The sequence below is a fragment of the Lysinibacillus capsici genome, from assembly GCF_003367505.1.
GTDB classification, from domain to species: domain Bacteria; phylum Bacillota; class Bacilli; order Bacillales_A; family Planococcaceae; genus Lysinibacillus; species Lysinibacillus capsici.
This window is the reverse complement of record NZ_PXXX01000018.1, coordinates 115,343-173,013: the sequence shown is the minus strand read 5'-3', so window position 1 is coordinate 173,013 and position 57,671 is coordinate 115,343. Positions and strand designations below refer to the sequence as shown.

General features: G+C 37.1%; 57 protein-coding genes, 1 pseudogene and 1 riboswitch (1 of these 59 cut by a window edge). Of the genes and pseudogenes, 45 read left to right on the top strand and 13 right to left on the bottom strand.

Annotated elements, in window-relative coordinates:
• Nucleotides 1–202: 202 nt before the first annotated feature.
• The 5 genes from C7B89_RS16440 (at nucleotide 203) to C7B89_RS16420 (ending at nucleotide 4,194) form a co-directional block, all read left to right on the top strand.
• The gene (locus tag C7B89_RS16440) at nucleotides 203–544 is read left to right on the top strand and encodes a DUF2834 domain-containing protein (RefSeq protein WP_081011009.1); all 342 of its coding nucleotides are present in this window, start codon (nucleotides 203–205) and stop codon (nucleotides 542–544) included.
• A 133-nt stretch (nucleotides 545–677) separates the two neighbouring features.
• The gene (locus C7B89_RS16435) at nucleotides 678–1,298 is read left to right on the top strand and encodes an AAA family ATPase (protein ID WP_115674125.1); all 621 of its coding nucleotides are present in this window, start codon (nucleotides 678–680) and stop codon (nucleotides 1,296–1,298) included.
• 328 nt (nucleotides 1,299–1,626) lie between these two features.
• Nucleotides 1,627–2,046 (top strand): hypothetical protein, encoded by a 420-nt coding sequence (locus tag C7B89_RS23295; protein ID WP_244205698.1) that lies wholly within the window; start codon nucleotides 1,627–1,629, stop codon nucleotides 2,044–2,046.
• 679 nt (nucleotides 2,047–2,725) lie between these two features.
• Entirely contained in the window at nucleotides 2,726–3,115 is a 390-nt protein-coding gene (locus C7B89_RS16425; RefSeq protein WP_066036462.1) for a tautomerase family protein, read from the top strand.
• Between the two features lie 215 nt (nucleotides 3,116–3,330).
• On the top strand, nucleotides 3,331–4,194 hold the full coding sequence (locus tag C7B89_RS16420) for a GH25 family lysozyme (RefSeq protein WP_115674124.1): 864 nt from the start codon (nucleotides 3,331–3,333) through the stop codon (nucleotides 4,192–4,194).
• 131 nt (nucleotides 4,195–4,325) lie between these two features.
• Here the strand turns inward: C7B89_RS16420 and C7B89_RS23450 are convergent, their stop codons facing one another.
• The 3 genes and pseudogenes from C7B89_RS23450 to C7B89_RS16410 form a co-directional block, all read right to left on the bottom strand.
• On the bottom strand, nucleotides 4,326–4,460 hold the full coding sequence (locus C7B89_RS23450) for a hypothetical protein (protein ID WP_004226973.1): 135 nt from the start codon (nucleotides 4,458–4,460) through the stop codon (nucleotides 4,326–4,328).
• A gap of 356 nt (nucleotides 4,461–4,816) precedes the next feature.
• A pseudogene (locus tag C7B89_RS16415) lies at nucleotides 4,817–5,361 on the bottom strand (GNAT family N-acetyltransferase).
• Nucleotides 5,362–5,374: 13 nt separating this feature from the next.
• Nucleotides 5,375–5,710 carry a hypothetical protein gene (locus C7B89_RS16410; protein ID WP_103118461.1) on the bottom strand — a complete coding sequence of 112 codons (336 nt, stop codon included), beginning with the start codon at nucleotides 5,708–5,710 and terminating at the stop codon, nucleotides 5,375–5,377.
• 149 nt (nucleotides 5,711–5,859) lie between these two features.
• Here C7B89_RS16410 and C7B89_RS16405 point away from each other — a divergent pair, with 149 nt between their 5' ends.
• The 7 genes from C7B89_RS16405 (at nucleotide 5,860) to C7B89_RS16375 (ending at nucleotide 11,035) form a co-directional block, all read left to right on the top strand.
• The gene (locus C7B89_RS16405; protein WP_115674123.1) at nucleotides 5,860–6,612 is read left to right on the top strand and encodes an SMI1/KNR4 family protein; all 753 of its coding nucleotides are present in this window, start codon (nucleotides 5,860–5,862) and stop codon (nucleotides 6,610–6,612) included.
• Nucleotides 6,613–6,670: 58 nt separating this feature from the next.
• Nucleotides 6,671–7,009, top strand: coding sequence for a cupin domain-containing protein (locus C7B89_RS16400; protein ID WP_115674122.1), 339 nt, complete (start codon nucleotides 6,671–6,673; stop codon nucleotides 7,007–7,009).
• A gap of 86 nt (nucleotides 7,010–7,095) precedes the next feature.
• The gene (locus tag C7B89_RS16395; RefSeq protein WP_115674121.1) at nucleotides 7,096–7,779 is read left to right on the top strand and encodes a VOC family protein; all 684 of its coding nucleotides are present in this window, start codon (nucleotides 7,096–7,098) and stop codon (nucleotides 7,777–7,779) included.
• A gap of 69 nt (nucleotides 7,780–7,848) precedes the next feature.
• The gene (locus tag C7B89_RS16390; RefSeq protein WP_036076278.1) at nucleotides 7,849–8,259 is read left to right on the top strand and encodes a GNAT family N-acetyltransferase; all 411 of its coding nucleotides are present in this window, start codon (nucleotides 7,849–7,851) and stop codon (nucleotides 8,257–8,259) included.
• A gap of 18 nt (nucleotides 8,260–8,277) precedes the next feature.
• Entirely contained in the window at nucleotides 8,278–9,267 is a 990-nt protein-coding gene (locus tag C7B89_RS16385; protein ID WP_115674120.1) for a zinc-dependent alcohol dehydrogenase family protein, read from the top strand.
• 266 nt (nucleotides 9,268–9,533) lie between these two features.
• Nucleotides 9,534–10,556: a DUF1835 domain-containing protein gene (locus tag C7B89_RS16380; RefSeq protein WP_115674119.1), complete on the top strand. Its 1,023-nt coding sequence runs from the start codon at nucleotides 9,534–9,536 to the stop codon at nucleotides 10,554–10,556.
• 50 nt (nucleotides 10,557–10,606) lie between these two features.
• Nucleotides 10,607–11,035: a GatB/YqeY domain-containing protein gene (locus tag C7B89_RS16375; protein WP_115674118.1), complete on the top strand. Its 429-nt coding sequence runs from the start codon at nucleotides 10,607–10,609 to the stop codon at nucleotides 11,033–11,035.
• 81 nt (nucleotides 11,036–11,116) lie between these two features.
• On the opposite strand, the gene C7B89_RS16370 is transcribed toward C7B89_RS16375, so the two are convergent.
• From C7B89_RS16370 to C7B89_RS16350, 5 genes are all read right to left on the bottom strand, one after another.
• Nucleotides 11,117–12,814 (bottom strand): methyl-accepting chemotaxis protein, encoded by a 1,698-nt coding sequence (locus C7B89_RS16370; RefSeq protein ID WP_115674117.1) that lies wholly within the window; start codon nucleotides 12,812–12,814, stop codon nucleotides 11,117–11,119.
• On the bottom strand, nucleotides 12,798–14,441 hold the full coding sequence (locus C7B89_RS16365; RefSeq protein ID WP_115674116.1) for a pyridoxal phosphate-dependent decarboxylase family protein: 1,644 nt from the start codon (nucleotides 14,439–14,441) through the stop codon (nucleotides 12,798–12,800). The genes C7B89_RS16370 and C7B89_RS16365 overlap by 17 nt, the downstream gene beginning before the upstream one ends.
• A gap of 336 nt (nucleotides 14,442–14,777) precedes the next feature.
• On the bottom strand, nucleotides 14,778–15,920 hold the full coding sequence (locus C7B89_RS16360; RefSeq protein WP_112118203.1) for an FAD-dependent monooxygenase: 1,143 nt from the start codon (nucleotides 15,918–15,920) through the stop codon (nucleotides 14,778–14,780).
• Nucleotides 15,921–15,942: 22 nt separating this feature from the next.
• The gene (locus tag C7B89_RS16355) at nucleotides 15,943–16,530 is read right to left on the bottom strand and encodes a TetR/AcrR family transcriptional regulator (RefSeq protein ID WP_048392174.1); all 588 of its coding nucleotides are present in this window, start codon (nucleotides 16,528–16,530) and stop codon (nucleotides 15,943–15,945) included.
• A gap of 132 nt (nucleotides 16,531–16,662) precedes the next feature.
• The gene (locus tag C7B89_RS16350; protein WP_115674115.1) at nucleotides 16,663–17,370 is read right to left on the bottom strand and encodes a polysaccharide deacetylase family protein; all 708 of its coding nucleotides are present in this window, start codon (nucleotides 17,368–17,370) and stop codon (nucleotides 16,663–16,665) included.
• A 140-nt stretch (nucleotides 17,371–17,510) separates the two neighbouring features.
• On the opposite strand from C7B89_RS16350, the gene C7B89_RS16345 reads away from it, so the two are divergent.
• From C7B89_RS16345 to C7B89_RS16285, 13 genes are all read left to right on the top strand, one after another.
• Nucleotides 17,511–18,710, top strand: a complete 1,200-nt coding sequence (locus C7B89_RS16345) for a DHH family phosphoesterase (protein ID WP_054550091.1) — start codon at nucleotides 17,511–17,513, stop codon at nucleotides 18,708–18,710.
• A gap of 103 nt (nucleotides 18,711–18,813) precedes the next feature.
• Nucleotides 18,814–19,662 (top strand): DUF4179 domain-containing protein, encoded by an 849-nt coding sequence (locus C7B89_RS16340; protein ID WP_048392177.1) that lies wholly within the window; start codon nucleotides 18,814–18,816, stop codon nucleotides 19,660–19,662.
• A gap of 85 nt (nucleotides 19,663–19,747) precedes the next feature.
• The gene (chrA, locus tag C7B89_RS16335) at nucleotides 19,748–20,911 is read left to right on the top strand and encodes a chromate efflux transporter (protein WP_115674114.1); all 1,164 of its coding nucleotides are present in this window, start codon (nucleotides 19,748–19,750) and stop codon (nucleotides 20,909–20,911) included.
• Nucleotides 20,912–21,083: 172 nt separating this feature from the next.
• Nucleotides 21,084–22,229, top strand: coding sequence for a radical SAM family heme chaperone HemW (gene hemW, locus C7B89_RS16330; protein ID WP_115674113.1), 1,146 nt, complete (start codon nucleotides 21,084–21,086; stop codon nucleotides 22,227–22,229).
• Nucleotides 22,230–22,318: 89 nt separating this feature from the next.
• Nucleotides 22,319–23,347, top strand: a complete 1,029-nt coding sequence (gene hrcA / locus C7B89_RS16325) for a heat-inducible transcriptional repressor HrcA (protein ID WP_004227036.1) — start codon at nucleotides 22,319–22,321, stop codon at nucleotides 23,345–23,347.
• Nucleotides 23,348–23,364: 17 nt separating this feature from the next.
• Nucleotides 23,365–23,937: a nucleotide exchange factor GrpE gene (grpE, locus tag C7B89_RS16320; protein ID WP_004227038.1), complete on the top strand. Its 573-nt coding sequence runs from the start codon at nucleotides 23,365–23,367 to the stop codon at nucleotides 23,935–23,937.
• Between the two features lie 75 nt (nucleotides 23,938–24,012).
• A complete protein-coding gene (gene dnaK / locus C7B89_RS16315; RefSeq protein ID WP_048392179.1) occupies nucleotides 24,013–25,854 on the top strand; it encodes a molecular chaperone DnaK in 1,842 nt (613 codons plus the stop codon).
• 233 nt (nucleotides 25,855–26,087) lie between these two features.
• Nucleotides 26,088–27,206, top strand: coding sequence for a molecular chaperone DnaJ (gene dnaJ / locus C7B89_RS16310; RefSeq protein ID WP_016995416.1), 1,119 nt, complete (start codon nucleotides 26,088–26,090; stop codon nucleotides 27,204–27,206).
• A gap of 21 nt (nucleotides 27,207–27,227) precedes the next feature.
• Nucleotides 27,228–28,169, top strand: a complete 942-nt coding sequence (gene prmA / locus C7B89_RS16305; protein ID WP_004227050.1) for a 50S ribosomal protein L11 methyltransferase — start codon at nucleotides 27,228–27,230, stop codon at nucleotides 28,167–28,169.
• An 81-nt stretch (nucleotides 28,170–28,250) separates the two neighbouring features.
• Entirely contained in the window at nucleotides 28,251–28,988 is a 738-nt protein-coding gene (locus C7B89_RS16300) for a 16S rRNA (uracil(1498)-N(3))-methyltransferase (RefSeq protein ID WP_115674112.1), read from the top strand.
• Nucleotides 28,989–29,267: 279 nt separating this feature from the next.
• The gene (locus C7B89_RS16295; protein ID WP_048392182.1) at nucleotides 29,268–30,068 is read left to right on the top strand and encodes a CsxC family protein; all 801 of its coding nucleotides are present in this window, start codon (nucleotides 29,268–29,270) and stop codon (nucleotides 30,066–30,068) included.
• 310 nt (nucleotides 30,069–30,378) lie between these two features.
• On the top strand, nucleotides 30,379–31,860 hold the full coding sequence (locus tag C7B89_RS16290) for a BC_2427 family protein (RefSeq protein WP_244205696.1): 1,482 nt from the start codon (nucleotides 30,379–30,381) through the stop codon (nucleotides 31,858–31,860).
• A gap of 125 nt (nucleotides 31,861–31,985) precedes the next feature.
• Nucleotides 31,986–32,753, top strand: a complete 768-nt coding sequence (locus C7B89_RS16285) for a CsxC family protein (RefSeq protein WP_054550096.1) — start codon at nucleotides 31,986–31,988, stop codon at nucleotides 32,751–32,753.
• Between the two features lie 217 nt (nucleotides 32,754–32,970).
• Here the strand turns inward: C7B89_RS16285 and mtaB are convergent, their stop codons facing one another.
• A complete protein-coding gene (gene mtaB / locus C7B89_RS16280; RefSeq protein ID WP_115674111.1) occupies nucleotides 32,971–34,320 on the bottom strand; it encodes a tRNA (N(6)-L-threonylcarbamoyladenosine(37)-C(2))-methylthiotransferase MtaB in 1,350 nt (449 codons plus the stop codon).
• A gap of 313 nt (nucleotides 34,321–34,633) precedes the next feature.
• Here mtaB and deoC point away from each other — a divergent pair, with 313 nt between their 5' ends.
• The 4 genes from deoC to C7B89_RS16260 all read left to right on the top strand — a co-directional run bounded on the left by deoC (nucleotide 34,634) and on the right by C7B89_RS16260 (nucleotide 36,516).
• The gene (gene deoC, locus C7B89_RS16275) at nucleotides 34,634–35,305 is read left to right on the top strand and encodes a deoxyribose-phosphate aldolase (protein ID WP_115674110.1); all 672 of its coding nucleotides are present in this window, start codon (nucleotides 34,634–34,636) and stop codon (nucleotides 35,303–35,305) included.
• Nucleotides 35,306–35,438: 133 nt separating this feature from the next.
• Complete coding sequence (locus C7B89_RS16270; protein WP_004227061.1) at nucleotides 35,439–35,666, top strand: spore coat associated protein CotJA; 228 nt, start codon at nucleotides 35,439–35,441, stop codon at nucleotides 35,664–35,666.
• The gene (locus tag C7B89_RS16265) at nucleotides 35,659–35,922 is read left to right on the top strand and encodes a spore coat protein CotJB (RefSeq protein WP_016994107.1); all 264 of its coding nucleotides are present in this window, start codon (nucleotides 35,659–35,661) and stop codon (nucleotides 35,920–35,922) included. Before C7B89_RS16270 ends, C7B89_RS16265 begins: the two co-directional genes overlap by 8 nt.
• A 24-nt stretch (nucleotides 35,923–35,946) precedes the next feature.
• Complete coding sequence (locus C7B89_RS16260; protein WP_004227065.1) at nucleotides 35,947–36,516, top strand: manganese catalase family protein; 570 nt, start codon at nucleotides 35,947–35,949, stop codon at nucleotides 36,514–36,516.
• A 51-nt stretch (nucleotides 36,517–36,567) separates the two neighbouring features.
• Here C7B89_RS16260 and C7B89_RS16255 read toward each other — a convergent pair whose 3' ends face one another.
• Entirely contained in the window at nucleotides 36,568–37,224 is a 657-nt protein-coding gene (locus C7B89_RS16255; protein WP_004227067.1) for a potassium channel family protein, read from the bottom strand.
• A gap of 25 nt (nucleotides 37,225–37,249) precedes the next feature.
• Entirely contained in the window at nucleotides 37,250–38,587 is a 1,338-nt protein-coding gene (locus tag C7B89_RS16250) for a TrkH family potassium uptake protein (RefSeq protein ID WP_115674109.1), read from the bottom strand.
• A 116-nt stretch (nucleotides 38,588–38,703) separates the two neighbouring features.
• Nucleotides 38,704–38,845: riboswitch (cyclic di-AMP (ydaO/yuaA leader) on the bottom strand.
• Nucleotides 38,846–39,097: 252 nt separating this feature from the next.
• Between C7B89_RS16250 and rpsU the strand changes: the two genes are divergently transcribed.
• The 13 genes from rpsU (at nucleotide 39,098) to recO (ending at nucleotide 50,609) form a co-directional block, all read left to right on the top strand.
• Nucleotides 39,098–39,271, top strand: a complete 174-nt coding sequence (gene rpsU / locus C7B89_RS16245) for a 30S ribosomal protein S21 (RefSeq protein ID WP_004227078.1) — start codon at nucleotides 39,098–39,100, stop codon at nucleotides 39,269–39,271.
• A 312-nt stretch (nucleotides 39,272–39,583) separates the two neighbouring features.
• On the top strand, nucleotides 39,584–40,912 hold the full coding sequence (locus C7B89_RS16240) for an NfeD family protein (RefSeq protein ID WP_115674108.1): 1,329 nt from the start codon (nucleotides 39,584–39,586) through the stop codon (nucleotides 40,910–40,912).
• Nucleotides 40,913–40,915: 3 nt separating this feature from the next.
• Nucleotides 40,916–41,920 (top strand): flotillin-like protein FloA, encoded by a 1,005-nt coding sequence (floA, locus tag C7B89_RS16235; protein ID WP_054550097.1) that lies wholly within the window; start codon nucleotides 40,916–40,918, stop codon nucleotides 41,918–41,920.
• 25 nt (nucleotides 41,921–41,945) lie between these two features.
• Nucleotides 41,946–42,422 (top strand): hypothetical protein, encoded by a 477-nt coding sequence (locus C7B89_RS16230; protein WP_115674107.1) that lies wholly within the window; start codon nucleotides 41,946–41,948, stop codon nucleotides 42,420–42,422.
• Nucleotides 42,423–42,476: 54 nt separating this feature from the next.
• Nucleotides 42,477–42,737: a hypothetical protein gene (locus C7B89_RS16225; RefSeq protein ID WP_048392190.1), complete on the top strand. Its 261-nt coding sequence runs from the start codon at nucleotides 42,477–42,479 to the stop codon at nucleotides 42,735–42,737.
• Nucleotides 42,727–43,839 carry a sporulation protein YqfD gene (locus tag C7B89_RS16220; RefSeq protein ID WP_048392191.1) on the top strand — a complete coding sequence of 371 codons (1,113 nt, stop codon included), beginning with the start codon at nucleotides 42,727–42,729 and terminating at the stop codon, nucleotides 43,837–43,839. Before C7B89_RS16225 ends, C7B89_RS16220 begins: the two co-directional genes overlap by 11 nt.
• 2 nt (nucleotides 43,840–43,841) lie before the next feature.
• Nucleotides 43,842–44,798 carry a PhoH family protein gene (locus C7B89_RS16215; RefSeq protein WP_016994096.1) on the top strand — a complete coding sequence of 319 codons (957 nt, stop codon included), beginning with the start codon at nucleotides 43,842–43,844 and terminating at the stop codon, nucleotides 44,796–44,798.
• 476 nt (nucleotides 44,799–45,274) lie between these two features.
• A complete protein-coding gene (locus C7B89_RS16205) occupies nucleotides 45,275–47,395 on the top strand; it encodes an HD family phosphohydrolase (RefSeq protein ID WP_115674105.1) in 2,121 nt (706 codons plus the stop codon).
• A gap of 8 nt (nucleotides 47,396–47,403) precedes the next feature.
• Nucleotides 47,404–47,877 (top strand): rRNA maturation RNase YbeY, encoded by a 474-nt coding sequence (ybeY, locus tag C7B89_RS16200; RefSeq protein ID WP_054550100.1) that lies wholly within the window; start codon nucleotides 47,404–47,406, stop codon nucleotides 47,875–47,877.
• Nucleotides 47,878–48,228, top strand: a complete 351-nt coding sequence (locus tag C7B89_RS16195) for a diacylglycerol kinase family protein (protein WP_004227121.1) — start codon at nucleotides 47,878–47,880, stop codon at nucleotides 48,226–48,228.
• A gap of 59 nt (nucleotides 48,229–48,287) precedes the next feature.
• On the top strand, nucleotides 48,288–48,701 hold the full coding sequence (locus C7B89_RS16190) for a cytidine deaminase (RefSeq protein WP_115674104.1): 414 nt from the start codon (nucleotides 48,288–48,290) through the stop codon (nucleotides 48,699–48,701).
• Nucleotides 48,688–49,605 carry a GTPase Era gene (gene era / locus C7B89_RS16185; RefSeq protein ID WP_004227129.1) on the top strand — a complete coding sequence of 306 codons (918 nt, stop codon included), beginning with the start codon at nucleotides 48,688–48,690 and terminating at the stop codon, nucleotides 49,603–49,605. The genes C7B89_RS16190 and era overlap by 14 nt, the downstream gene beginning before the upstream one ends.
• Before the next feature lie 218 nt (nucleotides 49,606–49,823).
• A complete protein-coding gene (gene recO / locus C7B89_RS16180; RefSeq protein WP_048392194.1) occupies nucleotides 49,824–50,609 on the top strand; it encodes a DNA repair protein RecO in 786 nt (261 codons plus the stop codon).
• Nucleotides 50,610–50,633: 24 nt separating this feature from the next.
• Here recO and C7B89_RS16175 read toward each other — a convergent pair whose 3' ends face one another.
• The gene (locus C7B89_RS16175) at nucleotides 50,634–52,034 is read right to left on the bottom strand and encodes an S-layer homology domain-containing protein (RefSeq protein ID WP_115674103.1); all 1,401 of its coding nucleotides are present in this window, start codon (nucleotides 52,032–52,034) and stop codon (nucleotides 50,634–50,636) included.
• 838 nt (nucleotides 52,035–52,872) lie between these two features.
• Here C7B89_RS16175 and C7B89_RS16170 point away from each other — a divergent pair.
• On the top strand, nucleotides 52,873–54,591 hold the full coding sequence (locus C7B89_RS16170) for an HD-GYP domain-containing protein (protein ID WP_115674175.1): 1,719 nt from the start codon (nucleotides 52,873–52,875) through the stop codon (nucleotides 54,589–54,591).
• Nucleotides 54,592–54,635: 44 nt separating this feature from the next.
• Here C7B89_RS16170 and C7B89_RS16165 read toward each other — a convergent pair whose 3' ends face one another.
• Complete coding sequence (locus tag C7B89_RS16165; protein ID WP_115674102.1) at nucleotides 54,636–56,021, bottom strand: glycine--tRNA ligase; 1,386 nt, start codon at nucleotides 56,019–56,021, stop codon at nucleotides 54,636–54,638.
• 427 nt (nucleotides 56,022–56,448) lie between these two features.
• On the opposite strand from C7B89_RS16165, the gene ccpN reads away from it, so the two are divergent.
• Nucleotides 56,449–57,081 (top strand): transcriptional regulator CcpN, encoded by a 633-nt coding sequence (ccpN, locus tag C7B89_RS16160; protein WP_004227151.1) that lies wholly within the window; start codon nucleotides 56,449–56,451, stop codon nucleotides 57,079–57,081.
• Between the two features lie 15 nt (nucleotides 57,082–57,096).
• Nucleotides 57,097–57,671 carry the 5' portion of a pyruvate, water dikinase regulatory protein gene (locus C7B89_RS16155; RefSeq protein ID WP_004227157.1) on the top strand. 238 nt of this gene lie beyond the right edge of the window, so only the first 575 of its 813 coding nucleotides appear in the window; it begins with the start codon at nucleotides 57,097–57,099; its stop codon lies off the right edge, out of view.

Genomic DNA, 57,671 nt, shown 5'->3' with positions numbered 1-57,671 from the left:
CTTAGTGTTAGACATAATTCACAATATTCTCTTGGAATATATAGTTTATATATTAATATTTTAAATGTTAATCTATAATTAATTATCATATATGGAAATATTTATTTAAATTATTTTTTATGAGGTATTATTAAACTGAAAGAGTTTAATTAAGAAGTATATTATTTGTGAAAATCATATAAAGAGGGGAAGTTTAATGTAAATGAGAAAAGTGTACTTGTTATTTGCGATTATCGGCACAGTATTCCCGTATTATTTTTTGGTGCAATTCTTGAACAAAAACGGATTTGATTTAGGGTTATTAGTAGATTTATTATTTGCAAACTCGATATCGACCTTCTTCGCTGTTGACTTTTTTATTTCATGCTTTGTTTTTATAATCTTTATGTTTAATGAGTCAAGAAAGTATAACATTAAAGAAAAGTGGATATGTCTATTAACTTTGTTTACAGTTGGTTTATCGCTGGCATTACCGTTATTTTTGTTTTTCAGAGAGTCATACATAAAGAAAGAAGTGTTGTTAAACTCCAATGAAAGAACGTGAAAATCTTACATTTTCTATGGTGTTGTATTGATTTTGTGTTACATGGATGGCAAACGGAGCAGGTTAGTTTAACAACCGTAAATAATTCTACAGTCCTTATTTAGATAGAGATTACATTAATTAGGGGGAGAAAATGAGTGATTTTAGAGGGATAATCTTAGAAGGCTATTCGAATGCTGGAAAAACATCAGTCTTAAAAGCGTTGAAACAACTTCACGCAAGTGATGATGCCGAACGTAGTGTCATAGTTCTCAGTGAGCATTATTCGCAAGTATTACACAAAGTAAATGGTGAATTAAAGTCGTTAAGTCGAGAGGAACACTTACAGGTCTTAAGAGAAAGAGTCACGATGTTGAAAATGTTAAATAATTGGTCAAGAGAAATTGGACAAACTCAACGTTCAAAAGGCTTATTCTTTATTTTGGAAAGGTTTCATTTAAATCATCGAGTAGCATTTTCTCATTCAATATCAGATGACATTAAGGAATTAGAAGCCCAGTTACTTGGAATGGGAGCAAGATGTACTTTGTTAACTGTATCACCAGAGAATTTAGAGGAAAGAATAAGTAGTAGAAATCCCAATGAATGGGAAGGGAAAACCATGCAAGAAATGAAATTAGCGTGTGAATTATTATTAGACCAACAACAAGAGTATAGGAGTCAAGCTGAAAATTCAATCATACCTACAATTGAAATAAATACTGATAATAAAAATTGGGATTCCTACGCAAAACAGATTTACTTATTCAACTAACGGAATGCTTTAATTAAATACACCATAAAAGACCACTCCAAAATGGGTGGTCTTAAATTTTTCCCCATCAAACCAATAGCAAGGCTGGGGAGCGGTCTAATATGAAGTCTAATCATGCATTTCATATAAAAGAAACCCCATATAAAAAACGTTCAGTACCTTTTTATAATTGATTAAATATAAGTGATAGTCTTCCAAAAAATATAAATAGACCTAATTTGGAGAATTGGCTTTTATAATAAATGGAAATAGTTATCCAAATAAACTTTATTTGAGGTATTATTAAAAGAGTTCGAACAAAATTGAACTAGAGGGAGGAGTATGTAATATGAAAATACAAAGCGTTATTATAACAATTGTCGCACTTTTATTTGTAATTATTGCAGGGTGTAGTTCAGAGACAGAAGAAGAGTCTATGGGCGAAGTTGAAAAGGAAATTCATACGCAAGAACTAGTAGAGTCTATGTTCAGTGAGGACAGCCTGGAGGCAGCGAAAGAAAGAATAGAGGAACGGGGCGGCTCAGTTTATATGATTCCACCACCTGAGCATACTGCTATCGGAGAAAATCAATCAACTGTAGTAGAACTTAAAGAGTCGGACATTTTAGACGGAGAAGATTCTAGTTTTGAAAATTATGACAACGTAGGAGAAATACGTCTTGATACGTTAGAGCTGGACTCTACTTTTGAGGAGCAAGATACATATATAAATGTCATGCTTACAGAACTAGGAATGGAGAAAGCTTAGTATGCAATGCGTAAAACTTTATTGTGGACAGCCGGTAATCCTCCAGATGGACTCGAAAAACATAGTGATGGCACTCTATCTTTTTATCTAAGTAAATACTCTGAGCTTATAAATTGTCACTTTCAGAGCGCTAACCCTGACGTGAAAGAAAAAATTATCAGAAACATGCAGAACGCTTATAAAAACAATACACCTATAATTGTCTATGGAGAATTTGAGGAGTTTCTAGACGAAGAAGGATACTCTGGCTATCGTCTTATCATACATCGAATAGGCTTTAAAGAGGTCATAAATTAATAAAAGAATTTGATAAAAATCTTGAATTATTCATGGAAATGATGTTTAGAAACCTGCCAATTAAGACCACTCTGTTGTGGGGGACTTCAATGTTTTCTTCCACCTTCATGTCACCGTGTTGAGAGAAGAAACATGACCTATAGAAAAATATAATGAGCATTTCTGCGAGCTTATTGAAAATTGTGTTGGAAAAGGTAATCGGTAATATGATAAATGCATATAAAAAAGAGGAACTTCGGAATAAAATTTGGTGCTTCCTTTGATTCCAAAAAAACCATTATTTAACTCTTCAAAATGGTATAATACATACACAACATAGTAATTAGTCATAATAATGCCCAGTTACTCTTTAGATTAGTAAGTCAAGAAAGGTGAGAGGTCGTTGGGACAAATTAAAATTTATGGTGTTAAGAGAAGGTTAAATCCCATTAAGGAAACATTATCGAATATTATCCATTCTTGTATGGTGGACGCACTTGAATATCCATTAGATAAGAAATTTCATCGCTTTTTTCCTATGGACAAAGAGGATTTTTATTTTGCAAGTGAAAGAACTGAATCATATACAATAATAGAAATTAGTATGTTTGAAGGTAGAACGATTCAAGCTAAAAAACAATTAGTAAAGCTACTATTTGAACGCATAAATAACAAATTAAATATTTCACCTCAAGATGTTGAAATTACAATTTTTGAAACGCCTAAACATAATTGGGGAATAAGAGGGTTACCTGGGGATGAATTAGCACTTAATTACAAAGTAAATATTTGATATAAAGCCGCTATTTTTTTAGAGTGAATTCGACTATGTGAAATGTGCTCTGTCTTTTTAATTATCTGACCACTAAAAATCGGTAAATGAAGAATCTATAAGGACTAAAATAATCTACATAACTTTATTTAATGAATGATTCTAAATAATGCTTGAAGCAATGGGTTTGTCGCTATTCATAATTTATTTACTATTTTTAGGGAGGAGAAAATTGTATGAGTTATATCATAGACATTTCACATCATCAAGGAGATATTGATTGGTCTGAAGCGGTTAAAGATGTTGATTTGGCTATCATCCGCACACAATATGGTACAAGCACAATTGACCGTAAATACGTTCAAAATATAGAAGCATGTATGAAGTACAAGGTACCTTTTGGTGTTTATATTTATGTTACCTTTAAAAATGGTACTGAGGCATTGGAACAAGCAAAAGACTTCTATAGCAGAGCAAAAAACTATAATCCGCTATTTTATGTTGTAGATATCGAAGAAAGCTTTGGTGCTAGTGTCCAAAATATCGTACAAGGCACACAGGTGTTTATTGATTATTTAAAAAGTAAGGCTGTAAAAGTCGGGCTATATACAGGCCATCATTTTTACAAACCTTATCTGATGGATACCGTTAAAAATTATGATTTCCTATGGATTCCTCGCTATAGTGGCTCTAGCTCACCTGGACTAAAGCCAAACTTTGCCTGTGACTTATGGCAGTACACAGACAAAGGGATTATAGCAGGTATTAAAGGAACTGTAGATTTAAACCAATTAAATGGATCTAAGTCTTTATCCTGGTTCACAGATACTGATAAGAAGAAGGAAATATCATTGTCTCAGTATGAAGAATTAAAGAAAGAAAATAAACAACTAAAACAGGAACTTACTGAAATGAAAGAGTTATTAGTTGGGATAAAATCAAATGTTATGGTATCACCAGCACATAAAGAAGATTGGGAGTGGGCCATTGAAGAGGGAGTTATACGAGGCGATGGCAAGTGTATGAATCCTACAGATCCACTCACAAGACAACAAATGGCAACGATGCTCAAACGGTTCTATGATAAATTTATTAAATAATAGCATTGTCTCGCCCATAAGTACCTGAGAACTAGCAGCAAAATATTTAGCCTAATATTGAGTGTATTCGTCATAAAAGGAATCACTATTTATAGTGATTCCTTTTATAGTGCGACCAACCTGTTTGAAATTTAGTGAAACAATAGGAAAAACTTGGCTAATAAAAAAATGGGGACTCCTACAATTATTACGCCTGCAAAGAAATAACAAAACAACATAAAAACATCGAAAACCGCACCAGCTAAATCATCAATGAATTTTAACATTTCATTCCCCTCCAAACATAATAAGTATTAGCATTTATAATCTCTTTATTGCTTACCAATCATCATACTGATCCAAAGTCTTTTTTAGAGTCTTATCCCACATATCGAGAGTCCCGTAAATTTTTATTAGGATATTTTCATCAGATGGTAACACTTGAAAGCTAAGTGGAAATCATACTGAGTATTCATTGTAATTTGTCATACCCTAAACCACGAACCTTATGTGTAATTCCTAATAACACCCTGTAAATCATTTGGGAAAGTGTTTTATATTGTATGCATAAAGCATGTTATTGACTAAAGATTTGTTTTTTACATTGAGGTTCTTGTGTAATCTGATAGAGCATTTTTTACTTCTATATTCGAAATGGTAGTGTTCGTTTCCATATCATATGGTGACTATTTGCTCCCCAATAGTTTTCAAGGACAAAATCAGGCTGTCCAAATTTCTTCTGCCAGATCATTTGCGCTTGTTTATATCCACTATCTAAACAAAAACTAGGAACCCTTCGATTTTCTAACGTTAGGAGCATTTTCTGTAGTGGCATGGTGCCGATCCCACGATTTTGATAGTCAGGATGAATAAAAACGGTACCGATTTCTAGACAATTGAATAGTTCCTCTTTGATCGTTTGTTGAATGATTTCGTTGGCTTCTCGCATTCGATAGTGCCTATTATGTCATTGGTTTCTTCATTTAAAGCTAACCAGAAAAATCTTTTTTTGCCCTGGCTTTCTAAGTCCATTGCTACATACTGTTTTTTCGTTTCCCATTCATCCTGTTGATCGTCCACTAGCTCGGCAATTCCTTCTTTTTTATAAGTATCCCGAATGACAAGATCAAAGAATTCGTGTAACGCCTGGATGTCCGACTGTTCTGGACGTCTAATAAGTAATTTCATGATTGCTTGCTCCTTATAATGGATGTCGTTGGTGGTTTAGTAGGGATCGAGCTCGTTGCACATCCACATCTAGTAAGTCATTTATATCTTGCTGTACTGCGGTCAATCGATCAAGTGCCAGCTGTAACCAATGATCGGAGGCATCATATTTTTCAGCGTGCCATAGCAACTCTCCATAACAAATGGCAGCACGAATAAATGTGATATGGTCATTCAGCAGATTTGCCAAATGGGTGGCTTGTTTGAGACATGCTTCCCCTTGTTTTACCTTGCCATAATCTAAATAGCGAAGTGCTTTCAAAAATTCCGTGTTGGCTTGCTGTATTATCTGTTCATTCGTATGTTGCATGACAGATCGCTCCCATCCGTTATTTTTGTTCACGTTATGCATACTACCAGTCTATTTTAATGATTATAACATGTTCCCCTTATTTGGTTAATGATGGGGTATGTTAAAATGCAAGAAAGACACTTGGTCATCAAAAGGAGAGAATTCCATTGAAAGATTTAGAAAAGAAACTCGATGCAGTATTACAGCAAATGCGTGATTTTATTGATGAGCTTCAGGAGCGGGAGTCAGCCTATCCCATGGTTTTTTATCATCAATCAGAAGAGGATATTAGCCAATTTGTGGATGGTGGGTGGTCATTGCCAGCAGAGTATGTTTATTTTTTGAGACATTATGTTGTTGAAAGGGTTACATGGGCTACAGGTGATTATATTAATCTAAATATCTATGGTGCAAGAGATTTAATACGTGGGCAGGAGGGCTATAATTATAATCCAGTGACAGATGAGATGATTGAGGATTGGCCACATGATTATTTAGTCATTGCCACAGATGAAGGCGATCCCTATTGTCTGGATCTATCAAGAGGTGATACGGCTGTTTTTACCGCTCCTCATGGGACAGGCAATTGGCATTTTTCAATGGCTTATGACAATTTAATTTTGTTCCTTGAAAGTGTACTGATTCCACCTAGTTTAGAAGAAATGTTGCCTGAAGAAAGTTCTGTAGCGTACTATGAACTAACTATTACTGGGGAAGGAAAAGATAAACTAAAGACATTATTGTTGCTAAAAAAATTATTATCTTATGATTATTCACAAGCGAGAAAGGCTTTAGAACAGCCCCCGCTAGTAATTTATAGGGGAGTTGAAGCAGGTGCCTTAAAGTTAGAAGCTGAGTTACAGGCTATCCGTGCAGATTTTCAAAAAAGGAAAATTAGCTTAGCTGAATTTATTGGATGAGGGAAGTTAACAAGAATGATGGATATCCCTCCTCTGAAGCAGGGAAGGAAGTGTAAGGATGAAAATTAACAAAGCATTAGCACAACATTATCAATGGGGAGCACAGTGTGATGGCTGGCATCTTGTACAAAATAGGGAGCTTAGTGTGATACATGAGCGGATCCCTGCTCAAACAGCTGAGGTAAATCATTATCACCATCATGCACAGCAGTTTTTCTTTGTTCTTTCAGGCACAGCTACAATAGAACTGAATGACCAAAGAATTGAGTTAAAGCAACATGAGGGAATTGAAGTACCTCCAAATTTACCACATCAAATGCGAAACGATTCACAAGAAGATGTAGAATTCCTCGTAATATCGCAGCCAAATAGCAGGGGAGATCGAGAGCTTCTCTAACTATACGAAAGTAAACTTCATTCTTTTGCATGAAGCCATTCTAATCAGCTACTTGTATAGTAGGGAGTGTAAAGGGGTGCTTAAAGATGAAGATTACGAAGGTAAAATTATATGTTCATGATATGCAAAAAATGGAGCAATTTTATGTTGATTTGTTAGGTTTTACTTTGTTAGAAAGAACAGCTGACTATTTTACAATAGCCGTGGGAGAAAGCAGGATGACATTTGAAAAGATGCCTTCTAAAATGCCAAAGCAGTATCATTTTGCATTAAATATTCCTAGTAACTTATTTCAACAGGCAAAGATTTGGGCAGAAGAGCATGTAGGCTTGCTGGATTCAGAGGGGCAGGATGAAGTCTATTTTGAGTTTTTAAAAGCATATGCATGCTATTTCTACGATCCAGAAGGCAATATAGTGGAGCTTATTGCAAGACAGGAAATAAATCCAAAACATGCTGAAGTTAATTTTTCTGTAGAGCAAGTGTTACATATTGGAGAAATCAATTTAACGTCAGATGACATTCAAACAATTGCTGAAAAATTAAAGAAGTATGCTATAAACACTATAGCAAACAAGGAAATTCAACTGGATGGCCTTAATTTTCTAGGAAACTATGAAGACGGAGCCAATATCCTATTAGGACCGAGTGGACGTCTGTGGTATTTTTCTGATAAGAAAGCAGTTATCAGCCCGATTAGTATTGAAATAGACGAAGCTTTACAATTAAATATGGATGAAGAAGGGCAATTAAAGCTTCTGCAACTCTAACATCATAAACTTATTGTTGATTAAATATATGTTATTTTGTATATTTATTCAAAATAAGGAGAGTGTTATATGTATATAATCAAAGAAACAAATCCGACGATAGACTCGTATAAAGCATTGCACCAAACAACTGGCTGGAATGCAAAAGGGCAGTATACGTATGAACAATTATACAAGGCTATTTGTAATAGCTGGTTCAGTACATCTATATATGATGAAGGCAATCTAATTGGCTATGGACGTATTATCTCTGATGGTATCTATCAAACATTTATCTGTGATGTGATGGTGCACCCTGATTATCAACGAAAAGGAGTTGGCACAATGGTGATGGATGCTCTTTTAGAGCAATGTCAGAAAGAAAATATAAAATGGGTTCAATTATTTTGTGCTAAAGGTAAACAACCTTTCTATCAGAAGCTTGGATTTAAGGAACGTGAAATAGATGCTCCTGGTATGATGTTGTTCTATACAGAATGAATAAAGGAGCTAGGATCGTTGAAAGCAAAATGCCTAAAAATTTATGAATTTGGAAATCCGCAAGAGGTTGTAAGGCTAGAGAATAAAACAATCGAGCCTCCTCAAGGTCAAGAAATTCTTGTTCGCATGCTAGCCAGACCGATTAATCCCTCAGATTTAATACCAATATGGGGGAAATATGCTCATAGAATCACTTTACCAACTATCCCTGGCTATGAGGGAGTAGGAATAATAGAAGCTGTTGGACCGCTTGTTTCACCAAAGATTATTGGTCAGCGCGTATTACCGTTACGGGGAGAGGGAACTTGGCAGGAAGTAGTGAAAACGCAAGCAGATTTTGCAGTGACTATTCCTGACACGATGAATGATTTTACAGCAGCACAAATATATATTAATCCAATTACAGCCTTCGTAACATGCTCAGAGGTACTTAATTTACAATCAAACGATGTCTTATTAGTAAATGCTTGTGGCTCTGCCATTGGACATCTCTATGCTCAACTTGCGAAATTGCTAGGCTATCAACTTATTGCTGTGACACGAAGTAATCAGCATACTGAAGAATTACTGCAACTTGGTGCAGCTTTTGTCATTGATACCTCTCATATGCCACTTTACGAAACCGTTATGGCATTAACAAATGGTAGGGGAGCAGATGCAGCAATTGATTCGATTGGTGGAGAGGCTGGCAATCAGCTTGCCTTCTGCGTAAAGCCCGAGGGTATTTTTTTAGCTATTGGTCTTTTATCGGGTATTCAGGTAAATTGGACAAACATTGTGAAGGAAGCAAAGGTACAAGCGAGGATGTTTCATTTACGCCATTGGCAACGTCAGACGTCAATTGAAAAATGGCAACAAACGATGCAACAACTTATACAACTTGTACAGGATGGCTCCTTAAAAATGATGAATGTACATGCTCGTTTTCCATTATTGGATATCCATAAGGCAATCGATGCTGTTGAGGGAACTAAAAAAGGAAAAGTATTTTTAACGAATGTTGATTAAATAACATACTACCGTCGTAGTTGAGCTACTACGCGTAGTATGTTTTTTTATAGGGACATGAGTGTTTTTAGCTTTGGAGAATATAGTTCATACATTGTCCTGCTCCAAAAAGTGAGCAAGTCGCTCAAAAGAAGTGAGCCTCCGCCCAGATTAAAGAATTCACTAGCAATAGTAGTAACATATCTTTAAAACTAACTAAATTAGTAATTTGAGGTAATAAAGAGGTATGATAAGGTTAGGTGTTTTTAAATAAAGGAGTACAGATGATGGAGAAGATCAACCAACTAAAACAGTCAATACAACGATTGAGTGAAGCTGATGCGAAGTCGATGCTTCTTTTAACTTTAATAAATGAACAGTCAAGAGATAGCATGTTACAGTTTTTATTACAGCAAGCTGAGGAGCGGAATTCTTCAACGGTACAAACGGTGCATATTGTATTCGGTCATTCACCTGGGGGGAGCTTGAAAGCAGCCTTTCGTAATCCTGACTATGCTAAGTCCGAGGAGATTATTGTTGTGCCAGGTAATTTTTCTGTTGGTCCTTTGAAAGATGTACATACAAGGGACGGAATTGAAGTTCGTTTTCAATGGTTGGAACAGCGCTATCTAATAGAAGATGATGGATTGATCATATGTGAGCGGGAGATGAAGGAAGCAATAGAGAAAATTAAAAATATCCCCCCTCATCAGGATATACTGATTTGGACTTGTCAAAATGCTCATGAGCAAATAGGGCTTCGACTCGTCTTGGCGATGCTCGAACAGAAAACAAATGATATCTATGTATTAGATACTTTTCAGTTATTTCATGAGTTATATACTTTACCACAGTTAGCAGAGGATCATTATCCAAGATCGACTGGAGAGGTCAACACAGAGGATTTACTTTACTTTTATGAACATTTCCAAAGATGGCCATTAAAAGAAGCATTGAGGCACTCCCTATGCAAAGAAGGGCTAAATCTGTTAATGGATGATTACGATTGCATACATACATGGAAATATCATGAACTTTGGGGAAATAATAATGAGGATAGAGAGGATGACTTGATCATTACCTGTGCTAAACGTTTACAGGAAGAACAAGAGGAAATTCATTACCAAGTTGCAGCTAGGTTAATTGGAGAGGTACTGGGGCATATGGAAGAATTGAGAGAGGCTGAATGGATTGACTATCGTCTGCGTCAATTAATTCAGCAAGGCATTTTTTCTTATGAAGGTGAGTTAAAGGGAATATTACACTATAAAGTAAAGTTAGCAGATGCAACGAACTATAATCCTTCATGATTTTTATGATATAATTTTTTTGATATAGACGGTTAGAAGGAGTGAGATCATTGTTAAAAACAGAAATATTTGAACAATTAAAAACGGCAATGAGAGAAAAAGATACGTTAGCGAAGGGTGTATTATCCCTTTTAAAGTCAGCATTAGATTCAGCTGAAAAAGAAAAGGGAGAGGCTTTAACAGCTGACGAAGAAATAGCTATTATTAATCGAGAGGTCAAACAAACAAATCAGGCTTTAGAAGGTGCACAAACGGCTGGGCGAGCAGACCTGATTGAAAAAGAGGAAGCCAAATTGACACTTTTGAGATCCTTTTTACCAAAGCAATTATCAGAAGAAGAAATTGCAGAGAAATTAGTGGCAGCGGGTGTTGGAAAAGGAATGAACATGGGAGAAGCCATGAAAATTGCAAAACCATTGCTGACAGGTCAGGCTGAAGGTGCCGTTATTTCAAAAGTTGTGAAAAATATTATTGCCTAAACTTTTACCATTTTGGTAGGAGAGTTTTTATGGAAAGAAGAATCCGCTATGCCGAAAATGTGCATAGCGGATTTGTTATTTTTATAACTGGAATTTTTGAATGATATTGCGAAGCTGTTGAGCCATTTCAGCTAAGTTATTAGAGGAAGCTGTTATTTCTTCGATACTTGCAGATTGCTCCTCAGAGGCAGCAGCTACGTTTTGAATATTGCCTGAAGCTTGAACAGCTACGACCCCCACTTGTTCAACAGAACTAGCAATATTGCTAACACCTTCATTGATATTGGACATCACGTTATTGACATGGTCCATTTCTCTCGTCAGTGCAGTGACTTGGGTATAAATTTCAGCAAATGCCTCTCCGGATGCATTGAATGTTGTTGAGCTTTCGGCAAGATTACTGCTACTGATAGCCATTGATTTGACGGCTTGTGCAGATTCTTCTTTAATCGTTTCAATGCGTGTACGAATACTGTTAGTTGCCTCTAAAGATTGATCGGCTAATTTACGGACTTCCTCCGCTACAACTGCAAAGCCTTTACCGTGTTCGCCTGCACGCGCTGCCTCAATCGAAGCATTTAATGCAAGTAAATTCGTTTGATCTGTAATTTGGGTAATCAATGTCACAATATCCCCAATTTCATTTGTGTATGTGCTTAAACGTTCTACTACAGCTGCTGACTCTTGAATAGCCTGAGATGTTACGGCCATTTTTTCAGTAGCATCTTGGATTGTTGTGTTGCCTTTTTCTGATATAGCAGATGCTTGGAATGCCTTATCTGTTACATCGGTTACACTTGTCACTACCTCTGACATTTTGTTAGAGATGGTTGTAATATGACTATCCACTTCTTCAATCGAAGAAGTTTGCTTTTCTGAACCCGCTGCAACCTCTTGCATAGAAGAGGTTATTTGCTGAATGGATGCACTTGTCTGTTCAGAGCTTGCTGTTAATTCCTCCGACATTGCGGCCACTTGTTCAGCATTTTGAGCGATTTGTTTAATTAACGAACGCAAATCTTCCGTCATGTTTTCAATGCCTGATGAAAGCTGGGCAATTTCATTGGAACCTTTTATGTGAAGAGGTTCAACAGCCAAATCTCCCTGTGCAACTTGACCAACATAACGTGTCATTTTTTTAATTGGCTTTGTAATGCCTACACTAATAAAGTAAGCAACGATTATACCAAAAATTACAAATACTATCGTTAAAATAATACAAATCCAAAGTGTTTCCGTTTGAAGCTTAGAAATGAAGGAAGCATCCATATCTAAACCGAAAATAATATCTGTATCTTTAAATGGGATAAAAATGGATTTATGGATACCATATTCATCCTTATAAATATCACTTGTTTGTGTGTTACCACTAGCTACGGCTTCATGCATTTCTTCACTAAATACATAATCTTGCTGATGATTGTCGGTATTACTTAGTGCGACGATATGTTCCTTACCATTTGCTTTAGAAAGGATATAGGCGTTTTCAACATCATATTTTTTAACCGTTGCATTCAATTGATCTAAAAGCTTTTTGTATTTGTCAGGGCTACCATTATCCGCTGCCTTTACATCATTTTTCTCAATATCTTCAAAAATTGTTGTCGATGTAATCTCTAAAGTAGATTCAAATTGTTTAATAACAAAGTTGTCAATAATGCGGTAAGAAACGGCAAATAACACAATACTAAAGAGCAAGGAAATAATCGCTATTGGAATGGTGAAACTGGCAATATATTTGTAGAGTAAAGAACTCTTAAATTTAGTGACGATACGCAATGTGGGACGCCTCCAGTACTTTAAGCTTTTGCTGTAAGAAATGAATCATATTAGAGATGTGTTCTGTCTCCGTATAAGGTGAGATAGAGAAAAATTTTGCCGCTGCAACTGGTACTTGTTGTGTTGTATCACTAGTACTAACCGTGCAAACACGCGTTGTGTCACCAAAGAATACTTCGTCTCGACCTTCTCCAATAATTTCAAAGAATGAAGCATTGATACCGTTTATGTGTTCTATTTGGTCTTGTGTATAGTGACCAGCTTGTTCAGCTTGCCAATTCATGCCGTCTGGATATAAACGAAACGCTGTGACTGGCCCAATATTGGATTCATTAACCACCTGTAGCATTGGCGTTTTCGCAGCTAATTGAGCACGGAATGCTAAATTCACACGTACATAATTAGCTAATAGTTGTTGATAGCCTTCCTTACCAAATGCCTGCAATGCAGCAAAAATAGCAATGGAGCTACCCATTCGAGAGCATTCTAATGTATAGCCAGTATGATAAGAGCCATAACCACGATTGCCTACATATGGCGTATCAAAGTCCTCAATATCTAGTAGCTGTAAACTTTTACCTTCCTTAATTAAAAATAGACTAGTTAAATAAGGTGTTTGGCCAAGCTTTTGGAAATCAAAGCATAGGCTATCCGCAATGGCTAGATGTTGCATACGTTCACGGATTTGTGCTAATCCCTGTAAAACCTCTGACTCGAATTGGAGTGGGTTTTTATTAAAATCATAATCATTAAAGAAGGCATAAAAACCACCTAAAGCCGAATCAGCATGAATATGTACTGGTTGTAAGTTGTATTTCTTCTCAAGGGTTGTTGTGACTTCTTTGATGGCTTGGACATCATCAATACCAAATTGATCAGTAGCACCTGTTGTCGCTACTACATAAACAGGAATACCGCCATTTTCGATGACGTCTGTCATACGTGCACGTAAGTCTTCTACATCCATAGAATGATCTTTACCTGCTTTTACACGGACTAAATGTTTACTGCCGATACCCACGGCTTCTACTGATTTTAAAAGACTGTAATGGGCATTCTCTGAAGCAAAGCAATATAAATTAGTAGGAACACCATCTTCTTTTGCTTGAGGGAATTGTTTTGCAATGGCAAGACGAAGTCCACTAAAAACAGCACCTTGTCCACCCCATGTAGTATAGCCAAAACTTTTCGTATAATCATAGCCTACTAATTTACACATCATTGCTACTACTTTAACCTCACACTCAGCAGCAGCAGGACCATAAACATCCCATAAATTATTGCCATTCAATAGCGCATTTGTAAACTGTCCTAACACTCCAGGAATACTTGCCATCGGTAAAACATTTGTTACAAAGTTACGTGTATGATAAGGGTGTCCTTGCATTAAATGTGTCAATTCTTTTACAACTTGATCGAGTCCGATCCCAGTTGTTGGCACTTGATGCTCTTGCATAAGCTCTTGATAAAAATTAGCAGATCGCTCTTTCATTGGACCAAGAGTTGTCTTATTTGGGTTCTTTAATTCATCTAATGAGGAAACAATTTTCTCTAATAGGGACAAAAAATTCTCTCTTTGTTGGATATTTCCATCTTCGCTCTGGAATAATTGTTGGATATTTTGCATATTCATCATCCTTTTGTAGTTCATATTTCCTCTATTTTTACTTTGATAAAAATAGGACATTATACTAAAGGTATAATAGCATATTTTAGCAGAGATGGTGATTATATTTTACTGAAAAAATATTTATAGACATTTCTGAAAAATCTAAGTTTTATTGACAAATTCTAACTATGTTACTGTAGCTTGATTTTTAAAGAAATATCTTAAAATGAAAAAGGATGATGATATTATTATAAGAAAAACTTTAAGAGCTATTACTTTTTATCTATTTGACTAGTTAAAAGAAAAAATCTGCACAAAGAAAGTGCAGATTTTAAGAATTTCGTTATAGTTTGTTTATTTTGTGGTTTCAAAATTATAGACATGCTGTGCTTGTTTTTGAATCATTACTTGGGGTGTTAATGTTAATAACTTATTTCTCAGGCTAATTAAAAAACGATTATTCATCTGAGCCATTTTGCCAATATTCCATGATTGCTTAGAGATAGTATTTACTTTTTCTTTTCGATGGGCATTGTAGTTGGCAAATGCTTGAGTGATATTTTCATACTTATTAAGATATTCTGCTAATATTCGGGCGTCTTCGATTGCTTGACATGCCCCTTGCCCCATGTTGGGTGTAACTGCATGCGCAGCATCCCCAATAAAAACGGTACGATGATGATAGAACTTATCCATTGGTACAATATCAAACACATCACGGTGGATCATTTGATGTTCATCCGTATTGTTCAATAAAGTTGGTATTGGAAAATGATATTCTTTAAAATGATTAAATAAATCAGTGGTAGTAAATTTTATATAATTAGCATCATTGGGCTTTGCATTGACAAGAGCATACCAATAGACTTGATCATTTGGTAATGGAACTATCCCAAATCGCCCCTGGGAGCCCCATGTTTCGAAAAATGATTCCTTAATATTGGGTATTCCTTTTGTAGCCATTACGCCACGCCAGCATGTGTAACCAGCATAGCGATACGAACTATTGGGAAATAGTTGCTTGCGAATAGGGGAATGAATCCCATCAGCAGCAATTAAAATGTCGCCAGTCACAATACTATTGTCTTCGAATGTCACCTGTACGCCTTGCGAATCCTGTATGACATGTGAAAAATTTTTGCCCCAATTAACAGTGTTTGGCCTTAATGCTGACAATAGAATATTATGTAAATCCTTTCTGTGGATGGAATACATGTATTGATAACTAGAAGGAATCGTAAGTTTATTAAGCATCTTTCCTTGCTCTGAAAGGATATGGAAGCCATCACTAGGTTTGCCTCTTTCCTTAATTGTTTGAGCTATCCCAAATGGCTCTAGAGCTTTTAAAGCGTTTGGTGCAATGATAATACCAGCTCCTGCAACAGTTGGTTTTGAAGCCCTTTCATAAACTGATACATCCATGTCCATTTTCTGCAGAGCTACAGCTACACTTAAACCTGCTATTCCACTGCCTACTACAATAATTTTTTTACGCATTCTTATCCTCCATTCTTTTAAATTATTTACTAATGCCTTTCCAAACAATGTCTAAATGTTTTTCAAACAAAGCTTCTATATCTTTTTCTTCACTGTGTTGTAAAGACCAAGATAATAATGTGTGGAAATATGTGCTGATGATGGAAGAGGCGATAATAGGTGTTTCGTGCTCACTTTGTAAAGTGCCATTTATTTTTGCTTGTTCAACAATGCTTTCTATACTTTTTTGTAACTTTTGAATACTGTTGTATTCGTTTTCAACTAAATAGGAGGATTTCATAATTTCCATAACAACTAGCTTCATTAACTCACTATGCTCTGTAAGCCTTTTCAATAAATCACCCAATAACACTAAAATGAGCTCTTTAGGGTTTTCTATATAGTGATAATGATTTAATTGTTTTGTTAATTTTTCTAATTGTGATGTACCTAAATAAAGTAAAATGTCATCTTTCCTTGAAAAATAATTGAAAAAAGTACCTTTAGCAATGCCACATACCGAAACAATTTCCTGAACGGTTACAGCCTCATAACCTTTTTCCTTGAATAATTGAATAGCCTGTAGAAAAATTTGCTCTTTTAACTCTTTTTTACGCTCTGCTCTTAGCATTTCTGAAACGGGCTCCTTTATAAAAAAATGACCAAAGTCAAAATATGACTATGGTCAATATAATATTTAATATTACTTTTTGCAATAATATGTCTAGCTTATTCATAAAGTTTTCAAAAACATGAAACAATCTCATGACGCTTTAAATTTGAACAGGTCATCTATCGTGACAAATGTATAGCCCTCATCCGTAAGGGACTGAAGAATTCCTTCTATTGTCTGTAGTTCATTGTCAGTTTGATCATACATAGGGTGCAATAAAATAATGGAGCCTGGTTGAATGTTTTCCTTTACATAATTTATTTTATCCTCTGTCTTTGTAAAGAACGTGTCAGGCTCTAAGTTCCATGTAATGGTCTCGCGTTGATGTTTATTTAAGTAATAGGGAAAGCCGATTAACTTTTTACCATATGGTGGTCTTACTACGGGTGTTTCCTGATAGCCAATATTGGCAATAAGGGCATCTGTTTTTTCTATTTCATTTTTAATAAAGGAGGGGCTTTTTAATACCATACGTTTATGAGAATACGTATGATTACCAATCTGGTGTCCTGCTTCCACTATTTTTTTAGCCTCTTCTGGATGTTCTTCGATATCCTGTCCAATTAGAAAAAAAGTGGCTTTTACTTCGTAGTCCTCTAATAACGACAGAATAGAGCCAGTTTTGTCAGTTGGTCCGTCATCAAATGTCAATGCAATGACCTTTTCTTGAGTTTCAACCCGAGAGGTAATAGGACCAAATAATTGATAGTCACGTGCATTCATTAATTTATAAGCTGAAAATGCTAATGCAAAGATCAAAATAAATCCGATTCCACTATAAGCTAGTTTCCTTTTCATTCACTGTGTCCCCTTTCATCCTAAAGATGTATGGTTTTAATGTATGTTATCTGAAAAACAATATCCATGTTGTTACGTATTGAACGTCATTAGCTGTTTGAATACCAAAAAAATACCCATACTACAATCGAGGTGAGAACATGTATAAATTATTATCACATAACGATTTAGACGGAGTAGGGTGTGGGATTTTAGCCAAGCTTGCTTTTAACGATAAGGTGAAGATACGCTACAATTCCATTACAGCACTTGATCGCGAAATCGAATTCTTTTTGGAGAATGATCAACAGAAAACATTTTTGTTTATTACAGATCTTTCTCCAAATGAAGAGAATGAAAAAAGGATTCATGATTATTATCAGGCGACTGGTAATGTGCAATTGTTGGACCATCATAAGACAGCACTCCATTTCAATCAATATGAATGGGGAAAGGTATTAATTGAGGATGAGCAAGGCTTTTTAACGTCAGCTACATCTTTATATTATCAATACCTGGTTATCCATGGACTATTAGAAAAAACAGAAGCCGTTTCTGAATTTGTAGAGTTAGTAAGACAATACGATACATGGGAATGGGAAAAGAACGGCAATTTACAAGCACAAAGATTAAATGCACTTTTTTTTCTAGTGTCTATTGAAGAATTTGAAGAGAAAATGCTTGAGCGTTTAAAAACAAGTGATCACTTTGACTTTGATGATTTTGAAAAGAAAATTTTAAGCATGGAAGAAGAAAAAACAGAGCGTTACATTCGGCGTAAGAAACGGGAGCTTATTCAAACTACTTTGGGAGAATACTATGCTGGGGTTGTCTATGCAGAATCCTATCTTTCTGAGCTTGGCAATGAATTGGGAAAGGAAAATCCGCATCTTGATTATATTGCGATGATTAATATGGGCAGTAAAAAGATATCCTTTCGAACAATCCATGATCATATTGATGTGTCAGCTATTGCTGCCAAATATGGTGGAGGTGGACATCAAAAGGCTGCTGGCTGCTCATTAACAGAGGAAGCTTACAGGCAGTATGTAGTGGCAACATTCCATATAGAGCCTATTCCAGAGGATGCAAAAAGAAATCGTTATAATGTAAAAGGGTCTACGTTTGGAACTTTCTATAAAAATCAGCAAGATGAAATGTTTATGCTCTATTCAAACGATGAGGTTGATTGGATAATTGAAAAAAATAACATGCTACTGACACAATCCTTTGCGAGTTTTAATGAAGCGGAGTGGTTTTTAAAGCGAAATAAACAAGCATGGCTAGTAAGAGATGATCTCTTTGTGGACTATTTAATGCGTGAAGTCAATAAAGGTCGTCATCTACATAAAGGGATGTAATATCCTTTTATACATAAATGAATCTTCAACATAGAAGGTTATATAATGCATTATTGAGCACTACAATGAATCATAATGATTTTTATAAAAATGAGGTGTACGGTTGTCCAATGATATGATTCGAGTTGTGGATTTGGATAAGGAAAATCGGAGAAGTAAGAAGTGGCTTATTGTTGTGATCCTTTTATTAATGATTGCTAGTGGATCGACGCTGTATTTGTGGTGGGATCAGGATGTGAATTTTGAAGCCTATAAAACGGATGTAGGGAAAACAGCTAGCAATAGCTTAGGACGGTTAACATTAAATGAAGTGATTATAGATGACAATCAAATTTTACTAAATGCAACTTTCGAACCTGGAAAAGAGTTTAAGCCAGACCATCAAGTATTTTTCTTTCCGCAAATTCTTGTCAATGGCCAAGATTATATGGTTCGTAATGGAGGACAGTCCATAGCAAAGTCTGCCAACGTTTATACGATATATAATAGTATTAAAATGGATGATTTTCCGGCTGATGAACAATTAGAATTAGTTATTCGTTATAAAGATTGGAATGTTGAAACACCAATTGAGAAGCCATGGGAATTTCAGGTAGATGCTTCACAAGAGCAATTACAACAAGATCGTGAAATCTTTTCCATTGATAAAAAAGTGAAGCATGTTGATCAGCAGGAAATAACCATTGACAAAGTTGTCTCCACACCTATTTCCACAACGATTTATTTTCATGCTGAGGAAAGTGTTGTCAATGATGCGTTACACTTTAAAATCCAATCAAAATCTGGACAATCATGGGATTTTGCAGCACCCTATCCATTAAATAAAGAGGGTACACGGTGGGGAAGTCGTGTAGATGCACTCTATCTAACAGAAAAAAAATACACTTTAATTCCAATCAATAAAGAGGGTAGTAAAGTAGGTTCTGCAATTAAAATAAAGAGAGATGAATAATGAAGTAAATTTTACAAACTCTTAATCTAAAAAAAACTGCTTTCCGTGTAAGATGAAATAAAAGATATGGAAAGTAGTTGAGAGTTTGCGAAGGCTTTGGGAGATTTTTTTTGTTGCTTTAAAATTGGGCTGTACCTCATTCGGAGGCCCAACAGCTCATCTAGGTTATTTTCAACAGGAATATGTACAGAAACGTAAATGGCTTTCTGCACATGATTATGGTCAACTCGTTATGTTAAGTCAATTTTTGCCTGGTCCTGCATCTAGTCAGGTGGGGATGGGGGTTGGTTTACTTAGAGGAGGAGTACTAGGAAGCTTTCTATCATTTCTTGGTTTTACCTTACCATCAGTTCTGATACTTATACTTTTTGCCTATTTCTCCAAGTATACAGAGTTTAAGATGGATTGGATTCATGGTTTGAAGTTAGTAGCAGTGGCGATTGTCGCTCATGCTATTTTTGATATGGGTAAAAAACTACTCTCGACAAAATGGCATTGGTTGATTGCTTTATTGACATTGATAACAGTATTGACATGGCTAAATCCATTGGCACAAATCGTAGCAATATTGATTGCTGCTTGTTTAGGCTTTCAACTACTGAAAAAAAGTGATGAGGGTAATACCTCAAAATTAGTTCATATACCCATCTCAAAAACCACGGGCATTGTTTTACTAGTACTTTTTTTCGTGCTACTCCTAGGTTTACCTATATTAGCCGCTTTATGGCATCATGAGTGGATTTCTATGATAGAGAAGTTTTATCTTGCAGGTGCCCTAGTATTTGGTGGCGGACACGTTGTTTTACCTTTACTGGAAACACAATTTGTTCAAAGTGGTCAAATAAGTACCTCAGATTTTTTAGCTGGCTATGGTATGACACAGGCAGTTCCAGGACCTTTATTTACATTTGCTGCATATATCGGTATGGTCATTGCTGGCGTTCCGGGAGCTATTATTGCTACTTTCGCAATATTTTTACCAGCGTTTTTGCTAGTGGTTGGAGCGCTACCATTTTGGATTAGCCTAAGTCGAATTGCACGACTTAGAGGTGCGATGGCAGGCGCAAATGCGGCAGTCGTTGGCATTCTAGCCGCTGCTTTTGTACATCCCATTGTGACACAAACCATCATCAGCACGTTAGATATTTTCATAGTAGCTGTCTTTTTATGGTGTTTAATTCGATGGAAAATACAGCCTTATTTATTGGTGCTGTTAGGAATTGCTGTGGGCGTCATTTTTTATAGATGAAAAATCTGCACTTTCGATTGTTAGATTCTAACTAATAATCGGAGGTGCAGTTTGTTTTGTCATTACAGAATCAATATTCATTAAAAGTACCTGTTAGGTTTCATAGCGTTCCTTCTATCGATTCGTTATAATGTAGAAATGGAAAAGACTTAACGCGAAAGAAGGGATTGCTATGGCACGAGGTGTTTACATTCATATTCCTTTCTGTCATCAAATCTGTAATTATTGTGATTTCAATAAATTTTATTTTAAAAATCAACCAGTGGATGAATATATAGAAGCACTTGGAAAAGAAATGGCCCTGACAACCGAAAAACATCCTGAAAAATTCCGTAACATCGAGACGATTTTTCTTGGTGGCGGAACACCGACAGCCTTATCTCCTGAGCAATTGGACAAACTACTAACGTCTATTCATACGTATATTCCAATGAATAGTGTGACAGAATTTACATCAGAGGCAAATCCAGATGAATTGTCTGCAGCCAAATTGCAGGTGTTGTTCGACGGTGGTGTTAATCGTTTAAGCATGGGTGTACAATCTTTTGACCAGGGATTGCTACAGAAGATTGGACGCACTCATAGTAATGATCATGTCTATGAAACAATTGACTTGGCTAGAAAAATTGGCTTCCGTAATATCAGCATTGATTTAATGTATGGTTTACCTGGGCAAACGATGGCGCAATGGAAGGATTCATTAGCCAAAGCTTTTACTCTTGATTTGCCACATTTCTCTGCCTATTCTCTTATTGTGGAACCCAAAACGATTTTTTATAATCAGTACGCTAAAGGGAAACTGTATTTACCGACAGAAGATTTAGAAGCGGATATGTATGATGTGCTGATGCAACAAATGGCCTTACATGGGCTTCAACAATACGAAATCAGTAATTTTGCAAAGCCAGGGTATCATTCAGAGCATAACAAGATTTATTGGGATAATGATGAATATGCGGGGTTTGGCGCAGGAGCTCATGGGTATTTAGCAGGTATACGCTATTCCAATCACGGTCCATTAAAAAAGTATATGGAAGCTGTTGAGGCAAATGAGCTACCAATTGTCCACGCACATGAAGTATCACAAGTGGAAAAAAGAGAAGAACAAATGTTTTTAGGGCTAAGAAAAACAGAGGGTGTTATGCACTCTATATATGAAGAGAAATTTAAAACACCTATGTCTGCGCATTATGATGTGGTAATAAAAGATCTAGTGTCAAAGGGGCTTTTAGAACAGGATGAGCTTGGTGTTCGCCTGACAAGAAAAGGGCGTTTTGTGGGCAATGAAGTATTTCAACAATTTTTGTTAGAAGATTGAGCGATATCGTTGACATAAAATGTGGGATTTGATAACTTAATAATAGTATTAGCACTCCTCTTAGTTGAGTGCTAACAGAGGTGATAATCATGCTAACAAATCGGCAGTTACAGATATTGCAAGTCATTGTAGACGACTTTATTGTGTCTGCGCAGCCGGTAGGTTCTCGCCAAATCTCCAAAAAACAAGGGATTACATTTAGTCCAGCCACTATTCGAAACGAAATGGCGGATTTAGAGGAATTAGGCTTTTTAGAAAAAACGCATACCTCCTCTGGTCGAGTGCCTTCGGAAAAGGGTTACAGATTTTATGTAGATCATTTGTTGAGTCCTCAAGGTATTAATTCCAAGGACATTCAACAAATTCAATCAATTTTTAATGATCGACTAGTAGAAGTAGAGCATATTATCCGAAAGTCAGCCAACATTTTATCAGAGCTGACATCGTATACTTCCATACTTTTAGGACCTGATGTCCAAAGGCATCGTGTTAAACGGTTTTCAATTGTCCCTCTTTCTAGCGACACAGCAGTAGCGATTATCGTGACGAATAATGGGCATGTAGAAAACCGCATGTTCAATCTACCACCTGACTTTACCGCTTCTGATTTAGAGAAAATGGTAAATATCTTAAATGATCGCCTTATTGGAGTTTCATTAGAAGATCTCCATAAAAGCCTTGAGGCTGAAGTGCTAGCAGTGTTACAGCAACATGTTCGATCAGCGGATGATTTTATTCGCGCACTTATCACAGCAACAATGCATAATTCAGAAAGTAAAATTTTCTATGGTGGGAAAACGAATATGTTCAACCAACCAGAATTCCATGACTTAAATAAAGTCCGAATGATTTTGGACTTAATGGAGACGACTAGCCAAGTGCAGTCACTTTTCCATCCGAATGAATCAGGTATTCATATTCGGATAGGCTCAGAAAATAAACAACTAGAAATGGAAAATTGCAGTGTCATTACCACTACCTATTCTATTGGTGATGATCAACAGGGAGCCATTGCTATTATTGGCCCTACACGTATGGATTATAAGCGTGTTGTGGCTTTATTAGACGTAATGCGCTTGGATTTAACACAAGCCTTTATGAAGAATCGTAGTGAATGATAATGAGGAGGATTCAAGTGACGGAAACAACGGAAAACAAAGATTTAGTACAAGAAGATGTACAAGCTGAAACGACAACTGAGGAAGTAGAGCAAACAGAAGTTCAGGAAGAAGTAGAGTTATCAATTGAAGAACAGTATGAGGCTAAGCTGGCTGAACTACAAGCAAAGCTGGCTGACGAAGAAAATCGTCACCTACGTTTACGTGCTGACTTCGATAATATGCGTCGTCGTAATCAGTTAGACCGTGAGGCAGCTGAAAAGTATCGCGCCCAAAGCTTACTATCTGATCTATTACCAGTCCTTGATAATTTTGAACGTGCTTTACAAGTAGAGACAACTTCTGAAGAGACTGCATCGATCATTAAAGGAATTGAAATGGTGTATCGCTCTTTAATTGAAGCAACAGAAAAAGAAGGTCTGCAAGTGATTAAAGCTGAAGGTGAGCAATTTGATCCAACGATTCACCAAGCTGTTATGCAAGAACAAGATAGTGAAAAAGAAACGGGTATCGTCTTACGCGAACTACAAAAAGGGTATATCTTAAAGGATCGTGTATTACGCCCAACAATGGTATCTGTGAACGAATAGTCTTTGCACTATTTAGTCAATTAAAATTAGTTAGAAAACGCATCCCTTGCGTTGACATAATAGGAGGAAATTTTAATGAGCAAAATTATTGGTATTGACTTAGGAACAACAAACTCTTGCGTTTCTGTACTTGAAGGTGGAGAACCAAAAGTAATTCCAAACCCAGAAGGAAACCGTACAACGCCATCTGTTGTTGCCTTTAAAAATGGTGAACGTCAAGTTGGTGAAGTGGCGAAACGTCAATCAGTAACAAATCCTAACACAATCATTTCTATTAAATCAAAAATGGGTACGGCTGAAAAAGTAACAGTAGAAGATAAAGACTACACGCCACAAGAAGTATCTGCAATGATTCTTCAATATTTAAAAGGCTATGCTGAAGACTACTTAGGGGAAAAAGTGACAAAAGCAGTTATTACAGTTCCTGCTTACTTTAACGATGCACAGCGTCAAGCAACTAAAGATGCTGGTAAAATCGCAGGTCTAGAAGTAGAGCGTATCATCAACGAACCAACTGCTGCAGCTCTTGCTTATGGATTAGATAAACAAGATCAAGATCAAAAAGTATTAGTATTTGACCTTGGAGGCGGTACGTTTGACGTGTCTATCCTTGAGTTAGGTGACGGTGTCTTTGAAGTACTAGCTACAGCTGGTGATAACAAACTAGGTGGAGATGATTTCGATGACGCAATTATCGAATATCTAGTAGCTGAATTCAAAAAAGAAAATGGCATTGACTTATCAAAAGATAAAATGGCGATGCAACGTTTAAAAGATGCAGCTGAAAAAGCGAAAAAAGATTTATCTGGTGTAACATCAACTCAAATCTCTCTACCATTCATTACAGCTGGAGAAGCAGGTCCATTACACTTAGAAATTTCTTTAACGCGTGCGAAATTTGACGAAATTACTTTACCATTAGTAAATCGTACAGTAGGACCAGTGCGTCAAGCATTATCTGATGCAGGTCTGTCAACTTCTGAAATTGACCAAGTTATTTTAGTGGGTGGTTCTACACGTATTCCAGCAGTACAAGAAGCAGTACGTAAAGAAACAGGGAAAGAGCCTCACCGTGGTGTTAACCCTGACGAAGTTGTTGCAATGGGTGCTGCAGTACAAGGTGGCGTATTAACAGGTGATGTGAAAGACGTTGTATTACTTGACGTAACACCTCTTTCACTTGGTATTGAAACAATGGGTGGCGTGTTCACAAAATTAATCGACCGTAACACAACTATTCCTACTTCAAAATCTCAAGTTTTCTCTACAGCAGCTGATAACCAACCAGCAGTAGATATTCATGTTCTACAAGGTGAGCGTTCAATGGCAGCTGACAATAAAACATTAGGTCGCTTCCAATTAGCAGATATTCCACCAGCACCTCGTGGTGTACCTCAAATCGAAGTAACATTCGATATTGATAAAAACGGTATCGTATCTGTAAAAGCAAAAGATCTTGGTACGAACAAAGAGCAAACAATTGTGATTCAATCTGATTCTGGTTTATCAGAGGAAGAAATTGAACGCATGGTAAAAGACGCTGAAGCTAATGCTGAAGCAGATGCTAAACGTAAAGAAGAAGCAGATCTTCGTAACGAAGCAGACCAATTAGTATTCCAAGTGGATAAAACAATTGCTGACCTTGGTGAGCAAATTACAGAAGACGAGAAAAAATCTGTGGAAGATGCTCGTGACGAATTGAAAAAAGCGCTTGAAGCTGGTGAATTAGAAGGTATTAAAGCAGCTAAAGAAAAACTAGAAGGCGTATTACAGCCACTAGTGATGAAAGTTTACGAACAAGCGGCAGCAGCTGCTCAAGCAGCTCAAGGCGGCGATGCAGGTGCAGACACTGGCGCTGGTAAAAAAGATGACGGTGTTGTAGACGCTGAATTCGAAGAAGTAAAAGATGATAAATAAGAAGTAACACAGTAAAGTGAAAAAGCCAAAGACCGCTTGCGGCTTTGGCTTTTGTCATGATGTGAGGTCACTTCACGTAAATGCACCATTTATGGGATAGTTGCATACGTTAGCTGCTAGGAAGTGAGTATCTTCATTTTTGGAACTTATAGAACCTTTAATCGAAAAAATGAGGCAGTTTTTTCAACTGCATGTTACAATAGATTTTATGCAAACAGAGCGGAGTGTGAATCATGGAGAAACGCGATTATTACGAGGTGCTTGGTTTAACAAAATCGGCTACAAAAGATGAGATTAAAAAAGCATACCGTAAATTATCAAAACAATATCACCCTGACCTTAATAAAGAGCCAGGTGCAGATGAAAAATTCAAAGAAATCGCTGAAGCATATGAAGTATTAAGTGACGACCAGAAAAAAGCACGCTACGACCAATTTGGTCATGAGGATCCGAATGCTGGTTTTGGTGGTGGCTTTGGAGGGGGCGGCTTTGGCGGCTTCGAGGATATTTTCAGTTCATTCTTTGGCGGAGGTGGTCGCCGTCAAGATCCAAATGCTCCACGTAAAGGGGATGATCTGCAATATCGTATGAACATCCAATTTGAGGAAGCAATTTTTGGAAAAGAAACAGAAATAGAAATCCCGAAAGATGAAACGTGTGAAACATGTCACGGTTCAGGAGCAAAACCAGGCACGCAACCAGAAACATGTTCGACATGTAAAGGTGCAGGTCAAATCAATCAAGCAGTGGATACACCATTTGGTCGTATGATGAATCGTCGTACATGCTCAACATGTCATGGAACAGGTAAAATTATTAAAGAAAAATGTACGACTTGTCGTGGAGAAGGAAAAGTCCAAAAACGTAAGAAAATTAAAGTGACGATTCCAGCAGGTGTGGATGATGGACAACAAATTCGTGTATCTGGTCAAGGTGAACCAGGTATAAACGGTGGACCTGCAGGGGATTTATATATTATGTTCCGCGTTCAAGGTCACAAGGATTTTGAACGAGATGGAGACGATATTTACTTCGAGTTGAAATTAACATTCCCTCAAGCAGCACTTGGGGATGAAATTGAAGTACCAACAGTCCATGGGAAAGTAAAATTACGTATTCCAGCTGGAACACAGTCAGGTGCTCAATTCCGTCTAAAAGATAAAGGTGTTAAAAATGTTCATGGTTATGGTATGGGTAATCAATATGTGACAGTAAAAGTGATGACACCAGAAAAATTAACGGAAAGACAAAAACAATTACTACGAGAATTTGCAGAAATTAGTGGCGATATCCCTGAAGAGCAAGGTAGTTCACTATTTGATAAAATTAAGAAAAAATTCCAAGGTGAATAATTAGAGGAGCTGAAGAGCTACGTGAAGTGGTCAGAATTATCCATTCATACAAAAAATGATGCGGTAGAAGCAATTTCGAATATTTTGCATGAAGCAGGTGCAAGTGGTGTTGTCATCGAAGATTCTGCAGAGTTTGCGAAGCCACGTGAAGATCAATATGGTGAAATTTATGCGCTAAATGAAGATGATTTTCCGAAAGATGGCGTGATTGTTAAAGCTTATTTATCGGAGTCTAGTTTTTTAAATGAAACAGTCGAAGAAATAAAAGCAGCTATCACAAATTTAACGAACTTTAACATTGATATTGGTGAAAATGTGGTATCCATTGTGGAAGTCAATGAAGAAGATTGGGCAACTGCCTGGAAGCAATACTACCATCCTGTTAAGATTTCTGAACGCTTTACTATCGTACCGACATGGGAGGAATACACACCTGTTTCAACAGATGAACTAATTATTGAATTAGACCCTGGTATGGCATTTGGTACAGGTACCCACCCAACAACGGTAATGTGTTTACAAGGACTTGAAAAGGTCATTAAAGAAGGGGATACAGTTGTTGATATCGGTACAGGATCGGGTGTATTGTCTATTGGTGCAGCATTACTTGGTGCCAAAAGTGTGCATGCGCTTGATTTAGATGAGGTTGCTGTACGTTCAGCGCGAGAAAATGTAGCATTAAATAAAGTGGAAGATAAGGTGGCAGTGTTCCATGGTAACTTATTGGATACTGTAAAAGAACCAGCGGATGTAGTAGTCGCTAATATTTTGGCTGAAATCATCATGTCCTTCACAGATGACGCGTATACAATTGTAAAACCAGGTGGATTATATGTCACTTCGGGCATCATCGGTGCAAAACGAGATGATGTGAAAGTAGCACTAGAAGCTTCAGGCTTTGTGATTGAAGAAGTATTATTAATGGAAGATTGGGTAGCCATTATTGCCCGTCGTCCACTATAACATGACTGAGGAAGCGCCAAATCGTGAGCCGTGTGCTTGTGATTTGGCGTTTTCCTTTTTTGCTAGAAAGGACTGTGTGGCATGCAACGTTATTTTATTGAGACAGCTATCGAAAATGCACGTATTAGTGGAGAAGATGCACGGCATATTGAACGAGTGATGCGTATGAAGCAAGGCGACAACATTGTAGTTGTTGCACAAAACACTGCGTATATATGCACAATTGAAGGATTTGAAGGGGATGAGGTTGTCATTGAAGCGACTGGACAAACAATCCCTTCCCCAGAGTTACCCATTCAAGTAACAGTAGCATGTGGTTTACCGAAGGGTGATAAGCTGGAGCTTATTACCCAAAAAGCCACAGAGCTAGGAATGTTTGCTTTATTACCCTTTGAAGCTGAGCGCTCCATTGTGAAATGGGACAAGAAAAAAGGAGCAAAAAAGCAAGAAAGATTACAGAAAATTGCTAAGGAAGCTGCGGAACAAGCTCACCGTACGCATATTCCAACAGTTTTTGAACCTATATCATTTAAACAGCTAGTACAACAAATAGATCAATTCGATGCCGTTTTTATTGCTGATGAAGAGGATGCAAAGGCTGAAAAGCGCACAAGGTTTGCGGAGAAGCTAAAAAACGTGTATGATATGAAGTCGAAATCAATGCTTATTATCTTTGGTCCTGAGGGGGGCATTTCTCGTCAAGAGTCGGAAGCGCTATTACAAGCAGGCGCTCAAACAATGTCATTAGGACCGAGAATTTTACGAGCAGAAACAGCGCCATTATACGCACTGTCTGCCATATCCTATGAATTTGAATAACAGCTATGTATAATTTATTATCAACATAACTTAGAGAAAGCCACTTAATATTATTAAGTGGTTTTTTTACGTAAATCATATTTGAAGGGGGTCTGCGTTAAATCCCTGCTTAAATGGAGTTTTAGCCCATTGTGTAAGATCAACCGGGAAAATCACAACCTCAAACATTCCAAATAAAATATGTAAAAGAACAAGTTCAATGTCCATACATAGATTTAATTGCGACATACTCTAGCGATAGGAGAGCTCACTAATACTATATTGAAATGAGGGAATTTTTTGAGTGAACAATTTAATCAGATTCAACCTTGTCCAGTAACATCAACTGAACAAATACCCTTAACGAATGAGATTACACCACTCGTTACTACACCACTTACGACGCCAACTATTAAAATTCCAGTTGTACTGGCAGAACCAACACTGCAAATCGTTGTCGAGTCCGATATTACACTTAGTCCTGCAGCGACAGAGATTAAACGAGTGAAAAAGAATGTCTTTCTAAATCAAGTGAAATTGGTACCAGTTAGCTTTGCACGTATTGCTAACACTGATTTCTTTAGAGTAACACGAGCTAAATTATTTGTAGCAGGACATATTCGGAAAAATATCGAATATGCTTCATCAGCATGTAATGGGGCCCTTCAGGATAGAATTGCTGATGTTCCGTTTTCAGGTTTTACAGATCTTATATTTCCGCAAACAGCAGGAGGCGCTACACCAATTTTAGGCATTTCTGAGTTTGCCGAAGCGAACTTCCTTAACGAAAGAACACAAATGGATGCTCGATTAGATAAGGCTTTCTTCCAAAATCTCGTTAAATACAATGAACAACCATTTGGTGAATTAGTAGCTGCCAATTTCTTTGAACTTGATTTTTCACCGATTATGGCAGCTCCTGAAGAAGCATTCAGCACATTACGTGAAAAAATTGTATTAGAACTTACTGTAAAAGTATTGCAAGTTCAACAAATCCGTTTGGGCGCTGGAAGTAGTGTAGTAACACCTGTTCTACCAGGGCTTACTCCACCAGCAACACCAATTGTTCCTGATATGATTCCGCCTACTGAGCCTTGTTAATTTTTTTATGTAGTGGAGTAAAAATGGTAACAATAATACTGATATAAAATCAAATATGTTGTTGGGCAGTTGAAAGTTCACTTTTACTCGAACTTTTAACTGCTTTTTTTTGGCAAGATAAGGACATGCGCCTTCCAATTGTATCTCATAGTGGGACTGTGACAAAAGTAAAAATATTGCATAATATGGATTGTAATTAGTATTGTAGATTTTCAATTGTCCTAACATAATCGCATCAGAAGAATTAGCTAATGGATTAAAAATTGATTGTTATGCTTTTTTTGTCAAATCATTATTTGGGAGTGAATGAATGGCAACTCCATGGATTAATTTTAGAGAGATGAAAAAAATATCCTCTAAACAAAATAAATACACTGAGTGGAGGTATCAAACTAAAATAGATGACGAATCTCCATTTGAACAGACTTTTAATGGAAATAATAATCTGCTTGATGAAATAGAAGATAAACCAATTACAGAGGAATCAACTTTAACAGACCATATAATCTCTAATGAAGAGCTCCCCGAACCTATGGAGCCGATTATTGAGGAAGAAAACGAACATCACCCAAATTTTGAGAACTTCAGGGAGGATGCTAGCTTAGCAGAGCTATTAGCATCTAATGAAGATCTACCTATATCTAAAGAAACAAATGTTGAGCAAGAAAACGAACATCCTCTAGATATCGATGAGAGTCACACAAAAGTGACCTTATTAGAGCAATTAGCGTCCATACCCATACCTATAGAAGCGAATGTTAAGGAGAACGAAGAAAATTTCCGACATATGGATGAGAACCATGTAGAGGAATTAACTTTAGACCAGATAGCATGCAATCAAAGTGTACCCAGTCCAACAAAGGTAGAAATTGACCATCTACTAGATAGTGATGAGAACTCCCTTGAAGAACAAAATTCAACAGCCCAATCAGACAATAATCCAAAATCTTTCAATAGAGCGCTGTCAGAGGCTGAAAATAATATGCATTTGGATGATATAGCAGAAAAGGAGAAAAACAATCCTCCAAATCGTAATAAAGAGATTGCAAAGTCTTTACAAGGAGAAGTATGCACCATTATCCAAAAAAGTCCCTTTTCTACTTATGTAGAAATTAACGATTTTCTTCATGCTCCTATTTATGGTGAAAATGTTCAAAATACAATATTTGATTTTCTTGATTTAAATGATAACCTATCTCCCCAACTTCAGACGAAGCTACTCCAAACGATTTCGATTTACCCTGAACAACCAGATTGTCGTTTGGTTAGCTCCAACATTAATCAAATGATTTCTTTAATGAGAACGGATACTAATAAAAAAAATGGTAGTGAGCAGCATCCGTTTAAATCAGTAGTAGTTCCCTTACATAACTCACAAGCAATTAAAAAAGGAGAAATTAACTCCTCTGAGCCTTTTATACATATACGAGTTCCTGTTGTGCTAGGGGAATACAAAATAGAAATATGTATGGAGGAAAAAATTGCTTTTGATAAAGGAATTGAAGAGGTTAAAGAGATCACAAATGAGGTAGTACTATCCGATTGTAGATTTGTACCTATTCATAGATCCCAGTCATTGGGAAATGGAACAAGAACTGTATTAAAGGGGAATTTATTTATAGAAGGCTACATACAGCATAATATTGAGTATAGGGTATCTAATACGCAAAATAAGTCAGCCATTCATCCCAATCGATTGTGTCAAAATATAGTATTAGAATTAATTATCCAAATGTTACAAGTACAAAAAATTAAAGTACTGTTTGACTGGCAAGGTAATGGAGGGTTATAGAAATTTATCCCTTAATTCAAATAAAAAATAAAACTAATATATACGTCCATGTATAGATTTAAATGCTACATATTCTAGCGATAGGAGAGCTCTCTAATACTAAAAAAATGAAATGAGGGAATTTTTTGAGCGATCAATTAGAAAGCCAATTTCAACCTTGTCCTGTAACATCAACTGAACAAATTCCATTAACGAATGAGATTACACCAGTAGTCACTACACCAGTTACAACGCCAACTATCAAAGTTCCAGTTGTATTGGCAGAACCAACACTGCAAATCGTTGTTGAGTCGGATATTACACTTAGCCCTGCTGCTACAGAAATCAAACGAGTGAAAAAGAATGTCTTCCTAAATCAAGTGAAACTTGTACCAGTTAGCTTTGCACGTATTGGTGGCACTGATTTCTTTAGAGTAACAAGAGCTAAATTATTTGTAGCAGGACATATTCGGAAAAATATTGAATATGCTTCATCAGCATGTAATGGGGCACTTCGAGATAGAATTGCTGACGTTCCGTTTTCTGGTTTTACAGATCTTATTTTCCCACAAACACCTGGAGGCGCAACACCAATCTTAGGCATTTCCGAGTTTGCTGAAGCGAACTTCCTTAACGAAAGAACACAAATGGATGCTCGATTAGATAAGGCTTTCTTCCAAAATCTTGTTAAATACAATGAACAACCATTTGGTGAATTAGTAGCTGCCAACTTCTTTGAACTTGATTTTTCACCGATTATGGCGGCTCCTGAAGGGACATTCAGCACATTACGTGAAAAAATTGTCTTAGAACTTACTGTAAAAGTATTGCAAGTGCAACAAATCCGCCTTGGTGCTGGCAGTAGCGTAATAACGCCTGTTCTTTTAGGACTTACACCTCCTCCTAGTCCTTGATAAATGCTAGTTTAGAGGACAGTAGAATATTATAATATATTAACAAAGCTGGTAGTACAGATGGATATTTTGTTTGTACTACTAATTTTCTTATAGGAGCTGTCAATCTTTAAAAGCATCTATCAATATTATGAAAAATCAAAATACAAGTGAATGATTAGCTTCATTAAAAGGAAAAAGGGTTGCCATATAAAATGGGCAACCCTTTTTTCACTATTTATTTCACTGTTTCTAAAACGCGTACAAATTGTCCTTTTGAGTGAGGGTAGCCTGTTTGTGTAATTTTTACTTTTACAAGTTGTCCAATTAGACTTTCTGGACCCTCAAAAACTACTTTTAAGTAATTGTCTGTATAGCCTGTTAGAAGGCCTTCTTCTTCACTGTCATCATGCACAAATTCTTCAGGGATAACTTCTAGCACTTGATCTTCAAAACGAGAAGCATACTCTTTTGCTAGCTGATCGTTTAAAGAGATGAGTCGATGCACACGCTCATTTTTAATGTCTTCATCAATTTGATCTTCCATACGTGCAGCAGGGGTTCCTGTACGAGGAGAGAATGGGAAAACGTGTAGCTCAGAAAATTTATGATCGCGAATAAAGTTATATGTGTCCATAAACTCTTCCTCTGTCTCACCTGGAAAACCAACGATTACATCAGAAGTAACAGCTAAATCAGGTAAAGCCTCATGTAATTTTGTTAAACGTTCACCGAAGAACTCCATTGTATATTTACGACGCATACGTTTTAATACCGTATCAGAACCAGATTGAATAGGGATGTGTAAATGATTCACGACAATCTTTGATTCACGTAGTACTTCAATTACTTCATCTGTTAATTGACTAGCCTCAATAGATGAAATACGAAGACGCTTTAAGCCTGTTACATTGGCCTCTAAATCACGTAGTAATTGAGCAAGATTATAATCTTTTAAATCCTGACCATAGCCACCTGTATGAATGCCAGTTAAGACAATTTCAAGATAACCAGCATCTACTAATTGCTGTGCTTGATGTAATACTTCTTGTGGGTCACGAGAACGCATTAAACCACGTGCCCATGGAATAATACAAAATGTACAGAAATTGTTACAGCCTTCTTGGATTTTTAACGAAGCACGTGTACGGTCTGTAAATGCTGGTACATCTAATTCTTCGTATACTCGGTTTTTCATAATATTACGTACAGCATTAATCGGTTGTCGTTCCGCACGATATTGTTCAATATAACCAAGTAATTTCGTACGATCTTGTGTTCCAACAACAATATCAACACCAGGGATTGCCATAATTTCTGCAGGGGATGTTTGTGCATAGCATCCTGTTACACAAATAACTGCATCCGGATTTTGGCGAATTGCTCGACGAATAACCTGACGTGATTTTTTATCTCCAGTATTCGTAACTGTGCATGTATTAATGACGTAAACGTCTGCTTGTTGATCAAATTCTGTTCGATCATAGCCTTCTTCTTTAAACAGCTGCCAAATTGCTTCTGTTTCGTAATGATTTACTTTACAACCTAGAGTATGAAAACTCACGATTTTTGATCGCTCGTTACTCATGATATATATCATCCTTTCAATTCACATTACCTTGTGTTTCCAAACATTTAATAAGTTTTTCGTTGTACATATTTTAGATACGTGATTTATGATAACATAATCCTTATAAAATCAGTACATATAAGATTTTTTTGTGAAATAATTAAGTTATCAATTTCTATATAATCTTTTGAGGACTTCAGATAAACATGACTCGTTCTGGAATGTTTATATTTGGGTGTTCATTATATAGAAAGAAATTAGACGCCATCGCGAAAAAATGATATGATTCGAAGAGGTACGTACATCTTGTTTAATGAAGGAGCGTTCAACAATGGAAAAAAATTTTGCACGTATGATTGATCATACATTATTAAAGGCTGAGGCAACAAAAGAACAAATTGAAAAATTATGTGCTGAAGCTAAACAATTTAACTTTGCTTCTGTTTGTGTAAATCCAACTTGGGTAAAGCGAAGCAGTGAATTATTACAGGGTACAGACGTGTTAGTTTGTACGGTTATCGGCTTCCCACTTGGTGCCAATACACCAGCAGTCAAAGCATTTGAAGCAAAAGACGCCATTGCTAACGGTGCAAAAGAAGTAGATATGGTTATTAATATCGGTGCGTTAAAAGATCAAAACTATGACCTTGTACAAGCAGATATCGCAGCAGTGGTAGAAGCAGCTAAAGATAGCGCACTTGTAAAAGTCATTATTGAATCATGCTTACTAACAGACGAAGAAAAAGTGAAGGCATGTGAGTTAGCTGTAGCAGCAGGTGCTGACTATGTGAAAACATCTACAGGTTTTTCTACTGGTGGAGCAACAGCAGAGGATATCGCGCTTATGCGTAAAACTGTAGGTCCAGAACTTGGTGTAAAAGCATCAGGTGGTGTTCGTAGCTTAGAGGACATGAAAAAAATGGTAGAAGCAGGTGCGACTCGTATTGGGGCTAGCTCTGGTGTAGCTATTATGAATGGTTTAATTGCCGACTCCAACTATTAATATTATCTTTTTATAGAGCCATAAGCTCATGTGTACATTGACATGAGCTTATGGCTTCTTTGTGTTTAAAGCATAATAATTTTCTATACACATATACTCCACTGATGAATGTAAATACAGAAAGGAGGATGTCATGTTTACACAGTATAAGTCTTGGAGGCCCTATATTAGCCCCTTTGATCCTTGTAAGCCTATAGAAGTTAAGTATTATGCAACACCCCCACAACTATATATGGGTTTTCAACCACCTGGACTTCCACAATTTCCAACCGCCAGAGAAGCGCTAATGGCAGGAACACTATGGCCACAGTTGTTTAGCCCATACCCATTTCCCCTAAAAGGAGGGAGGAAGCATGACTAAAAAGATGCCGCCCGAATTTTATAAGCAATTAGAAGAAATACAAGCAATTGATTTCGTCATTGTTGAATTAAACCTCTATTTAGACACTCATCCACACGATTATGACGCCATTCAGCAATTTAATGAAAATACAGAGAAAAGTATGAAACTTAAAATTGATTTTGAGCAAAAATATGGACCACTCATGAATTTTGGGAGAAGCTATTCGAATTATCCTTTTAACTGGATTGATACACCATGGCCATGGCAAGTCTAAACAAAAGACTAGGAGGAAAAATCTTTGTGGTATTATGAAAAGAAACTCCAGTATCCGGTAAAAGTTAGTACATGTAACCCAATGCTTGCAAAGTTTTTAATTGAACAATATGGAGGAGCGGATGGGGAACTGGCAGCAGCTCTACGCTACATGAATCAGCGCTATACGATTCCTGACAAAGTAGTAGGGTTATTGACCGATATAGCAACAGAGGAATTTTCACATTTAGAAATGATTGCCACGATGATTTATAAGCTAACAAAAGATGCAACACCAGAAATGCTGAAAGAAGCTGGATTGGGTGATCATTATGTAAATCACGATCGGGCTCTATTTTATCAAAACGCCTCGGGGGTACCATTCACAGCAACCTATATTCAAGCAAAGGGTGACCCTATCGCGGATTTGTATGAGGATATAGCAGCAGAAGAAAAGGCACGTGCCACATATCAATGGATTATTGACTTATCAGATGATACGGATTTAAATGATAGCTTGAAGTTTTTACGTGAACGGGAAATTGTTCATTCCCAGCGCTTTAGAGAGGCTGTTGAAATTTTAAAAGATGATAGAGATCAAAAGAAAGTTTTCTAAGACAAAAATGGCAGGCTGTATCAAGGTGAACTTGACACAGCCTTTTTGCGGTTACTGAATATTTGAGAATAAGCTAAGATCTTTTCGATGACCAATCATTACTAATAAATCTTCCTTTTCAATAATTTGCTCAGGAGAAGGCGAGATAATAATTTCACCTTCGCGCACAATCGCAATTACACTGACGTTATATTTTGCGCGCAAGTCTAAATCCCGAAGGTTTTGTCCAGCCATTTTGGAAGGAATCATAATTTCTTCAATGCTGTATTCCTTTGATAATTCGATATAATTCAACATATTTGGGGATAGGAGTTGATTAGCTACACGTTCACCCATATCTCTTTCTGGGTAAATAATCCAATCAGCTCCTACTTTATCTAACACTTGCCCATGTCTTTTACCAAGTGCCTTTGCGATCACTTTTTTGATCCCTAGCTCTTTTAATAAAGAGACGGTTAAAATACTAGATTGCATATCATTACCGATCGCTACGATAACACAATCGAAGTTACCAATACCAATCGATTTTAAGGCTTTTTCTTCTGTTGTATCTGCAACCACAGCGTGAGTCACATAGGGTTCGGCATCCTCTACTCTTTCTTCATTTATATCAATTCCTAATATTTCCTGTCCAGCTTCATGCAATCTGCGAGCGACGCTTGTTCCGAATCTACCTAAGCCAATCACAGCGTATTGTTTAATGGTCATAGCGTTCTGTCTTCCTCTCATTTGGTTATCCAATCATAATATTTCCTTTTGGGTGGCGGAAACTCTCTTTTTTTCTTCGTTTTGCAATGGCAAAAGCAATGGTTAGTGGTCCTACTCTTCCTGCGAACATTGTAATAATCAGAAGAAGACGACCAGCAGGTGTTAGCTCTGGAGTTAGGCCCATCGAAAGACCAACAGTACCAAACGCAGAGGTAGCCTCAAATAAGTACATCATAAAGCTATGATGCTGTTCCGTGATACTGAGAATAATCGTCACGACTACAACAATTAATCCTCCACACATTGTAACCGTCAAAGCCTTTAAGATAGTTTCAGTAACAATTCTACGTTTAAAGAGAACGACATCTTCTTTTCCTCGAATTTGTGACCACATAGTAGCTACTAAAACAGCAAAGGTTGTGATTTTAATACCTCCAGCAGTCGACCCAGAGCCTGCCCCAATAAACATGAAAAGAATCATTAAAAATAATGTAGAATGCGTTAAGTCCCCAATAGCCAGTGTATTGGAGCCAGCAGTTCGTGGTGTAACCGCTTGGTAAAGGGAACCTAATACTTTACCCCATTCGGATAATGGTCCAAGTGTTTTTTGGTTGCCATACTCAAACAAAAATATCAAAATGGTTCCGCTAACAGTGAGCAAAAGTGTCGTTACTAAGACTATTTTTGAATGGACAGAAAGCCTTTTAGTTACACGATATTCATACAATTCATTCATCACAATAAAGCCTAATCCACCGATTGTAATAAGAGCACAGATGGTGAAAACAACAAAGGGGTCATCAACATAGGCAGTCATTCCGTTAAAGCCACCCATTAAATCGAAGCCCGCGTTGTTGAAGTTGGATATGGCATGAAAAAATCCAAAATAAAGGGCCTTTCCAATAGGCATATCAAAAGAAAAACGAATCGATAGAATTAGACCACCGATTATTTCAATACATGCTGTAAAGAGTAATATTCTTTTCACTAATCGAACAAGACCAGCAATGGAGATATTATTAAATGCTTCTTTAAGCAGCAGTCTTTCTTTTAATGAAATTTTCTTTCCAAGCAGTAAAAATAATAATGTGGCAAATGTCATAAATCCTAAACCGCCAATTTGGATTAAGAATAAAAGGACCACTTCGCCAAAAATAGAGAAGGTATCACCTGTATCAACTACAATTAAACCTGTGACACAAGTAGCTGATGTAGCAGTGAATAAAGCATCTAAAAAGGGCAAACCCTTCCCATCCTCAGTAGAAAATGGCATTGTTAAAAGAAACGTACCTATGGCAATGATAAGGGCAAAGCCCAATACAAGAATTTTGGGAGGATTTAATGCTCTTTTAAAATTGTTCATTTAATTTTTCCTCAATTCTGAATAGTAAACAACTGTTTGTTAGATGGCATAAAAAAAAGACCTACGATTAGAGCATGAAAAGGGTAGAAAGCATGCTAATAATGGTGGTCAATAACGACCTCCTTCGCTTTAGCCGACGAAGTTAGCTGACGGGTAGGATGGCGAAAGAGCTTTCTCATCCCTTCTGCTAAAGCAGAATTAACCCCAAAAGATTGGTTCCTCCGTTCTCAAATAGTTGAGATTTGGCCGATATGAAATTGAATGTGATTATTCTACGCCCTTATTCTATTTTTTGTAAACCCCTTAATTGTTAGGAAAATGTAATTATTTTTATTGTGGGCGAATTGTGTATGAATAATTCGAGCAAAAATAAAACCAAAAATTCACTTGATAATTTCGCATACTTTCTATTGACCATTATTAGACAATACGATATAATTTTTTAGTACACAACAGAAGGTGATTTGCCTAATTGTGTATTGACGTGTGTTCGGAGGGAGGGAAAGAGAGATGTCAAAAACTGTCGTTCGCAAAAACGAATCGCTTGAAGATGCTCTTCGCCGCTTCAAACGTACTGTATCAAAAAGTGGTACAATTCAAGAAGTTAGAAAGCGCGAGTTCTACGAAAAACCTAGCGTAAAACGTAAAAAGAAATCAGAAGCTGCACGTAAACGTAAGTGGTAATTTAATTTCCCATTAAAAATCCCTACGTTCATAACACGCAATTGTATGATTCACTGAGCAGACAAAGTTATACCTGAAATTAATCACATTTTTGATTAATTTCAGGTATTTTACATTGCTCAACTTTACGTACATATGAAAAAGCCGAATGAAATCACTTTGATTCATTCGGCTTTTTTGCACATACTAAGTGTTAGTAATTGGCATTAGATCGAATGATAAATAATTAATAAATTTTTTAAGATTTGTGAAACTTTTCGCATGATTGACCGTATATACAGAGGAGAGGCATGTTAGAAGGGAGGGAAAAAGATGCTAAAACGGAGAATCCTCAGCTATTTACTAGTGATATGGATGACTTTTTTGTTAGCGTTTCCATTAACTTCGGCTTTTGCCAGTAATAAGGTTTATCATGTTCCGATTCATAATGAAGTAGAGCGAGGACTTCATGCATTTTTAGAACGAGCTTTTAAAGAGGCTGAAGAAAACAATGCAGAGGCGATTATCTTAGAAATACATACGCCTGGCGGTTTTGTGAATGCAGCAAGCGATATCGCCATGCTTATGGATGCAACGCAAATAAAAACGATCGCTTATATTAATAAGGATGCGCACTCAGCAGGAGCGTTTTTAGCCTTACATGCGGATGAGATCTACATGGTTCCAAATGGAACAATCGGTGCAGCGGCAGTTATCGATTCAGCAGGTAATGCAGCCGACCTAAAGGCCAATAGCGCTTGGCTTGCACAAATGAAAGCAGCAGCTGAAACGTCAGGGCGCGACCCTAAGTATGCATTAGCAATGGCAGATACCAACTATGAACTACCAGAATACCGTGCTGGCGGAAAGAATTTGTTAACCCTATCAGCCTCAGAGGCAGCAAAGGTTAAATATTCTGAAGGGACGGTTAAAGATTTTCAGGAGCTTTTAGAAGTAACCAACTTGAATGGTAGTGATGTTGTTCCCATTGAACCAACCTTTTCTGAAAAGTTAGCTCGTTTTATTACAAATCCCATCATTGTACCTATTCTATTGTCTATCGCTAGCTTAGGACTTGTGATGGAGCTTTATTCGCCAGGATTTGGTGTTCCAGGTATAATGGGCTTATCAGCACTTGGTTTATTTTTCTTTGGACATATGGTGGCCGGCTTTGCGGGATATGAAACATTATTGTTATTTATTGTTGGCTTAGCCCTTTTAATTGCAGAGTTTTTTGTCCCCGGTGGAATTGTTGGTATTTTAGGTGGTGTCTTAATAGTACTAAGTCTGATACTGGCAGGTGCAAATATGATGCAAATGATAGTAGCAATTCTCATTGCGCTTGTGATAGCGATGATAGGAATGGTGATTCTGATGAAATTTTTCGGAAAAAAACTGCATGTCTTAAACAGGCTTGTGTTAATGGATGCAACCACGACAGAAGAAGGGTATGTATCCAATGTGAATCGCACAGAACTGTTAGGAAAAATTGGGAAAACGCTTACACCACTTCGTCCATCTGGAACAATGGTACTTGGTAGTGAACGCATTGATATTGTATCAGAAGGTGGCTATATCGATGCCAATCAACATGTAGAAATTATTAAAGTTGAAGGCTCACGCATTGTTGTGAGACAAACAGATAAAGAGATGGAGGAATAGAAAATGGGTTTTGATTTAGCTTTGATTGGTCCTATTGCTGGACTAGTTATTTTATTCATTGTGCTTGCGGTATTCTTTACCTTTGTACCCGTTGCATTGTGGATTTCTGCATTAGCAGCAGGTGTACGTGTGAGCATTTTTACATTAATTGGGATGCGATTGCGTCGTGTAATCCCTTCTCGAATTGTTAATCCGTTGATTAAAGCACATAAAGCAGGTTTACCTGTAACGATTAATCAGTTAGAGAGTCACTATTTAGCAGGTGGTAATGTTGACCGTGTAGTGAATGCCTTAATTGCGGCTCACCGTGCCAATATTGAGCTGTCATTTGAACGTTGTGCAGCAATCGATTTAGCTGGGCGTGATGTATTAGAAGCTGTTCAAATGTCTGTTAATCCAAAAGTTATTGAAACACCTTTCATTTCAGGTGTAGCAATGAACGGGATTGAAGTAAAAGCAAAGGCTCGTATTACCGTGCGTGCCAACATCGAGCGTTTAGTCGGTGGTGCTGGTGAAGAAACAGTTATTGCCCGTGTAGGGGAAGGGATCGTTTCTACAATTGGTTCGGCTACTAGTCATACAGAAGTATTAGAAAATCCAGATATGATTTCACAAACGGTTTTATCTAAAGGTTTGGATTCAGGAACAGCCTTTGAAATCTTATCCATTGATATTGCGGATGTAGATATCGGTAAAAACATCGGGGCTGAATTACAAATTGAACAAGCACAAGCTGATAAAAACATTGCGCAAGCAAAAGCTGAGGAACGTCGTGCAATGGCTGTAGCAAACGAGCAAGAAATGATTGCACGTGTTCAAGAGATGAAGGCAAAAGTAGTAGAAGCAGAAGCGGAAGTACCACAAGCGATGGCTGAAGCCTTACGTTCTGGTAATCTTGGCATTATGGATTATATGAACTATCGCAATATCCAAGCAGATACAGCGATGCGCGATTCGATTTCAAAAGTGAGCACAGATAAACCTGAAAAAAATGAACCCAATGCTTAATAACGGAAAGGAGCGAAACTAACATATGGAACAGTTAATAATCTTCGCCATAATAGCCATAGTCAGCTCTATTTTCGGAAAATCAAAAAATAAAAAGCCTGAGAAGCAGATGCCTCCTTTTAATAAAGACACCGTGGTGGAGCCTCCAGTTACGGAGAAAGCACCACATCGTACTGGGAAAGCACAGAGTTTTGAAGATTTTGCACGAGAATTTATAGGAGATTGGATTCCAGAAAATGAGAAAGTCGAGGAGCCTAAAAAATTTGTTGAAGAACAAGTGAAAAGGGAAATACCAAGCTATGTTGCTCCAGCTGTCATTCCAGCAGATATCCCTAGCCGTTCTTCTAATCGAGAAGGTCGAGGACGATTAGCTGCTGGAAAAAAAGAAGTGCAATCAGTTGGCACAAATTCGACTTTACAACTACCTCAATCTAAAAATGATCTTATGCAAGCAATCGTGATGGCTGAAATATTAGGGCCACCGAAATCAAAAAGAAAATAACTAGCATGTCCTCCTTTTTCGATGCATATATTGCCGAAGAAGGAGGCATTTTTTATGAAAAAATTATTTCAATTAACGCCACTACTTGAGTTGTTAGAATACGAATCATTAAAAATTATTGGACCCTACCGTTTTATTCATGCAGATGCGACGACCTGTTCGTTTGTCTATGCAGATTATCATATTACTGTCAATGCGGATTCAGTGACAATCAATGCGCTCAAAGAAGAAATGCTACATCTCACTGTTGACAATCTACAGGAGCTTCATATGAAAATGACAAAGAATATGGGTGTGAGCAAAAATGTGGAATAATCGGCCAATTATTATACGTATAAAGCGTCATGAAAATGTTCATCCTTTTATTCAAGCATTGCACGCTCAACATGTCCCATTAAAGCGTGTTGTCTTTCGTGAGCAGGAAGTTTCCTTTGAAACAACGATGCATTATCTACCAAAAATTCGCCGTGTACGAAGACGTTTTCGCTTAAAAATGGCTGTATTTTATGCAGATGAGCTTCAAGTTTTTCGAGCGCAAATTTGGACTTTATTGGGCTTAGCCTTTATGATTGCTATTCCAATTCTTTGTGCACAAGTCATATGGCGAGTGGACATAGAAGCTGCAACACCAGAACTAGAGCAGCGTTTAGGTAAGACCTTTCATGAAACCTTTCAATTAGAAACCCCTTTATCTCAAAAAAAGTTACCTTCCAATACGGTTATACGACAAAAGCTGTTAGAGCAACACCGAGAGCTATCATGGGTTCATATTGATAAACATGGCGGACGAGTAATTTTGAGACCACAAGAATCACCTAAACAAACAGAGCAAACAACTGATAAATTAGCCTCCCATATAGTAGCAACGAAAAGTGGTGTCATTACACACTTTAATATACAGCATGGCGAGCGAAAAATTTCAGTAAATGATACAGCCTACGAGGGTGACGTCCTCGTAAGTGGTGTATTAGAAAGTGGCACAGATCAAGTTTTTGTAGGGGCGAAGGGAGAGGTTTATGCAGACTATTGGCTTGAATGTTCATTTAAAATTCCAACAAAAATTACCGTGGAAACCTTGCAGCAAAAGCAATGGCGAGTGTTGATAAAGGGTATACATGAGGAAAAGGTGGATTATGTACAAAGAAAGGATTTACCGAATTGGCTATCTCCCTATGTTTCAATTGTAGAGGAGCAACAGACGAAAACGATGCAAGTAGAGTTGGATGAATCGAAAATTGAGTCATTGCTGATTCCTTTATTGCATGAAAAAGTATTACGCTCGTTACCTGCAAAAACAATCATCAAGAAAGAAAACCTTTTACAGGCAAAGTGGGGGAATGGTACAGTTGAAGGGAAAGTTCTATTTTTAGTCAATGAAAACATTGCAAGTCCAATACAAGGCCTACAAGGAGAATGATTATGTCAGAACAGTTAACTGTATTACAGGTGGATAATCCAAATGAAGCGGTTATGCTACTAGGTATTTCCGATGCAAATATGAAATTAGTTGAAGAAGCGCTTAATGTTCATATCATTACGCGTGGTGAACAAATTCAACTTGCGGGTGAAGAAAATGCTAAGGAACAGGCAACATTTCTTCTGCATGCTTTATTGAAGGTCATTCGCAAAGGAATTAATATTGATCAACGTGATGTCACAACAGCTATTGAAATGACACAAAAAGGAACAATCGAGTATTTTGCAGAACTATATGATGAAGAAATAGCACGCACAACGAAAGGTAAGTCAATTCGTGCAAAAACAATTGGTCAACGAGAATACATACAAGCAATCCGTCATAAAGACGTTGTTTTCGGTATTGGTCCAGCCGGTACTGGGAAAACGTATTTAGCGGTAGTCATGGCAACACAGGCACTTAAAAACGGCCATGTTAAGAGAATTATTTTAACTCGCCCTGCTGTTGAAGCTGGAGAGTCTCTAGGCTTTCTTCCAGGAGATTTAAAGGAAAAGGTTGATCCATATCTTCGACCTCTCTATGACGCTTTAAACGACATCTACGGCTCAGAACAAACACAGCGGCTAATTGAACGAGGAACGATTGAAATCGCCCCTTTAGCCTATATGCGTGGCCGTACATTAGATGATGCCTTTGTTATTTTAGATGAAGCACAAAATACAACACATCAACAAATGAAAATGTTCCTAACTCGTCTAGGCTTCGGCTCTAAAATGGTCATCACAGGTGATAAAACGCAAATCGACTTACCCAAAAATACAGAATCTGGCTTGATTGTAGCAGAACGTACATTAAAATATGTTAAATCTATTCATTTCCAAGTACTAGAACAAGGCGATGTCGTACGTCACCCAATCGTAGCCAAAATCATTCAAGCCTACGAAGAACAGCAACTTTAGAATTGCGTAGCAATTCTAAAGTCTGCCCCGAAAGCGAAGCGACAGGGGCAACGAGGTTTAAAGTCTGCCCCGAAAGCGAAGCGACAGGGGCAACGAGGTTTAAAGTCTGCCCCGAAAGCGAAGCGACAGGGGCAACGAGGTTTAAAGTCTGCCCCGAAAGCGAAGCGACAGGGGCAACAGGTTTTAAAGTCTGCCCCGAAAGCGAAGCAACAGGGGCAACAGGTTTTAAAGTCTGCCCCGAAAGCGAAGCAACAGGGGCAACAGGTTTTAAAGTCTGCCCCGAAAGCGAAGCGACAGGGGTAACGAGGTTTAAAACATCCGTATAGTTAAAACCTAAACCACGAATTTAATCAAAATATGGAAAAAAATGTGACAGCTATGCGAAGATGCATAGCTGTTTTTTGCTTTCTTATACATTTTTCGAGAAAAATGTATGTTGAATTGGTATGATAGTAGGTAGATAGAGGAGGTGCCAGATGGAGAAACAACTTCGAAAATTTACAGAGCTTATCGGTTTTCGCTACTTTCTTATCATCATTCTCATTTTAACAGGTGGCCTACAATTTGGGTTCATGTATGGCAATGTTAAAGGAGTTACATATGATTTCAAACCATTACAGCTTGCGCCTGAAACCGTACGATCTACTAAAACGATTGAAGACACTTATAAAACACAGCTAGAGCGAGAAAAAGCTGCCAATGCAGTGGATTCAGTCTATCAATTTTCGGAGGATGTCGCCAAGCAAAGAGCAGCGATTGTAACATCATTATTTGATTATGTTTTGGAAGTGAAAAAAGATGTTGCAAATAGTAAGGAACCTATTCCTATTGCAGACCAGGTTACACAGCTTCGAAAAAAATTTGAATCCATTGACGAAGACCAGATGCCGTTAATTTTTACAGATTCTCAGCTGGAAGGTCTATTAGTACAAAGTGAAGATGATTTAACTAGAACAAGTACGCAATTATCTAAATTTGTAGAGGAATATTTACAAAAATCCATCAGACCAGAGAATGTCTTTGTTGCACAAAATGATTTTGAGACAAAGATTCGTGGGCAACGAGGATATCCTGATAAAATATTCAATACAGTCGTGTTAATAGGACGTACAAGCATTATTGAAAACGAAACAATTAACGAAGAACAAACAAAGATTCGAAAACAGCAGGCCAAAGAAAGTGTAGAGCCGACACGAATTTTACAAGGTCAGATTATTGTTCAAGAAGGCCAAATTATTGACAATGAGGCTTTTAGACAATTAGAGCTGTTAGGGATGGTTAGTAATAAAGCCTCCTTGAAGCCGATAGCAGGGCTTATTATTTTAACGCTACTACAAATGATGTTTATGTATATTTTATTTGAGCGTTGGGAAACTAACGAACGAAAAAAACGTAATGCACTGTTAGTGACAGTGATTGTTTATAGCTTGTCTATTTTGCTAATGAAATTTATTAGCTTAGTTTCTAGTGGCTTTGATGTGACGATTGCCTTTTTATTCCCGACAGCACTAGCGACGATGCTTGTTCGATTGCTAGCAGATGAGCGAGCAGCCGTATTAATTACAGTTATGACAGCTGCTTCAGCAGGAGTAATTTTTCAAGAAGGCTATTCTTCAGTTATGCAAATGGAAATTACGCTGTATATCATTTTCGGAGGGTTTGCAAGCCTATTCTTTTTGCGTAGTGTGGAAAAACGATCACATATTTTACATGCGGTTGGTGTGATTTCCCTTGTAAACATGGCATTTATCGCGTTTTATTTATTAATGACACAATCATCCTATGGCTTACCAGAATTAGCATTTTACTTAATAGCGGCGATGTTATCAGCCTTGCTTTCAGGGGCATTAACGATGGGACTTTTACCATTCTTTGAATCGGCGTTTAGTTTGCTTTCATCTTTGCGTTTAATTGAGCTATCCAACCCCAACCATCCATTATTAAAAAAATTATTAATGGAAACTCCAGGGACATATCATCATAGTGTGATGGTAGCGAACTTAGCGGAAGCTGCGTGTGAAGAGATTGGTGCTGACGGTTTATTAGCACGTGTAGGTTGTTATTATCATGATATTGGTAAAACCAAACGACCTTCCTTTTTCATCGAAAATCAGATGTCGGGCATCAATCCGCATGATTCGTTACCACCTGAAACAAGTGCAGAGATTATTATCGCTCATACGACAGATGGTGCCAATATGTTAAAACGTTATAAAATGCCTCAAGAAATTATTGATATCGCTTTACAACATCATGGTACAAGTTTGTTAAAATTCTTCTTGTTTAAAGCAAAGGAAGAAGGAAAAAATATTGATGAGGCAAAGTTCCGATATCCAGGGCCCAAACCCCAAACAAAAGAAGCAGCTGTTATAAGTGTTGCGGATAGTGTCGAGGCAGCAGTACGTTCTATGAAAGAGCCAAATGCAGAGAAAATTCAGAAGCTAGTACGAGCGATTATCGATGATCGCGTCCAAGATAATCAGTTTGATGAATGCGATATTTCAATAAAAGAGTTAAAATGTATAGAGAGAGTACTTTGTGAAACGTTGAATGGGATATTCCATTCACGTATTGAATATCCAAAGGCAGATAAGTAGGAGGATCTATGATTTTAACAATTGATTTTACGGATGAAACAAATGAAGTGGGAGCACAGCATATCGAACTTGTTGAAAAGCTATTACAGCATGCTGCAAGTGTAGAAAATATTGAGCCAGAAACAGAGGTTTCGGTGACGTTTGTAACGAACAAGGCAATTCAAGATATTAATCGTGAATATCGTGGCAAAGATCAGCCAACAGATGTCATTTCCTTTGCACTAGAGGAGCTAGGGGAAGGGGAAATGGAAGTTACGTTTGAAGGTATGCCACGTGTATTAGGTGATATCATTATTTCGACTGATCGTGCAAAAGAGCAAGCAGAGGAATATAATCATTCCTTTGAGCGAGAATTAGGCTTTTTAGCTGTACATGGTTTTTTACATTTACTTGGTTATGACCATATGGAGCCAGAAGAAGAGAAAGTGATGTTTGCAAAGCAAGATGAGATTCTCCAAACTTATGGCTTAGGTAGAGATTAGATGAATTTTCGAAAATACTTGCGATCTTTTGGCTATGCTTTTGAAGGCATCATAACTGCAAGTAAAGAACAAAATTTGAAATCACATATAGTAAGTGCAATCATTGTTATACTGGCTAGTTATTTGACAGGTTTATCTCGTATGGAATGGTATATTGTGCTACTATTAATAGCACTAATGTTTGCGCTGGAAATGATGAATACAGCTATCGAACGGGTAGTCGATTTAGCTTCCCCAGAGATACATCCGCTTGCTAAGCAAGCAAAAGATATTGCAGCAGGTGCAGTGCTTGTATTTGCGCTATTCAGTGCTATAATCGGATTACTCATCTTTCTGCCAAAATGGTTTTAATGGAAATGAGTGTCTTCTAATTGAAAATAAACCATAAATGTGAGGGAGAATTAGTATAGATGACAGTGGATATGCATGCATTATTAGAAGAATCAAAAAAGGCACGTGAAAAAGCCTATGTTCCTTATTCAAAATTTAAAGTAGGGGCAGCTCTACTAACTAAAGATGGAGAGGTTATTCACGGTTGTAATATTGAAAATGCAGGCTATAGTATGACAAATTGTGCTGAACGTACAGCGTTTTTTAAGGCAGTATCGGAGGGGATTTACGAATTCGAGGCCATTGCCATTGTAGCTGATACAGACGGACCATGCGCCCCATGTGGAGCATGTCGCCAGGTCATGATGGAGTTTTGTGCTCCAACTATGCCTGTTTATTTAACGAATTTAAAAGGTGATGTGACGGTAACGTCAGTGGGCGAATTACTACCGTTTGCATTTACGACGGAGGATTTAGAGAATGCAGGAAACTAAAAATGGCTATAAATCAGGCTTTATCTCCATCATTGGTCGTCCAAATGTTGGCAAATCGACATTTTTAAATCGTGTCATTGGCCAAAAAATTGCGATCATGAGTGATAAGCCACAAACAACACGAAATAAAGTGCAAGGCGTACTAACAACAGATGATAGCCAAATGATTTTTATTGATACACCAGGTATTCACAAGCCAAAACATAAACTAGGCGATTTCATGCTGAAGGTTTCTAAAAACACATTGCGTGAAGTAGACGTTATTATGTTTATGGTTAATGCTGAGCAAAAACTCGGTAAAGGTGATGAATTTATTCTAGAAATGCTAGCAGGAAACCCAACACCTGTCTTTTTGGTCATCAATAAAATTGATGCCATTCATCCAGATGAACTAATGGGAATTATTGAGAGCTATAAAGAGCGCTATGACTTTGCGGAGATTGTACCGATTTCTGCGCTACAAGGCAATAATGTTGAAAATTTATTAGTGACATTGGCGAAGTATTTACCAGAAGGACCTCAGTATTACCCAGCCGATCAAGTGACAGATCATCCTGAACGATTTATTATATCTGAACTTATTCGTGAAAAAGTCCTACATTTAACGCGTGAAGAAATTCCCCATTCTATCGCGGTGGTAATTGATAAAATTCGTCGTGATGAAGAAAATGAGGATAAAATTCATGTAGCGGCTACAATTATTGTGGAGCGTGATTCTCAAAAAGGGATAGTTATTGGAAAACGTGGAGCCTTGCTAAAAGAAGTAGGGACACGTGCGCGAAAGGATATCGAAATGCTTCTAGGGTCTAAAGTTTATTTAGAGCTATGGGTAAAGGTGCAAAAGGATTGGCGTAATAAAGCTACACATTTACGCGATTTTGGATTCCGTGACGATGAATATTAAGTTTTTTCTGGCTTAGCCAATGAATTGTAACGTTCGCGAACATGGCCCGTTGAATCAGGAATAGACGCCAAATTTTGACGTGACGGTTTTAGGTTAACTTCTTCTTGTAGGCACAAAAGGATCTAGAAGTATTTGATCATTTTTATTTTTGAGCTGTCCAAAATTATTTTGGGCAGCTCTCTTTGCATGGATAGTTCTTTTAAGAAAGGAGGGGGATTATGCTTCATAAATGGGAGGGGATTGTATTAAAGGTTCGCGCTTATGGGGAATCTAATAAGATTGTTATTTTGCTAACTCGGGAAGCTGGTAAAGTGGCTACGATGGCTAGAGGGGCAAAAAAACCTTCTAGTAGATTGGCTTCCATCACGCAACCCTTTACCTACGGGATGTTTATGGTACAACATCATACAGGCATGGGAACTTTGCAACAGGGAGAACATTTAAATTCAATGCGCCATATTCGTGAGGATATTATGGCTACTGCTTATGCTAGCTATATTATGGAATTAGTGGAGCGAGTTGTGGAAGAAGGAAAGCCAGAGCCATTTGCGTTCGATGTTTTACTACATGCACTACAAGCAATTGAGGATGGCTATGATCCTGAAGCTATTACGCTATTTGTTGAATGGAAAATGTTGCCCTATACAGGTGTACAACCTATTTTACATGCCTGTGCTGCGTGTGGCGCAGTAGATGGGGAATTCGCTTTTTCCTTTGCTCAAGGAGGATTCTTATGCCATCGCTGTTATCAGCATGACCCCTATATCATTCGCTTAACGCCAACACAGCTGAAACTTATCAGGATGTTCTACACTGTTCCTATCGACCAAATTGGAAAAATAGAACTAAAAAAAGAAACAAAATATTTCATTAAAAAAATTATAACAACCATCTATGAAGAACAAACCGGTATTCGGTTTAAGACGAGAAAATTTATAGAGCAACTAGAACGTACCCCTGAACTGCAAATACGCTCGAAAGACAAAATGCCAGATGAATCATAATGTTCATCTGGCATTTCACGTTATTTAAAATTCATCCTCAACCTCTGTCACTAAAAAGGCCCAGTGTCCAGCAATTTTTTTACTTTCAATATAAAGGTATGCTGTTTCATTGTTTTTACCTGTTAAATGGAGAATCGCTAGACCTTCAGCTTTTGGCGTAATATGTAGTTGCCCGTCAAGAATTGTCGCTTTTACAGGCACTGGCTCAAAACCAAAGCTTTCGAGTGCTACATGTGTTGGTTCGAAAGGTAATTCTTGCGCTGTCAGTATTAATTCATCTGTCAAATGATATAAATCAATGCTGCGAACAAAATCATAGGAATACACATCTGCGGCCATCTTTTGTTGTTGCGTCCCATCTGAAAATCTAACAATGTATTGTCCATTTTGCGAGATGGACAGTGTTTGATCTTGTTGATTAAAGTTATAGAAATTTGAAGCGAGTGGCTGTCCATTCGCGTTTTGAACCGTCACCTCTGTTGGTATGAATGGTAATTTGCTCTCAGACAAATCGAGTGGTAAATTTTCGATATAATCATCTTCTTTTACTTCTTCAAGTGTTACCTTCAGCTTACCATTTACATTTTTGACATGTACTAAATAAAAAATGTCAATAAAGTCCTCTGAATCATCAGTCAATCCAGTAATCACTAATTTACCCGTACCTTCTTTTATAGGGGTAATCGTGATAGACTCTGTCATATCTTCCTCTTCATTCCATGTGAAAATATCCTCTGCTGGCTCAAGACCACCATAAGAAGCAAAAATATAGTCCTGTTTAAATTGACTTGCATAGACGGTTGCATTGCCTAGCAACTTTTCAGCTCGTACAACAAAAGCAGCCAGCTGAGAGCGCTTTACATTGCTTTTTGGGCCGAAAGTCGTTGCAGATGTTCCTTTGGTAATCCCATTTGCAAACAATGCTCTAATATGAGGCTCAAATTCATTCCCCTTTTTAACGTCTGTAAATGGTAATTGCGTGTTACTCGTACTTATTAATCCAAAGCCTTTCGCAATCATTTTAGACATTTGCTCGCGAGTTATATTTTGAGTAGGGTAGAAATAACCATTTGCACCATTAATAATGCCAGCATTTGCTAATGCTGCAATGGCTCCGTAGTTTTCATCGCCAGGTTTGATGTCTTTGAACTGGGGATTTTTTACGTGAACTGTATCTAACTTTAAAATACCTGCTAAAATCTTCGCAGCCTGTGTACGTGTAATAGGATTAGCGGGTTTAAATGTCCCATCCATATAGCCTGAAATAATGCCACGCTCTGCTAATTGAATAATAGCCTTACCTTCTTCATTGGTTGGGTTAATATCAGGAAAAAATGATACTGCATGTGCGGGTGGTGCGATAATAATCGCACTTGTTGCTAAAGCAGAAGCCATAGCTAGTTGAAATAAACGTTGAGACTGCAATTAAATTCCTCCAAAAAGTACAATAGAAAATTTTATAGTATATATATTTCTGGTCAGACCTTCCTATGTATCAGTTCAAACTTCCGGACGAATGAATGTTAAAAGGTGATGTGTCTTTAGCCTGTCAATTATTCATTATTTAACAGCTAATACTAACTATAATAACTTATTTATACCAAAAAGATGGAACAACGCATAGAGGGAATTTCATCCATATCATGACTGTTCGGTAATCGATTATACCTTATGTAAAAAGGGGGAGCTAAAACTAATTAACTTGCATAGCGCAGAACTCGCTTCATTTTATCTTTTAAATAAAAAGAAATACCTTTGATTGTATAGGAGGATGCAACTAGATTACCTTTCTTTTTAATGAATAAATTTCAATTTTTACAAAATAAAATTTTTGCGTAAATTTAATTTTATTTGTTATTTTTCTGTCTTTAAATGAATAATATGAAGTCTTATTTATCTATATTTTTATTTATCTATATATTTATAAGTATTTTAATAGGTAAAAAGATTTGTATTTTTGTTTAGTTTTCATTATATAAGTGGTAGAAACTGTTCATTCGAGACCCATATACTAGTTGAAAAGGCATTTTAACCTATGATATTGTAAATGGTATAGATAATGGTAATTATATTTTTTAAATATAATTAAGTCGTTTAATCTCCATCGAAACTGATGTACGCTAGATCACTTTAGACATGCCTATGAAATATAAAAGCCTCTATCAGCAAAACGTATTGTTATACGTTTATCAGAATAGCGCAGTCCTATGGAAGAAGGAGGGAGTCACATAGTGCTTAGTACATTGCGTATGTGGCAAAATATATGCTACGAAAAGTAACCTTAAGTATTCATGAAGTTGAAGCAAATGATATATTAGCAGAAGATATTTTTTCAGAGTATCGTTTATTGGCTAAAAAGGATTTAGTTTTAACGGAGCGAATTATTGCCTTACTTAAACTTCGTAAAGTAGATGAATTATCTGTCTATTTGCCATCTGATTCAGTTCGAGTTGTCCATGATTTAAGTGCTCAACGAACAAGAGAATATGAAGATCTATTTGCCCCATTAATTGAAAAAAGAGATCCTGTGGATGATTATAAAGAGACAGTTAGTCAGCTTTTTATGACAACGTTGGAGAATGTCGTGCACGAATTACGCTATGGACAAATTCTTAAAAGCATACAGGATACGGCTTATGTAAGAGGTGTTTTTGAAAAGATTTTGGAAAAAAAACATCGCTATGAGCTACTTATGCGTTTAAAGGAATGGGACGAGTATTCATTTGTCCATTCATTTGATGTGTTTGTATTAGGTACAATTTTTGCTAGATACCTAGGTTTAACAGATATTGAAACATTAGCTAGGGGCTACCTGTTCCATGATATCGGGAAGGTTTTTATACCCCAAGAAATATTAAATCTGAAACGTAAACTCTCTGAAGATGAGTTCGATATTGTAAAGACGCACACAACAAAAGGCTACGAGCTACTCATGGAACATAACGAGGAAGACATTGCCTATTTGGCAAGAGATCATCATGAACGTTTTGCAGGAAAGGGCTATCCAAATCAACTTTGTGCGGATGATATGAGTGAGGGTGTACAATTATTACAAATTGTTGATGTATATTCAGCGATGACATCCAAGAGAGTCTATCATGTTGGCTATGGTGCTACAGATGCTTTAGCTGTCTTATACAGAGATCGACATTTATATAATGAGAGCTTTATGCATAAATTTGTAGAATGTTTAGGGATTTACCCAGTAAACTCTGTTGTTATGTTATCCGATAATCGCAGTGCACAAGTAGAACTTGTTTATGATTTATTTCCAACATTACCAAAAGTAAGATTGTTAGATGAGCAAAAATCAATGAATCTTCCTTTGAACTATAGTGTGAGAATTACGAAAATGATCGACTATCGAGCAAATAGCTTTGAAGAGATTTTCAACTTATTTGTAGAGCAATTAATCCGCTGTGACGAAAATAATCTGAGAATTCATTTTAATAAATTAATTGACCATTTACATCCTAAAGAAATTGTCTTAAAAATTTTTCTGCCAGCCTTTCGTATTTTACGTTTACTAACAAGGGAAATCCAAACGGATATGACAAAGTATCGCAATTCTATTGGTATTTTAAAAACGCTACTAGAGGAGCAATTAAACGTTTTATATATGGATTATCAACATGAGCAAACGACCATATTAGTTGTGGAGACATCGTTGCGTGAAAATTTCTTCATTAAGCTTGTTCAAAGTATTTTGTATATTGATAAAATTGTGCCATTCTTTATAAACCCAGGTGATGATCAACGTATTACACAATTGATGGAACATTGTGATGTTAATGTCGCTTACTTTATTGAAGATGAACTAACTTTTGACAAACGGGTTCGTCCAATGCGAGAAGGTACATTCCTTTATTACTCACTAGCGGATATTGAGGAGCTATTAGTGAGCTTAATAGGTTTGAGCATGAAAAAGTTTTCATTCGAGGAAAAAATGCAAGAGCGCTTATTTTCAACATTTAAAGCATAAGAAAGAGGGAGTTGCCTGCTGGCTACCCCCTCTTTTTTAAGTGATTAGAATTGTAGGTGTTTTTCAATATATGCTTTTACTTCAGCAATAGGCATACGAACTTGTGTCATAGAGTCACGATGACGTACTGTTACTTGGCCATCCTCTTTTGAATCAAAATCATATGTGATACAGAATGGTGTACCAATTTCATCTTGACGACGGTAACGTTTACCAATTGATTGTGATTCATCAAAATCAACAGGGAAGGCTTTACGCAGTTCAGCCCAAACATCTGTAGCTTCATCAGATAATTTTTTAGAAAGTGGTAGCACAGCAGCTTTAAATGGAGCCAGAGCAGGGTGGAAACGTAAAACCGTACGTTTATCATCACCTTCTAGTTCCTCTTCATCATAGGCATCACACAGGAAAGCTAATGTTACACGATCAGCGCCTAATGATGGTTCAATACAATAAGGAACATAACGTTCATTTGATACAGGATCAATGTAAGTGAAATCTTCACCAGAGTGCTCCATATGTTGTGTTAAGTCGTAATCTGTACGATCTGCTACACCCCAAAGCTCTCCCCAGCCAAATGGGAATTTGAATTCGATATCTGTTGTAGCGTTAGAGTAGTGAGATAGCTCATCATCCTCATGGTCACGAAGGCGCATCGAATCTTCTTTCATGCCTAGGTTTAGTAACCAATTTTTACAGAATTCTTTCCAATATGAATGCCATTCAAGGTCTTCACCAGGTTTACAGAAGAATTCAAGCTCCATTTGTTCGAATTCACGTGTACGGAATGTGAAGTTACCCGGTGTAATTTCGTTACGGAAAGATTTACCGATTTGTGCGATACCAAATGGTGTACGTTTACGCATAGAACGTTGAACGTTTTTAAAGTTCACGAAAATACCTTGTGCCGTTTCTGGGCGTAAATAAATTTCATTTGTAGAGGATTCCGTTACACCTTGGAATGTTTTAAACATGAGGTTGAATTGGCGAATATCTGTGAAATCAGCCTTTCCGCAATCAGGGCATACTACGTCATATTTAATCATTGTTTCTTTCATTTGGTCGAATGTCATACCATCAACAATGATTTCATCGCCTTTCGCTAATGCAGCGTCTTCGATAATTTTATCTGCACGGTGGCGGGCCTTACATGATTTACAGTCGATCATTGGGTCATTGAAGTTTCCTACGTGACCAGAAGCAACCCAAGCTTTTGGATTCATCAAAATAGCAGCATCAATACCTACATTGTATTCAGATTCCTGAACAAACTTTTGCCACCATGCTTTTTTAATATTATTTTTTAATTCGACACCTAGTGGACCATAATCCCATGTGTTTGCTAAACCTCCGTAGATTTCAGAACCAGGGAAGACAAAGCCTCGATGCTTCGCTAAAGATACGATGGTTTCCATTGATTTGTTAGCCATAAAATAGCCTCCTTTAAATTTTTAATACGTTGTTTTAGCGGTAAAAACGCCATAGTTTTTTCATTCAGTTGCAACTAAATGAAAATAGCACCCGTCTCCGGGCACATTGTATGCCCAGGGACGAGTGCTAATACCCGCGGTTCCACCCTGATTGTTTTAAACGAGTAGTTTAAAACCTCTTTTCAAAAAGTTAGCTCAGGGAGTGCCTTTTCTCTGTTGCTGTGTAGACTTTCACCATCTTCTACTCGCTATAGAATGGAACAGATACTTTTTTCCCATCATCGCCTGTATAACGCAATTTGCTCGAAAATACTGATAGAGCAAGCGTATGTGTCAATATTGTAGCATGTAGTTCTTTAATTCGCAATAATTATTAAAATAGTATATAATAATTGAGCATAAGTATAACACTATTAGATTTGAGGCGGTGAGTCCAATCGAACTCAATAAACGTCAGGAAGACATATTACAAATTGTGAAAGAAAATGGCCCTATTACGGGGGAACATATTGCCGAACGTCTCAATCTGACAAGAGCAACTCTAAGACCGGATTTAGCAATCCTAACAATGGCAGGATTTCTGGATGCAAGACCAAGGGTTGGTTATTTTTATTCAGGTAAGAAGGCATCTGTTACATTAATAGATAGTATTCACAATTTAAAAGTGAAGGATTTTCATTCAGGGCCAGTAGTTGTCCCTGAAACAATGACGGTTTATGATGCAATTTGCTTTATGTTTTCAGAAGATGTTGGTACACTCTTTGTCGTAGATAAGAATGAGTTTTTGACAGGCGTACTATCTCGCAAAGATTTACTGCGTACAAGTATTGGCACGCAGGATTTAAATAAAATTCCAGTACATATTATTATGACGCGTATGCCAAATATTTCGTACTGTGAAAGATCAGATTCTTTAATTGTTGCAGCGAACAAACTTATTGAACGTGAGGTTGATTCACTACCAGTAGTTGAACCGCAAGAGGGTGGTTTAACGATTGTTGGTCGTCTTACAAAAACAACGATTACACGGGCTTTCTTATCTCTTGCACAAAATGTCTAAATGAAGGAGAGCTGCATGAAAAGACTACGCGTATTTGTTGTATCTGATTCTGTCGGTGAAACTGGTGATCAAGTTGCAAAAGCGGTTATTAGCCAGTTCCGACCGGGTCTTGAAAATACTGTGATTCGTCGATTTCCACATATTCAATCAGAGGAGCTTATCCGTAAAATTGTTTTTCTTGCTTCGCAACAGCGAGCGTTTATTGTTTATACACTTGTTCGCCAAGAAATGCGTAAATTATTACATGATTTATGTGAACAAGAAAAAATTCAGGCTGTGGATATCTTAGGGCCAGCCTTACAATCAATGGCAGCTTTTATGGAAGAAAATCCATTAGAAACGCCTGGTATTGTTCATCTGCTGGATGATGATTATTTCAAAAAAATTGAAGCGATTGAATTTGCGGTAAAATATGATGATGGTAGAGATCCAAGAGGATTATTACAGGCTGATATTGTACTAGTTGGTGTATCACGAACTTCTAAAACACCACTATCACAATATTTAGCCCATAAAAAATATAAAGTGGCGAATGTACCTTTAGTGCCAGAGGTAGAACCACCAGAAGAGCTATTACAGATAGACCCTAA

Bases quoted from the DNA above. Each gene is read 5' to 3' on its own strand.
- C7B89_RS16355 (WP_048392174.1), bottom strand. From the start codon at position 16,530: ATGCTAAGAGCAGAGCGTAAAAAAGAGTTAAAAGAGCAAATTTTTCTA.
- C7B89_RS16190 (WP_115674104.1), top strand. From the start codon at position 48,288: ATGACAGTGGATATGCATGCATTATTAGAAGAATCAAAAAAGGCACGT.
- era (WP_004227129.1), top strand. From the start codon at position 48,688: ATGCAGGAAACTAAAAATGGCTATAAATCAGGCTTTATCTCCATCATT.
- C7B89_RS16410 (WP_103118461.1), bottom strand. From the start codon at position 5,710: ATGCAACATACGAATGAACAGATAATACAGCAAGCCAACACGGAATTT.
- C7B89_RS16365 (WP_115674116.1), bottom strand. From the start codon at position 14,441: ATGCAAAATATCCAACAATTATTCCAGAGCGAAGATGGAAATATCCAA.
- hrcA (WP_004227036.1), top strand. From the start codon at position 22,319: ATGCTAACAAATCGGCAGTTACAGATATTGCAAGTCATTGTAGACGAC.
- mtaB (WP_115674111.1), bottom strand. From the start codon at position 34,320: ATGAGTAACGAGCGATCAAAAATCGTGAGTTTTCATACTCTAGGTTGT.
- ybeY (WP_054550100.1), top strand. From the start codon at position 47,404: ATGATTTTAACAATTGATTTTACGGATGAAACAAATGAAGTGGGAGCA.
- C7B89_RS16390 (WP_036076278.1), top strand. From the start codon at position 7,849: ATGTATATAATCAAAGAAACAAATCCGACGATAGACTCGTATAAAGCA.
- C7B89_RS16400 (WP_115674122.1), top strand. From the start codon at position 6,671: ATGAAAATTAACAAAGCATTAGCACAACATTATCAATGGGGAGCACAG.
- floA (WP_054550097.1), top strand. From the start codon at position 40,916: ATGGGTTTTGATTTAGCTTTGATTGGTCCTATTGCTGGACTAGTTATT.
- rpsU (WP_004227078.1), top strand. From the start codon at position 39,098: ATGTCAAAAACTGTCGTTCGCAAAAACGAATCGCTTGAAGATGCTCTT.
- C7B89_RS16165 (WP_115674102.1), bottom strand. From the start codon at position 56,021: ATGGCTAACAAATCAATGGAAACCATCGTATCTTTAGCGAAGCATCGA.
- dnaJ (WP_016995416.1), top strand. From the start codon at position 26,088: ATGGAGAAACGCGATTATTACGAGGTGCTTGGTTTAACAAAATCGGCT.
- C7B89_RS16195 (WP_004227121.1), top strand. From the start codon at position 47,878: ATGAATTTTCGAAAATACTTGCGATCTTTTGGCTATGCTTTTGAAGGC.
- C7B89_RS16420 (WP_115674124.1), top strand. From the start codon at position 3,331: ATGAGTTATATCATAGACATTTCACATCATCAAGGAGATATTGATTGG.
- C7B89_RS16350 (WP_115674115.1), bottom strand. From the start codon at position 17,370: ATGAAAAGGAAACTAGCTTATAGTGGAATCGGATTTATTTTGATCTTT.
- hemW (WP_115674113.1), top strand. From the start codon at position 21,084: ATGGCACGAGGTGTTTACATTCATATTCCTTTCTGTCATCAAATCTGT.
- C7B89_RS16345 (WP_054550091.1), top strand. From the start codon at position 17,511: ATGTATAAATTATTATCACATAACGATTTAGACGGAGTAGGGTGTGGG.
- C7B89_RS16230 (WP_115674107.1), top strand. From the start codon at position 41,946: ATGGAACAGTTAATAATCTTCGCCATAATAGCCATAGTCAGCTCTATT.
- C7B89_RS16395 (WP_115674121.1), top strand. From the start codon at position 7,096: ATGAAGATTACGAAGGTAAAATTATATGTTCATGATATGCAAAAAATG.
- C7B89_RS16225 (WP_048392190.1), top strand. From the start codon at position 42,477: ATGAAAAAATTATTTCAATTAACGCCACTACTTGAGTTGTTAGAATAC.
- C7B89_RS16360 (WP_112118203.1), bottom strand. From the start codon at position 15,920: ATGCGTAAAAAAATTATTGTAGTAGGCAGTGGAATAGCAGGTTTAAGT.
- C7B89_RS16290 (WP_244205696.1), top strand. From the start codon at position 30,379: ATGGCAACTCCATGGATTAATTTTAGAGAGATGAAAAAAATATCCTCT.
- C7B89_RS16220 (WP_048392191.1), top strand. From the start codon at position 42,727: ATGTGGAATAATCGGCCAATTATTATACGTATAAAGCGTCATGAAAAT.
- C7B89_RS16435 (WP_115674125.1), top strand. From the start codon at position 678: ATGAGTGATTTTAGAGGGATAATCTTAGAAGGCTATTCGAATGCTGGA.
- C7B89_RS16270 (WP_004227061.1), top strand. From the start codon at position 35,439: ATGTTTACACAGTATAAGTCTTGGAGGCCCTATATTAGCCCCTTTGAT.
- C7B89_RS16250 (WP_115674109.1), bottom strand. From the start codon at position 38,587: ATGAACAATTTTAAAAGAGCATTAAATCCTCCCAAAATTCTTGTATTG.
- dnaK (WP_048392179.1), top strand. From the start codon at position 24,013: ATGAGCAAAATTATTGGTATTGACTTAGGAACAACAAACTCTTGCGTT.
- deoC (WP_115674110.1), top strand. From the start codon at position 34,634: ATGGAAAAAAATTTTGCACGTATGATTGATCATACATTATTAAAGGCT.
- C7B89_RS16255 (WP_004227067.1), bottom strand. From the start codon at position 37,224: ATGACCATTAAACAATACGCTGTGATTGGCTTAGGTAGATTCGGAACA.
- C7B89_RS16215 (WP_016994096.1), top strand. From the start codon at position 43,842: ATGTCAGAACAGTTAACTGTATTACAGGTGGATAATCCAAATGAAGCG.
- C7B89_RS23295 (WP_244205698.1), top strand. From the start codon at position 1,627: ATGAAAATACAAAGCGTTATTATAACAATTGTCGCACTTTTATTTGTA.
- C7B89_RS23450 (WP_004226973.1), bottom strand. From the start codon at position 4,460: ATGTTAAAATTCATTGATGATTTAGCTGGTGCGGTTTTCGATGTTTTT.
- C7B89_RS16240 (WP_115674108.1), top strand. From the start codon at position 39,584: ATGCTAAAACGGAGAATCCTCAGCTATTTACTAGTGATATGGATGACT.
- recO (WP_048392194.1), top strand. From the start codon at position 49,824: ATGCTTCATAAATGGGAGGGGATTGTATTAAAGGTTCGCGCTTATGGG.
- C7B89_RS16265 (WP_016994107.1), top strand. From the start codon at position 35,659: ATGACTAAAAAGATGCCGCCCGAATTTTATAAGCAATTAGAAGAAATA.
- C7B89_RS16440 (WP_081011009.1), top strand. From the start codon at position 203: ATGAGAAAAGTGTACTTGTTATTTGCGATTATCGGCACAGTATTCCCG.
- C7B89_RS16205 (WP_115674105.1), top strand. From the start codon at position 45,275: ATGGAGAAACAACTTCGAAAATTTACAGAGCTTATCGGTTTTCGCTAC.
- C7B89_RS16380 (WP_115674119.1), top strand. From the start codon at position 9,534: ATGGAGAAGATCAACCAACTAAAACAGTCAATACAACGATTGAGTGAA.
- C7B89_RS16300 (WP_115674112.1), top strand. From the start codon at position 28,251: ATGCAACGTTATTTTATTGAGACAGCTATCGAAAATGCACGTATTAGT.
- C7B89_RS16170 (WP_115674175.1), top strand. From the start codon at position 52,873: ATGCTACGAAAAGTAACCTTAAGTATTCATGAAGTTGAAGCAAATGAT.